This is a genomic window from Ruegeria haliotis (assembly GCF_013377785.1).
GTDB lineage: Bacteria > Pseudomonadota > Alphaproteobacteria > Rhodobacterales > Rhodobacteraceae > Ruegeria > Ruegeria haliotis.
On the sequence record NZ_JABXWT010000016.1, the window covers coordinates 1 to 56,641 of the forward strand.

At 55.9% G+C, this 56,641-nt stretch carries 58 protein-coding genes, 1 tRNA gene and 3 pseudogenes (1 of these 62 cut by a window edge); 29 read left to right on the forward strand and 33 right to left on the reverse strand.

The window, feature by feature from the left end; genetic code table 11:
- Positions 1–155 precede the first annotated feature (155 nt).
- Positions 156–797, reverse strand: a complete 642-nt coding sequence (locus HW561_RS19150) for a GDSL-type esterase/lipase family protein (protein WP_176866986.1) — start codon at positions 795–797, stop codon at positions 156–158.
- A gap of 335 nt (positions 798–1,132) precedes the next feature.
- Here HW561_RS19150 and HW561_RS24320 point away from each other — a divergent pair.
- Both HW561_RS24320 and HW561_RS19160 read left to right on the forward strand, forming a co-directional pair.
- Positions 1,133–1,543: pseudogene (locus HW561_RS24320) on the forward strand (carbonic anhydrase family protein); the annotation flags it as partial.
- A 313-nt stretch (positions 1,544–1,856) separates the two neighbouring features.
- On the forward strand, positions 1,857–2,819 hold the full coding sequence (locus HW561_RS19160; RefSeq protein WP_176866987.1) for an IS1595 family transposase: 963 nt from the start codon (positions 1,857–1,859) through the stop codon (positions 2,817–2,819).
- Here HW561_RS19160 and HW561_RS23715 read toward each other — a convergent pair.
- The 3 genes from HW561_RS23715 to HW561_RS19170 form a co-directional block, all read right to left on the reverse strand.
- Positions 2,776–3,075: a hypothetical protein gene (locus HW561_RS23715; RefSeq protein ID WP_211198699.1), complete on the reverse strand. Its 300-nt coding sequence runs from the start codon at positions 3,073–3,075 to the stop codon at positions 2,776–2,778. The genes HW561_RS19160 and HW561_RS23715 overlap by 44 nt on opposite strands.
- A 15-nt stretch (positions 3,076–3,090) precedes the next feature.
- Positions 3,091–3,243, reverse strand: a complete 153-nt coding sequence (locus HW561_RS23720) for a hypothetical protein (protein WP_211198700.1) — start codon at positions 3,241–3,243, stop codon at positions 3,091–3,093.
- Between the two features lie 213 nt (positions 3,244–3,456).
- Positions 3,457–4,491, reverse strand: a complete 1,035-nt coding sequence (locus tag HW561_RS19170) for a LacI family DNA-binding transcriptional regulator (RefSeq protein WP_176866988.1) — start codon at positions 4,489–4,491, stop codon at positions 3,457–3,459.
- A 168-nt stretch (positions 4,492–4,659) separates the two neighbouring features.
- On the opposite strand from HW561_RS19170, the gene HW561_RS19175 reads away from it, so the two are divergent.
- The 7 genes from HW561_RS19175 to HW561_RS19205 all read left to right on the forward strand — a co-directional run bounded on the left by HW561_RS19175 (position 4,660) and on the right by HW561_RS19205 (position 11,036).
- On the forward strand, positions 4,660–5,655 hold the full coding sequence (locus tag HW561_RS19175) for a TRAP transporter substrate-binding protein (protein ID WP_176866989.1): 996 nt from the start codon (positions 4,660–4,662) through the stop codon (positions 5,653–5,655).
- Between the two features lie 59 nt (positions 5,656–5,714).
- Positions 5,715–6,218 (forward strand): TRAP transporter small permease, encoded by a 504-nt coding sequence (locus tag HW561_RS19180; RefSeq protein WP_176866990.1) that lies wholly within the window; start codon positions 5,715–5,717, stop codon positions 6,216–6,218.
- A gap of 2 nt (positions 6,219–6,220) precedes the next feature.
- Positions 6,221–7,495, forward strand: a complete 1,275-nt coding sequence (locus HW561_RS19185) for a TRAP transporter large permease (protein WP_176866991.1) — start codon at positions 6,221–6,223, stop codon at positions 7,493–7,495.
- 138 nt (positions 7,496–7,633) lie between these two features.
- Positions 7,634–8,542: an NAD(P)-dependent oxidoreductase gene (locus HW561_RS19190; protein WP_176866992.1), complete on the forward strand. Its 909-nt coding sequence runs from the start codon at positions 7,634–7,636 to the stop codon at positions 8,540–8,542.
- Positions 8,539–9,402 (forward strand): sugar phosphate isomerase/epimerase family protein, encoded by an 864-nt coding sequence (locus HW561_RS19195; RefSeq protein ID WP_176866993.1) that lies wholly within the window; start codon positions 8,539–8,541, stop codon positions 9,400–9,402. The genes HW561_RS19190 and HW561_RS19195 overlap by 4 nt, the downstream gene beginning before the upstream one ends.
- Positions 9,403–10,138: 736 nt before the next feature.
- Positions 10,139–10,600, forward strand: a complete 462-nt coding sequence (locus HW561_RS19200) for a GFA family protein (RefSeq protein ID WP_176866994.1) — start codon at positions 10,139–10,141, stop codon at positions 10,598–10,600.
- On the forward strand, positions 10,593–11,036 hold the full coding sequence (locus tag HW561_RS19205) for a carboxymuconolactone decarboxylase family protein (protein ID WP_176866995.1): 444 nt from the start codon (positions 10,593–10,595) through the stop codon (positions 11,034–11,036). The genes HW561_RS19200 and HW561_RS19205 overlap by 8 nt, the downstream gene beginning before the upstream one ends.
- A 284-nt stretch (positions 11,037–11,320) precedes the next feature.
- On the opposite strand, the gene HW561_RS19210 is transcribed toward HW561_RS19205, so the two are convergent.
- The 4 genes and pseudogenes from HW561_RS19210 to HW561_RS19225 form a co-directional block, all read right to left on the reverse strand.
- Positions 11,321–12,064, reverse strand: a complete 744-nt coding sequence (locus tag HW561_RS19210) for a hypothetical protein (protein WP_176866996.1) — start codon at positions 12,062–12,064, stop codon at positions 11,321–11,323.
- Positions 12,065–12,270: 206 nt separating this feature from the next.
- Entirely contained in the window at positions 12,271–12,885 is a 615-nt protein-coding gene (locus HW561_RS19215) for a substrate binding domain-containing protein (protein WP_176866997.1), read from the reverse strand.
- 11 nt (positions 12,886–12,896) lie between these two features.
- Positions 12,897–13,580, reverse strand: a complete 684-nt coding sequence (locus tag HW561_RS19220) for an IS6 family transposase (RefSeq protein WP_176866998.1) — start codon at positions 13,578–13,580, stop codon at positions 12,897–12,899.
- A 184-nt stretch (positions 13,581–13,764) separates the two neighbouring features.
- Positions 13,765–14,509: pseudogene (locus tag HW561_RS19225) on the reverse strand (aminotransferase class III-fold pyridoxal phosphate-dependent enzyme).
- Between the two features lie 103 nt (positions 14,510–14,612).
- Here HW561_RS19225 and HW561_RS19230 point away from each other — a divergent pair.
- Positions 14,613–15,533 (forward strand): LysR family transcriptional regulator, encoded by a 921-nt coding sequence (locus tag HW561_RS19230; protein ID WP_176866999.1) that lies wholly within the window; start codon positions 14,613–14,615, stop codon positions 15,531–15,533.
- Here HW561_RS19230 and HW561_RS19235 read toward each other — a convergent pair.
- Genes HW561_RS19235 through HW561_RS19250 form a run of 4 tightly spaced genes read right to left on the reverse strand, consistent with a single transcriptional unit; the run spans position 15,530 to position 20,605 of the window.
- Positions 15,530–17,947, reverse strand: coding sequence for a GcvT family protein (locus HW561_RS19235; RefSeq protein ID WP_176867000.1), 2,418 nt, complete (start codon positions 17,945–17,947; stop codon positions 15,530–15,532). The genes HW561_RS19230 and HW561_RS19235 overlap by 4 nt on opposite strands.
- Positions 17,948–18,652, reverse strand: a complete 705-nt coding sequence (locus tag HW561_RS19240) for a maleate cis-trans isomerase family protein (protein WP_176867001.1) — start codon at positions 18,650–18,652, stop codon at positions 17,948–17,950.
- A complete protein-coding gene (locus HW561_RS19245) occupies positions 18,645–19,088 on the reverse strand; it encodes an SRPBCC family protein (protein WP_176867002.1) in 444 nt (147 codons plus the stop codon). The genes HW561_RS19240 and HW561_RS19245 overlap by 8 nt, the downstream gene beginning before the upstream one ends.
- An 11-nt stretch (positions 19,089–19,099) precedes the next feature.
- On the reverse strand, positions 19,100–20,605 hold the full coding sequence (locus HW561_RS19250; protein WP_176867003.1) for a trimethylamine methyltransferase family protein: 1,506 nt from the start codon (positions 20,603–20,605) through the stop codon (positions 19,100–19,102).
- Between the two features lie 574 nt (positions 20,606–21,179).
- On the opposite strand from HW561_RS19250, the gene HW561_RS19255 reads away from it, so the two are divergent.
- From HW561_RS19255 to HW561_RS19285, 7 genes are all read left to right on the forward strand, one after another.
- On the forward strand, positions 21,180–21,572 hold the full coding sequence (locus HW561_RS19255; protein WP_176867004.1) for a MarR family winged helix-turn-helix transcriptional regulator: 393 nt from the start codon (positions 21,180–21,182) through the stop codon (positions 21,570–21,572).
- Positions 21,562–21,939, forward strand: a complete 378-nt coding sequence (locus tag HW561_RS19260; RefSeq protein WP_176867005.1) for a hypothetical protein — start codon at positions 21,562–21,564, stop codon at positions 21,937–21,939. Before HW561_RS19255 ends, HW561_RS19260 begins: the two co-directional genes overlap by 11 nt.
- 42 nt (positions 21,940–21,981) lie before the next feature.
- Complete coding sequence (locus HW561_RS19265; protein WP_176867006.1) at positions 21,982–22,296, forward strand: monooxygenase; 315 nt, start codon at positions 21,982–21,984, stop codon at positions 22,294–22,296.
- Positions 22,297–22,374: 78 nt separating this feature from the next.
- A complete protein-coding gene (locus HW561_RS19270) occupies positions 22,375–22,839 on the forward strand; it encodes a cupin domain-containing protein (protein ID WP_176867007.1) in 465 nt (154 codons plus the stop codon).
- 1 nt (position 22,840) lies between these two features.
- Positions 22,841–23,227 (forward strand): cupin domain-containing protein, encoded by a 387-nt coding sequence (locus tag HW561_RS19275; protein ID WP_176867008.1) that lies wholly within the window; start codon positions 22,841–22,843, stop codon positions 23,225–23,227.
- A 3-nt stretch (positions 23,228–23,230) separates the two neighbouring features.
- A complete protein-coding gene (locus tag HW561_RS19280; protein ID WP_176867009.1) occupies positions 23,231–24,280 on the forward strand; it encodes an AI-2E family transporter in 1,050 nt (349 codons plus the stop codon).
- A 295-nt stretch (positions 24,281–24,575) separates the two neighbouring features.
- Positions 24,576–25,151: a hypothetical protein gene (locus tag HW561_RS19285; RefSeq protein ID WP_176867010.1), complete on the forward strand. Its 576-nt coding sequence runs from the start codon at positions 24,576–24,578 to the stop codon at positions 25,149–25,151.
- A 751-nt stretch (positions 25,152–25,902) separates the two neighbouring features.
- Here the strand turns inward: HW561_RS19285 and HW561_RS19290 are convergent.
- The 4 genes from HW561_RS19290 to HW561_RS19305 form a co-directional block, all read right to left on the reverse strand.
- Positions 25,903–25,979: transfer RNA gene (locus tag HW561_RS19290), tRNA-Arg, on the reverse strand.
- 65 nt (positions 25,980–26,044) lie between these two features.
- Positions 26,045–27,427 (reverse strand): ATP-binding protein, encoded by a 1,383-nt coding sequence (locus tag HW561_RS19295; RefSeq protein WP_235962992.1) that lies wholly within the window; start codon positions 27,425–27,427, stop codon positions 26,045–26,047.
- Between the two features lie 18 nt (positions 27,428–27,445).
- Positions 27,446–28,864 (reverse strand): dihydrolipoyl dehydrogenase family protein, encoded by a 1,419-nt coding sequence (locus HW561_RS19300; protein ID WP_176867011.1) that lies wholly within the window; start codon positions 28,862–28,864, stop codon positions 27,446–27,448.
- A gap of 3 nt (positions 28,865–28,867) precedes the next feature.
- Positions 28,868–29,599 carry a TVP38/TMEM64 family protein gene (locus HW561_RS19305; RefSeq protein ID WP_176867012.1) on the reverse strand — a complete coding sequence of 244 codons (732 nt, stop codon included), beginning with the start codon at positions 29,597–29,599 and terminating at the stop codon, positions 28,868–28,870.
- A 296-nt stretch (positions 29,600–29,895) separates the two neighbouring features.
- Between HW561_RS19305 and rpmH the strand changes: the two genes are divergently transcribed.
- The 12 genes and pseudogenes from rpmH (at position 29,896) to HW561_RS19365 (ending at position 40,435) form a co-directional block, all read left to right on the forward strand.
- Positions 29,896–30,030 (forward strand): 50S ribosomal protein L34, encoded by a 135-nt coding sequence (gene rpmH / locus HW561_RS19310; protein WP_005632162.1) that lies wholly within the window; start codon positions 29,896–29,898, stop codon positions 30,028–30,030.
- Positions 30,031–30,055: 25 nt separating this feature from the next.
- Positions 30,056–30,482 (forward strand): annotated as a pseudogene (gene rnpA, locus HW561_RS19315) (ribonuclease P protein component).
- Positions 30,479–30,712: a membrane protein insertion efficiency factor YidD gene (gene yidD, locus HW561_RS19320; RefSeq protein WP_176867013.1), complete on the forward strand. Its 234-nt coding sequence runs from the start codon at positions 30,479–30,481 to the stop codon at positions 30,710–30,712. The pseudogene rnpA and the gene yidD overlap by 4 nt, the downstream one beginning before the upstream one ends.
- A gap of 82 nt (positions 30,713–30,794) precedes the next feature.
- Positions 30,795–32,414, forward strand: a complete 1,620-nt coding sequence (locus tag HW561_RS19325) for an acyl-CoA dehydrogenase family protein (RefSeq protein WP_176867014.1) — start codon at positions 30,795–30,797, stop codon at positions 32,412–32,414.
- 45 nt (positions 32,415–32,459) lie between these two features.
- A complete protein-coding gene (ttcA, locus tag HW561_RS19330; protein ID WP_176867015.1) occupies positions 32,460–33,353 on the forward strand; it encodes a tRNA 2-thiocytidine(32) synthetase TtcA in 894 nt (297 codons plus the stop codon).
- 64 nt (positions 33,354–33,417) lie between these two features.
- Positions 33,418–34,959 carry a GGDEF domain-containing phosphodiesterase gene (locus tag HW561_RS19335; RefSeq protein WP_176867016.1) on the forward strand — a complete coding sequence of 514 codons (1,542 nt, stop codon included), beginning with the start codon at positions 33,418–33,420 and terminating at the stop codon, positions 34,957–34,959.
- A 126-nt stretch (positions 34,960–35,085) separates the two neighbouring features.
- The gene (yidC, locus tag HW561_RS19340; protein WP_176867017.1) at positions 35,086–36,915 is read left to right on the forward strand and encodes a membrane protein insertase YidC; all 1,830 of its coding nucleotides are present in this window, start codon (positions 35,086–35,088) and stop codon (positions 36,913–36,915) included.
- Positions 36,912–37,649 carry an MOSC domain-containing protein gene (locus HW561_RS19345; protein WP_176867018.1) on the forward strand — a complete coding sequence of 246 codons (738 nt, stop codon included), beginning with the start codon at positions 36,912–36,914 and terminating at the stop codon, positions 37,647–37,649. Before yidC ends, HW561_RS19345 begins: the two co-directional genes overlap by 4 nt.
- Complete coding sequence (yihA, locus tag HW561_RS19350) at positions 37,646–38,299, forward strand: ribosome biogenesis GTP-binding protein YihA/YsxC (protein WP_176867019.1); 654 nt, start codon at positions 37,646–37,648, stop codon at positions 38,297–38,299. Before HW561_RS19345 ends, yihA begins: the two co-directional genes overlap by 4 nt.
- Before the next feature lie 60 nt (positions 38,300–38,359).
- Positions 38,360–39,223, forward strand: coding sequence for an acetylglutamate kinase (gene argB, locus HW561_RS19355; RefSeq protein ID WP_176867020.1), 864 nt, complete (start codon positions 38,360–38,362; stop codon positions 39,221–39,223).
- A gap of 22 nt (positions 39,224–39,245) precedes the next feature.
- Positions 39,246–39,941, forward strand: coding sequence for a ferredoxin (locus tag HW561_RS19360; protein WP_211198701.1), 696 nt, complete (start codon positions 39,246–39,248; stop codon positions 39,939–39,941).
- On the forward strand, positions 39,938–40,435 hold the full coding sequence (locus tag HW561_RS19365) for a SixA phosphatase family protein (protein WP_176867021.1): 498 nt from the start codon (positions 39,938–39,940) through the stop codon (positions 40,433–40,435). The genes HW561_RS19360 and HW561_RS19365 overlap by 4 nt, the downstream gene beginning before the upstream one ends.
- A gap of 45 nt (positions 40,436–40,480) precedes the next feature.
- Here HW561_RS19365 and HW561_RS19370 read toward each other — a convergent pair whose 3' ends face one another.
- From HW561_RS19370 to HW561_RS19450, 17 genes are all read right to left on the reverse strand, one after another.
- On the reverse strand, positions 40,481–41,272 hold the full coding sequence (locus HW561_RS19370; protein ID WP_328803308.1) for an amino acid ABC transporter ATP-binding protein: 792 nt from the start codon (positions 41,270–41,272) through the stop codon (positions 40,481–40,483).
- A 12-nt stretch (positions 41,273–41,284) separates the two neighbouring features.
- Complete coding sequence (locus HW561_RS19375; RefSeq protein WP_176867022.1) at positions 41,285–42,589, reverse strand: amino acid ABC transporter permease; 1,305 nt, start codon at positions 42,587–42,589, stop codon at positions 41,285–41,287.
- 1 nt (position 42,590) lies between these two features.
- Entirely contained in the window at positions 42,591–43,859 is a 1,269-nt protein-coding gene (locus tag HW561_RS19380) for an amino acid ABC transporter permease (protein ID WP_176867023.1), read from the reverse strand.
- Between the two features lie 127 nt (positions 43,860–43,986).
- Positions 43,987–45,003 (reverse strand): amino acid ABC transporter substrate-binding protein, encoded by a 1,017-nt coding sequence (locus HW561_RS19385; protein WP_176867024.1) that lies wholly within the window; start codon positions 45,001–45,003, stop codon positions 43,987–43,989.
- 209 nt (positions 45,004–45,212) lie between these two features.
- Positions 45,213–45,920, reverse strand: coding sequence for an ATP12 family chaperone protein (locus HW561_RS19390; protein WP_176867025.1), 708 nt, complete (start codon positions 45,918–45,920; stop codon positions 45,213–45,215).
- 4 nt (positions 45,921–45,924) lie between these two features.
- Positions 45,925–46,596, reverse strand: a complete 672-nt coding sequence (locus HW561_RS19395; protein WP_176867026.1) for an HAD-IA family hydrolase — start codon at positions 46,594–46,596, stop codon at positions 45,925–45,927.
- Positions 46,593–47,636: an RluA family pseudouridine synthase gene (locus HW561_RS19400; RefSeq protein ID WP_176867027.1), complete on the reverse strand. Its 1,044-nt coding sequence runs from the start codon at positions 47,634–47,636 to the stop codon at positions 46,593–46,595. The genes HW561_RS19395 and HW561_RS19400 overlap by 4 nt, the downstream gene beginning before the upstream one ends.
- Before the next feature lie 236 nt (positions 47,637–47,872).
- Positions 47,873–49,183, reverse strand: coding sequence for a replication-associated recombination protein A (locus tag HW561_RS19405; protein ID WP_176867028.1), 1,311 nt, complete (start codon positions 49,181–49,183; stop codon positions 47,873–47,875).
- Between the two features lie 3 nt (positions 49,184–49,186).
- Positions 49,187–50,572, reverse strand: coding sequence for a trypsin-like peptidase domain-containing protein (locus tag HW561_RS19410; protein ID WP_176867029.1), 1,386 nt, complete (start codon positions 50,570–50,572; stop codon positions 49,187–49,189).
- A gap of 279 nt (positions 50,573–50,851) precedes the next feature.
- Positions 50,852–51,277, reverse strand: coding sequence for a 50S ribosomal protein L17 (rplQ, locus tag HW561_RS19415; protein WP_176867030.1), 426 nt, complete (start codon positions 51,275–51,277; stop codon positions 50,852–50,854).
- Positions 51,278–51,394: 117 nt separating this feature from the next.
- Positions 51,395–52,411: a DNA-directed RNA polymerase subunit alpha gene (locus tag HW561_RS19420; protein ID WP_120633992.1), complete on the reverse strand. Its 1,017-nt coding sequence runs from the start codon at positions 52,409–52,411 to the stop codon at positions 51,395–51,397.
- A gap of 116 nt (positions 52,412–52,527) precedes the next feature.
- Positions 52,528–52,917 carry a 30S ribosomal protein S11 gene (gene rpsK / locus HW561_RS19425; RefSeq protein ID WP_037311698.1) on the reverse strand — a complete coding sequence of 130 codons (390 nt, stop codon included), beginning with the start codon at positions 52,915–52,917 and terminating at the stop codon, positions 52,528–52,530.
- 14 nt (positions 52,918–52,931) lie between these two features.
- A complete protein-coding gene (gene rpsM, locus HW561_RS19430; RefSeq protein ID WP_176867031.1) occupies positions 52,932–53,300 on the reverse strand; it encodes a 30S ribosomal protein S13 in 369 nt (122 codons plus the stop codon).
- 201 nt (positions 53,301–53,501) lie between these two features.
- Positions 53,502–54,146 carry an adenylate kinase gene (locus HW561_RS19435; RefSeq protein ID WP_176867032.1) on the reverse strand — a complete coding sequence of 215 codons (645 nt, stop codon included), beginning with the start codon at positions 54,144–54,146 and terminating at the stop codon, positions 53,502–53,504.
- On the reverse strand, positions 54,143–55,507 hold the full coding sequence (gene secY, locus HW561_RS19440) for a preprotein translocase subunit SecY (protein WP_176867033.1): 1,365 nt from the start codon (positions 55,505–55,507) through the stop codon (positions 54,143–54,145). The genes HW561_RS19435 and secY overlap by 4 nt, the downstream gene beginning before the upstream one ends.
- 109 nt (positions 55,508–55,616) lie before the next feature.
- Positions 55,617–56,090, reverse strand: coding sequence for a 50S ribosomal protein L15 (gene rplO, locus HW561_RS19445; protein ID WP_176867034.1), 474 nt, complete (start codon positions 56,088–56,090; stop codon positions 55,617–55,619).
- A gap of 146 nt (positions 56,091–56,236) precedes the next feature.
- Positions 56,237–56,641 carry the 3' end of a hypothetical protein gene (locus HW561_RS19450; RefSeq protein WP_328803309.1) on the reverse strand. 453 nt of this gene lie beyond the right edge of the window, so 405 of the gene's 858 nt are visible here — the last part of the coding sequence; its start codon lies off the right edge, out of view; the stop codon is at positions 56,237–56,239.

Sequence of the window (56,641 nt, forward strand, 5' to 3'; positions counted from 1 at the left end):
TCACGGCCAGCCCCCGCCATGTTCGAGTGCGCGCTACCAGAAATACAATCGACCTGACAGGTAAGAACGAAGTTTGCCACAGATCCGCGCCATCTCTATGTGGCGGAAGTTTTTGGCGCGACTAGAATTGTCTCACCGATCGTTGGCGCTCAAGATCAGTCAGAAAACCAGTCGGACCAATGCTCCCAGCGGTCCACAATGTCCGCCATGATGGCGTATCCTGATCCGTCGCAATGCATACGATCTCCACGCGTCAGGCTGTCCATATAGCGGTCATTGGCGAGCAACGGTGTCTGAATGTCAAGATAAGGTACATTCAGTTGTTCAGCCAACTCCAGGTAGCGCCGATTCAGTGCGACCGCGGATTCCTGGCTGAAGACAATCTCCATATCGGTACTTGGCCGCATGGGCGAGCAAGCAACGTTTGCCGGAGGAACACCAACCCAGAGAGTCGGATACAGACCAGAAACCTCTCGAACGATGGCCTCTGCGTTGGCGATCGATACGTCTTCCTCAACGCGCCGTCCAGATCCCGTCAACTCCGCGACATCGTTAATCCCGAACTGTAATACCACCCGATTGTCGGCGCCTTCAGGAAACCGTGCCGTCGCCTCCCGCTTCCAGCGGTCCCGGATCTCATCGGTGGTCGCCCCACGAATGCCGAGATCATAGAATGTAAGTCGAAAGCTGCGATCGAAACGCGCTTGGCAAAGCCGCCCGATCCAACCCAGACAGTTTTCGTCACCGGAGCCGTTAACATAGCTGTCGCCGATGAAGCAGATGCGTAAGTCTCGCAAGGATTGTGCCTCAGGTTTTTGTTTGCAATTGCAGATGGCAGTTCTGTGCCAGACTGCCCAGCCCGAAAGCGTTTTTCAAGGGCCAAGCGCTGGCGCGACCTATATTCGAGGCTTGGTCAACAGACTCTACCTGCAACTGAGTTAAAACCAACACCTGAGTCTGTGACCGACCTCACGATAGGTGCCGAGTTGCCCCTGAGCCGCCAGCGTTGGTTCCGCGCTGGCAGACCTTCGCACCTGCGATCATGAATAGCGGGCATTTTCTTGAAGTCAGCACGCAAGGAAAAGCTGGTAGTGCAGCCGTTGGAAATCGAATATACTGATTTGTCCAATTCCATTTCCACCACGGTTCTGAGCACCGTATCAATGGGAAGCAGACGGAAGCGGAAATTCATTTTGTTCACCAAACTGACGAAGGCGATTTGCTCGTTATTGCGGTGCTGGTGGAGACTGGCGCGGCGAACGCTGAACTGGTCGGTTTGCTAAACTACACCCCCGCCAAGGGGCAATTCGTAAAGCCCGAGATTATGATCTCCTCGGACAGCCTGTTACTCGACAACCTTGTTGGTTACAGATACAAGGGTTCTCTGACCACGCCGGGATGTCTTGAAATAATCACATGGCACATCGTAAGAGACACGGTTGCGTTCTCATCTGAACAAATTCCGCAACTTCGCTCAATTTCCCCTACTAACGTGCGTCCGGTTCAGGAGATAGGACGTAGATATATACTGGCGACCGACTAGGTGCTCAACTTATGAAGTTGCCATTTGCTCTGACGCAATGAATGAATGCACCGTCCGCGCATTGGATATAAAAAGATCTGAGGATCGTGCATACGCAGCGAAGGTCGCCTATGACGGGCCGCGCCGCGGCGTTGGAGCACCCCGTCCAAGGTCGGCTCTGGGCCGTTTGCCGATTCTAGGATGCGGGCGTCATCCAAGGTATCAAACAACTCCGCATTCAGCAGCTCGGTCTTAGGTAGCAAATGCATCAAACGATTGACTGAAGGCGTGAAAGAGAACGATATAGGAACATTCATCGTATTTGGCGGTTCCCATGGCGCAGCATTTTCTACTGTCGGCCGCCGCGCGGACCCTGTCTCTCAAAAAGATATTCTCTGAAGGAGAAGAAGCGGCATACCGTCGGTTCTGCCGACTGCGTTGGCCGGAGAACGATGGTGAACCGATCTGCCCTGCATGCGGGTGCATTGATGTTTACGACCTGACGACCAGGCGTCGATTCAAGTGCGCGGCCTGCTATCGGCAATTCAGCGTGACGTCGGGCACAATCTTCGCCTCTCGAAAGCTCGCCTTTGTCGATCTCCTGGGCGCGATCTGTCTGTTCGTGAACGCGGCGAAGGGAGTGTTTGCGGTTCAGATGTCACGTGATCTGGATGTGCAGCACAAGACAGCATTCGTGCTCATGCACAAGCTCAGGGAAGCAATGTGGGCGGAGACCCGGGACGTCCGTCTGGACGGCGAGGTCGAGATTGATGGCGCCGCGTTCGGTGGCCATGTCCGGCCCGCCAACCTGCGGGAAGAGCGTGTTGACAGGCGGCGCCGCGCCAACCGGAGTGGGAAGCGTCGGGTGGTTGTCGTACTCCGCCAGCGAGGCGGTCGAACAGTGACGAGAACCTTTCTTCGGGAGGCGCAAGGCGTCGAGTTCGCAAGGGAAAGGATCGCTCCAGAAACCGTCGTCTCGGCCGATGAAGTTGCGCATTGGGATCCTCTGGAAACAGATTTCGACATGCAAAGGATCAATCATTCAAAGGGTTACGGCGTCGGAGGAGCCCATACCAATCTTGCCGAGAGCTTCTTCTCACGGCTCAGACGGATGATTGGCGGACAGCACCTGAAAGTCGAAGGAAGGTATCTCGATGCATACGCGGCCCATGCAGCCTGGCTCGAGGATCATCGGGAGGAGAGCAATGGCCGCCTGGCGGATTGCTTGATCGGCGGCGCGCTCGCGTCCCCGGTCAGCCGGTCGTGGAAAGGGTATTGGCAACGGCGCGCAGCGTGACGGCGTCGCCGGCACCCCAGACACACATGCCTTTCTTCTTCTCGATCATCCTGACGAGCTTTCCTCGCTTGGCATGTCGCTGCGCCTGGACGACCTTGAAGACCACCGAGTTCCTAAGCGCAGTATCTGAGATGTCCAGGTTGCACTCCGCCATTACGCGCTCGGCAAGTTCTCTCGTGGTCAGCTCAGCATCGATCCCGAGATGGCGGATGCAGATACCCGCGATCTCGCCCTTCTTGAAGAACCCATGGCTCACAATGTACCGGGCACGCTACCGCTCAGGTGCGGCGAACAGTTCAATCGTCGCGTTCACATGCGCCAGATCGTGCTTCGCATGTGCGATCTGCGCCTCGTATGCTTTAATCTGGCCCAGTATCTCGGCCCGCTTCTCTGTCAGCGTGTGAACAATCAATGGTTTCGACATGCCGCCATTCCACACGAAATCTCGCCAGCCATCCAGATGGCAATTTGGTGCATTTGCTACCTAAGACCGCATCCGTCGACTTCAACACCTTGTCATAAGTGGCAAGAGGCAAACTGTGCATGGCAGCCAGAGCTCTGGGGTAGTAGTCACTGAGAAACTTTAGTGCCGCACCGGGTACTGCTCGGATGAAGCCTGCTCTTGCATCGCAATGTTCTAACCGAAAGTTGTACCAAGAATGTTCTCTCGGGTGATAATTTCTGTTGGAAGAATAGGAATTATTGGTTTTTGGTGTTCCAGTTCCGCGATCATCACCTGGACAGCCAATTCGGCGGCCCGACGCATGTTCTGATGCAGCACATAGTGCAGACTGCCATCAAGCAGATATGCTTGCGTCTTCGCTGTCAGATTGTGGCCGATCAATTTGACCTCGCCAGCGACGCCATTAGCTTGCAGGGCCCTAACGATCCCTTCATTGCCACCGCCGACACTGTAGATTCCCAACAAGTCGGGATGCTCTTCGATGAAGATACAGGTGGCGTTGTAGTTTCCCTCGATGTCATCTTGACCCGAAATCGTATCGGCCAATTGCAGGTGTGGAAACTCTTTGCGGACCACCGCGCGAAAGCCCATTTCGCGATTTTCGTGGCTTCTGTAATATTGACCACCCGAGATGATTGCGACCAATCCGGCGGACTGACACAGGCGACCCATAAGCAATCCAGCGGTACGTCCAGCGGCGCGCGAGTCTGTTCCGACAAATCCAATGACGGCCGAATTCGCGAGGCTGGAAATCAGGGACAGGCACGGAATTCCGCGGATCTTCAAGTGGTCGACCGCATCGCGCACGCGTTGATCTTCCAGTGCCTGGAAGGCGACGGCATCTATACCTTGTCCTTCACAAGCGCGTAGTTTGCGTGCCAACGCACCCGGCTCCATTTTGGTGGTAAAGACGCATTCAATCGTTGCGTTCCCCCTGGCGCCGAATTCCTGAAAACACTGGGCAAGATATTCGGTGGAAGGGCCGGCTTCACCTGGTAAAAATATTTTCAACCGCCAGGGTCTGTTTCGGTCGACCACGGGTGTGCCGGTTTCGATCGCGGCTTTCGCCTGAATGACGCGCTGCCGCGTTGAATCGCGCACATTACCGCGACCATTCAGGACGCGGTCGACAGTAGCTGTCCCAACCCCGGCAAGGCGTGCGATATCTGCGACTCGTGCATGTTTTGGGATCAGTGGTTCTGAATCCACGGCCTACCTCCACATCATTTGACATCACCAATAGTAATATTTTTCAATTTTGTACATCATTTTGCATCATGATTGAATTGATGCCCGATATTCCTTGCAATGGGCGGCACCGATCGTGAGTTTCTCGCTTATGCTGGGTCTACGCACCCAAAAAACTGGGAGGACGTCATGAAACGGACAACAAAATTTCTGGCCACTGTGGTCAGCTCAATCATCGCAGCAACCGGCGCGTCGGCGGCTGATTTTACATTCAAATATGGGAACGAACAGCCCGAAGCTTCGATCCGGTCTCAGTCGATGGTATTCTTTGAGAAAGAACTTGAAGACCGCTCGGGCGGTCGCATTGAAGTTGAGACATTCTTTGGTGGCGCGTTGGGCAATGAACGCGAAATGATGGATCAGGTCACTTCGGGGCTTTTGCAAGGCACGCGTGGCGGATTCTTTGCTGATGCCAGCGGGGCATTCAATCTGTATCAGCTGCCTTTTCTGGTTGCGAGCTGGGATGAAATGCAGTGCTTGGTTGGTAGCGATTTCACCAAAGAAATCGGAGCACGCGCCGCGGCCAATGGCTATCACGTGCCGGCCACCGGCATCAGCCAAGGATTTCGCGCCTATACAAACAATGTGAAACCCATCACCAAAGTCGAAGATCTTGCCGGATTGAAGATCCGCGAACCGCAGTCCGATTTGATGATCGCAACCGGTACCGCGCTTGGATCTGTTCCAGTTGCAATGCCATTTTCTGAAACCTATCAGGCTTTCCAGCAGGGTGTGATTGATGGCCAGCATAACCCGCCGCAAAACATCTGGGACTTCAAGGTACACGAAGTTCAAAAATATCTGTCCCTTACAAACCATATGACAGGTCCCGATCCGCTTATCGTGAACAAGGCATGGTACGACGCTCTTCCCGCCGATCTGCAGGCTATCTTTGACGAGGTTTCGGTGGAAGCGCTCGCAATGTCCGACAACCTGTACCGCGACGCCGAAACCAATGTGATTGAAGACATGAAGGAATTTGTGGAAATCAATACATTGGAACCCGCTGCCCTGACTGGTTTCCAGACCGCCGTTGAACCGGTCTACGCACAGATGATCGATGCAGGTCATTTCTCCCAAGATGACATTGATGCAGCCCGCGCTGCGGCTCAGTCCTGCAATTGATCAGATTGGGTTCGGGCCAGAGTTGCTGGCCCGAACCCTGCAAGCAGAAGGGTAACGCTGTGGATCGTCTTATTGCCATCAATCGGGTGCTGACTGCTCTGCTGGAGAGCATCATGGTGGTTCTATTCGCCGTTTTCCTGATCATAGTATGTGCCAAAGTTCTGATGCGACCCTTCGATGCCGCGATCTACGGGGTTGACGAACTGGTCAAGATGTCTTTCCTGACCACCAGCGCCCTTGGTGGTGCGGTGGCTATTTCCCGTCGTGAACATATTGCCATCACCGTCTTCATAGATCAGATGCCGCATACTATCAAAGTCAGCCTGTACATTTTGGGCTTGGCGCTTGTCGGTGCGATGAATGGGTTGTTGGTCTATCTGTCCTTTGACTGGATTGCTGGACCGGGCAAGAACATTTGGCAGCCATTTGGCATGCCGCAATCCTACGTCTTTGTCATTGTCCCGCTCGCCTGCTCACTTGCCGTGTTGTTTTGCGCCATCAAAATCGCTCTGACGTTGTCCGGCGACGAGAATACCGACATACTTTGGATGCCCGAGGACTGACTATGTTTATTCTCCTTGGATCCCTTCTGCTTCTTTTGGTCATCGGCGTGCCCGTCGCTTACGCGTTGGGTCTTGCATCAGTCGCCTACTTCATGATCGAAGCACCTGCTGCGATGGGTTTTGTCGTGCAGCGGTTCTTTTCCGGCATTAACAATTACCCGCTGGTGTCGTTGCCGTTTTTCATTCTAATGGGGCTGGTGATGAATTCCGGCGGCATCACCCGCCGGCTGCTCGATCTGTCGATGTTCTTCGTGGGCCGGTTCCGTGGTGGTCTGGGCCATGTGAATGTAGTGGCTTCGATGATCTTCGGCGGCATCTCGGGCTCGTCCGCATCGGACACGGCGTCGATCGGCGCGGTCCTGATCCCAGAGATGGAAAAGCGCGGCTATCCGAAAGAAGTGGCCGCAGGCATCACTGTCGCTTCGTCAACGATGGGTATGATCATTCCGCCATCGGTGCCGATGATCATCTACGCTATCGCAGCTGAGGAATCGATTGGGCAGCTGTTTCTGGGAGGCATCATTCCCGGCATCATGGTCGGGCTAATGCAGATGATTGTGGTTTGGTACATGGCCCGCCGCAACGGCTACCCCACCGAAAACATCCCCTTCACACTGCGGGCCGCGTGGCTTGAAGCCAAGCGATCTGCGCCTGTGGTGATCATGCCTATCATGATTGTCGGATCCGTGGTTTTCGGCTTTGTGACGCCAACAGAAACGGCCGGGGCAGCTGTGGTTTACGGCCTGATCATCGGGCTTTTTCTAGTTGGTTTAGTGGTGGTCAAGGAACTGCCCGGCGCCATGCGGCAAGCCATCATCATGTCTGCCAAGATTATGATGATAATCGCCTTCAGCCAGGTGTTCATCACAGTGCTGGCACTTGAGCGGGTCCCCAATCAACTGGCTGATTTTGTTTCAGGGTTTGGCTTAGGTCCGACGGGCTTTATTCTGCTGATGGCGTTGTTGATTCTGATTTCAGGTACCTTCATCGACGTAAGCCCCGCGATCCTGTTGATGACGCCCGTGCTGTTGCCGGTTGCTCAGGAGCTTGGCATTTCGGGGGTGCATTTCGGGGTGGTGATGATCTCGGGGCTTGCTGTCGGAGCCTGTACGCCGCCAGTCGGCAATTGCCTAAATGTTTGCGCCGCAATTTCGCGCCTCAGCATCGGAAAAATCTTTCTCGGGGCGGCCCCGTTTCTGTGCGCAAACGTCGTTGTGCTGATCCTGATCTGCGTTTTCCCGCAGTTGGTGTTGTGGATACCCGGCTTGGTTTTCTAGCCGGGAACGGAATGGGCAGGAGGTGTCTTTTGGACCCGCCCGACGCGAACGCGTTGAAACCTCTCTTTCAATAGCGCCCGGCAACCGGGTGTTAAACGTCAACGGCCCGGCAAGTGCCGGATAGACAAGGAAGTTGAAATGTTACGAGCTGGTGTCATCGGCTTAGGGGATATGGGTAGCGGGCTAGCCAAGAACCTAATCAAAAATGGGTTTGCAACGACCGGCCTGGATCTGAGTGAAGATCGAATGAGCGCGTTTGCCGCGATGGGTGGCATATTAGCGCCCAGCGTGGCCGAAGTCGGTGCGAATGCTGATGCGGTTTATGTTATGGTGATGAACGGCGCGCAGGCCAAGGCCGTTATTCTGGGGGATAACGGCCTGATCAGCCACATGACCAAGGGTGGCGCGGTGGTTCTAACTGCTACGATCAAACCTAGTGAAGCGCGTGAGATCGCGACAGCGATGGAAGGATCCGGAGTTCACTTGATAGACAGCCCAGTTTCGGGCGGTTTTCCCGGTGCACAGAGTGGTGCGTTGACCATGATGGCCGCGGGTGAACCCTCGGTTCTGGATACCTACAAACCTGTGATGGAGGCGGTGTCCAAAACCATCCACCGGGTTGGTGCCCAGGCCGGTGACGGACAGGTCGTCAAATCCTGCCTGCAAACGCTGATCGGCTCAATCTTTGGCGCGACTTTTGAGGCCGCCGCTCTTGCCGCAAAGGCCGGAGTCTCTGGGCAGGTTCTGTTCGATGTCTTCTCAACATCAGGGGCGGGTTGCGGCGTTTCCAATACCGCGCTTGAAAATATCATTGATCGTAAATTTGAAGGCACCGGATCCGGTATCGGCACTATGCACAAAGATCTGACAATCTCGCTGGACATGGCTGAGGAAATCGGCGTGCCGTTGTTTATGGCTTCGACCGCCATGCAGATATTCCATCAGGGAAAGACCAAATACCCCGAAGGCGACAATTGGGTTTGCACGCGGGTCATGGAAGAAATCGTTGGCGCAGAATTGCACCGCCAAAAAAGGAAAGACACATGAAATTAGGCGTCATCTGCGACGGCATCAGCCGAGATCTCTCTTATTCTGTCGATGTTATGGACGAATTCGGCCTCGAATATGCGGAACTGCAATTTGTTGGTGATACTGAAGTGGGCGACCACTCGGCGCAGGAAATCAAGGAAATCGACACGCTCTTGCGCGCTCGTGGTAAACCCGTGTCCTGCCTGTCTCGTCATATTTTTGCTGGCACGACCGGAGCAAACAAGCCGGGAGACGAGCTTCATACCAAACACATGGATGCGCTGAAACGCGTTATCGATATGGCGCATGTGGTCGGGTCACCCTTAGTTCGGATTATGAGCCCCAAGAAAGAACAAATCCTGTGGGGCCTGAACGGGGCCGAAAAGTGGAACGTGGCACATGGTGCCTGGGATGCGATGTTACCGCTGATCGCGCCTGCAGTCGAGGTGATCAAAGACGCCGGCCTTACGCTGGTAGTTGAAACCGGCAACGGCACCATGGTCAACTCGAACTACACTGGTCGCAAGCTGATCGACGATCTGGATGCCAAAGGCGCGCTAAAGGTGTTGTGGGATCCGGCCAACAACTGCTGGTGCCACGAACAGGCTTTCCCCGATGGCTATGAAGAGGTGAAAGACGGCTACCTTGGCCATATCCACATAAAGGACGTACAGGTCGACACCCCACGTGCCACGCTGGAAGTGCGGCGCATGGGCGAGGGTCAATTGGCTGACCAGTTCCAACCCATGGCCAATGCGTTGCGGGCCGATGGCTATGACGGTGTCATCAGCTTTGAAAGCGTCTACCACCCTGGCAACGGCAATTTCGAAGAAGGTTTCCGTCTCTGCATTGAACGTTTTCAAGAAAACTTCGGGTAAATTTTCTCCCTTTTGCCCGAAAGGGTCGCCCGGCTTGATTTCAACGATCCGGGTGGCCCATTTTGCATTTTTTGCACGACGCAAAAACGTCGACACATGCATCCAGAGTATACCGGATATCTCAATTCGTAAGAGGCACACAGCAGCCGCCATCTATATATACCTCTCGCAATAGAGGTGGGCAGTAATGATCCCATGAGCGAGACAAGATAATGACCCAATTCAAAACTGAGACTCCTTCGGCCGTGCAAATAAACATTGTTCTGCGCGAGGCACAAAAGCATCGCAATGAGGCCCTTCGGCGGTTTACAGCAAGTGTTTTTTATAAATTTAGGCTGTATTTGCACCGCACAGTACGCGCCTGATACAGTTGGCTCTTTGAGATATAAGATATTGAACTGGCAGCGGTTTTAACATCCTGCATAAATCAAGTGCTCCTACAGTGAATTAGCTGATTGCGACCCACTATTGGCGCTGGAGATATGCGGGGGCCATTCAGGGACGAGGCGGCGAAGATGGAGATCATGAGATAGGTCACGGCCGTTGATACGAACGGCGGCTCTGTCTGAGCTGTGTGGTCATCTTGTTCTTCAAAGAGCTGCGCGATTAATGAACGACTGCTTCGGGGAGGTTGCGTCGCATCTGAGGTTCGGTGAGAGCCCACTTTGACAGACGCTGCGATCTGCATAAATGTCGGCTCTGGACGCACGGACAGTTTTGATGTGATCCTACACATATGAAAAACGAAGCGAATTTGATAACCGGCGGGTGCCAGTGTGGTGCCGTGCGATACAGAGTTGCGTCTCTCGGACGATCGTCCGTTTGCCATTGCCGCATGTGTCAGCGCGCTTTCGGCGCATTTTACGCACCGCTTGTCATAGCAAACCGCTTGGAGTGGACGTCCGGCACGCGTCGCCTGTTTGCAAGCTCGAACGTCAGTCAGCGTGGTTTCTGCGGCGACTGCGGGACACCGCTGAGCCTAGAAAACTTCGATGATGATTTGCTTGAGATTGCAACTGGCACGCTCGATAATCCCGAAATTGCCCCACCAACGCTTCAAATCAACTATCGCTATCGATGTAGTTTTGCTGATGGCATTGGCAAACTGCCCGAACCGGAAACTAATATGGTTGCCGATAACGATGCGTGGAATGCAAAGGTTGTTTCGCTCCAAAGCCAAGGAGAAGACGATGATTGAGCGCATCGACTATGTTGCTATCAACGGCCCAGCCATTGCGAGCATGGCAAAGTCAAAAAACAGCATGCCGTCTATCGACAGGAAGCTCAGGGCAATTATCGAGCTTCGAATATCGCAAGTGAATGGCTGCGCATATTGCGTTGACCTTCATACTATTGAGGCGCGGCAGGCCGGTGAAACCTTGCAGCGGCTAGACTGTCTAACGGTTTGGAAGGAAGTGCCGTTTTTTAACAAGGCAGAAAAGGCGGCATTCGCATGGGCAGAAGCTGTTACAACGGTTGCTGCGAACGGTGCTCCAGAACCTCTCTACACTGCCCTGTTTGATCATTTCTCGGAAGAACAGATTGTCGATTTGACTTTAATTATCGCCCAGATGAACGCTTGGAACCGACTGGCCATTAGCTTTGGTCACCTTCCTGATGTGAGAGCTGAATAGCTCCGATGTTCAGTCAAAGCCGACTTTCGTGAAAGAAACGTGAATGGCAAGTTTGTCCCACAGAGTAAGAGTTCACCGGTCGCTCAATAACGCACGCGCAGCGAATGTCTCCTATGGCGGGCCGCGCCACAGCACTGAAGAAGGTGAGTGAAGGTCCGGAATGGGCCGGCAGAATTCCAGGTTCCGAGCCGAGCAGGAAGGTTTCCACACAGCCTCGGCTCATTGCCGTCCTTCTCTGCGGATCTCATCGATTGGTGAAGAGCCCGAAATAACCATGACTAACACTACAACTGGACGTGGATGTGGTCATCATGACGTGCGGCACGGCAGCCTTGAAATCTGATCTTTGGGCTCTTTGCCTCATACCTTACTTTCAGGTGTGGCTCGATAAAGACTTTGCCGACCCGATCATCCGCGCCAAGCCATTCTAACGCTGATTTCATCCGTGATGCTTCTGGACGATAGTCAGGCCAAAAACCCTGCAACCAAGCCATGTCCCATCGCAATGTAGATGTACTTTCAGCGCAGTCGGTTGGCCCTTGTTCGAATGCAAAATATCCAACCGGCGACTTAGCTACTCCGGGCATGTATCCATCAGTTCCCTCATAATAAAAGGCAAGATCGACCTTGCGTCCATCGTCATGCGAAAGATGCGGAAGCAATGGAAATCCGGTAAAATAAGGAAAGTTGGCATCCAAAACGCGAGTTTCGGTGTCGGGGTAGTCGCTCTCCATTGTGGCGGCAAAATCGGTTAGAACACCGTAAAGCTCAGGAACAACATATTGCCTGTTTAGAGCGCAGTACATTTTCGACTGCATTTTCAACACTTCCCCTGAAATGCATGGAATTGGTTCGCGTCCTAGCATTGGCGCCACCCAGAGTGCCGTGACAGACAAGGCCGTGTAAGTGGCTGCAAATACGAGTGCTCTACGTTTGAAGAACAACGCGATCAACCAAGCTATGCCTCCGACCTGCGAAATGATAGTCAGCAAAATGAAGACAAAGGCATGAAAGGAAATTTTGATCATGATCGCAATTTGCGGTAGAAATTCGGGATTGAACAGACGCTAAGCGAAGGTCATTCTGTCCCGCTAGACCGACCTTGATGCCGTCTGAACCGACTTGATGACCTACTGAAACCGTCAGATGACCGGTTCGAGCCCAGAAGTGTTTGATGCCGCATTGAGGCCAAACGACTGTTTAGCGCCTTTCCAACGTTGTGAGCTATGCTTGTTCAGGCTTCCGAGAACGGTTCCAATTGGCGCAGAAAATCCGAAAACAAGGTCACTCGATAGGCGAGATGTTTCCGTGACGGATAAAGTGCGAAGAATTCCAGGTCTGGAAACTCGACTACGCCATCCAGGCGTATAAGTTGATTGGCACACGCATGGTCTCTCACAAACAGATCCGAAATCGCAGCTATGCCAGCTCCCTCCGCAACAGCTTGGACAAGGCTGAGAGTGTTCGGAATTATCAATGACCAAGGCTTGCGAAATCTCACGATCTTTCCGCTTTCAATTATGGTCCAATAGTCTCCATATCGAGTTGTCCCGACATGAACACAATCGTGGTGTTCCAAATCCGCAAGTTCGACGGGTTGGCCCTTTTGCTTCAGATATTCGTTGGAGGCGTATAAACAAAGCTTCGCATGACCAATTTTTCGCGCGATCATTGCCGAATCTTGCAGATCATATGTCAGACGGAACGCCAGATCGATCCGTTCTTCAATCAAATCGACGGGTTGGTTGGTGAGGTGCAATTCAAAGTGAACATCCGGGTAAGAGCATCGAAACTCGTTTATCGCCCGGTTCTGTCGCAAACTTTCTAGACGGCAGAGCATCAGTGGCATTGGTGAGCCGGTTATCCCGCTAGTTGGGAGAACTGCTGAAACGGGCGGAGTCCGGGCGTGAATTGGCCTTTGCGGATCATGTTACCCAATTCTATGCCTGCCAGGACAGATGCGGCTGAAGCGAAGGATTTGAAGCCGAGCATGGGCCTGGTCCGTCGTTTGATGAATCGATGGTCTTGTTCAATGATGTTATTGAGGTACTTCCGCCTAACCACCTCAATCGGTATTGGGCAATCAAGGCCTTTCAGCATCTTGTTTATGGCCTTGATGCCGGCCGTGGTAGCGCCGCTTTTGTCGATGACGATCTTGCGTGGCAATCCGTTTACCTCGAGAGCGCGAGCGAAAAACTTCGTCGCCGCTGCCTTGTTCCGGCGCTTGGGCAGCATGAAGTCAAGGGTTTTGCCGTTTTTGTCGATGGCTCTATAGAGGTAAACCCATTCACCTTTAACTTTTACATACGTTTCATCCATGCGCCATGAACGGTTTGTGGGGCGTTTCCGATACCGTGCGGCATCAGCCACGAGACCGGCATATCGACTGACCCAACGGTTCAGCGTTGCATGATCAAGATCTACGCCACGTTCCGCCATGATTTCTTCCAGATCCCGGTCTGAAACACCGTAACGCAGGTAGAAGAAAACCGCGTGCAAGATCACGTCTTTCGGAAAATGCGTGCCCTTAAATGAGATCGTCACGGCCAGCCCCCGCCATGTTCGAGTGCGCGCTACCAGAAATACAATCGACCTGACAGGTAAGGACGAAGTTTGCGACAGATCCGATAGCTCATTACCAGCGGGCTAGGCCGCCAGCTCTGCAAATTGTCTAAACGGGCAGACTCCTCCAATCACTTTGCCCAATTTGCAAAGATCGGGTGTGACATCATAGAGTTCCCGCCCCGCCCAATGCCAACCTGAATCCTGTAGCAACCTCATTAAAGATCAAGACAACCCCATGACGGGTCGTTTCCTCGCGCAGTGCTTCAACAAAGCCTGGGACAGGCGGGATTAGTCGCTGCAGGGGCTCAACAATAACGCCTGCCAATTGGTCGACATGTTCTGCAATGGTTTGCCGGGCAAAGGTGATGCCATTGAAGGGTGCCACGATTACCCCATCGCGTGTGCTCTGCGGGATGCCTGCTGAATCTGGCACGGGCATCGGAAAGTTGGCGAGACTCTGGGGAGCCATACTCATCAATGCCTCGCCAGACATGCCGTGATATCCACCCTCAAACTTCAGAATCAGATCGCGACCCGTATGCGCACGCCAGACGTAAGGCGTACATGTCAGCCTCTGATCCGATTGAAATATAGCGCAATTGATCTTCGCAAGGCACCACATCACAGATAACCTCGGCCAGTTCGATGCCCACGGCGTTTGACGTGAAAAATGTCGCGCCGTCAGCAAGTTGGGCCTGCACAGCCTCCATGCCTTCTGGATGGTTGTGCCCAACCAACATCGGACCTGATCCGATCAGGAAATCGGTATACTCATTTCCGTCCTCATCCCAAACACGTGATCCACGTCCCTTTCTGAGAATAACTTTTGGATCATAGTTCCCATACCCACCGGCGGGCAGCACCTTTTGTGCCCTTTCGCGCCATTCTTGCTGACTTGACTGTGTCATAAGGTTCGCCTGCAGTGCGTCTTTGGTCAAAGTTCCGGCTTGACCTTAGATGAAAGAAAAGAAGAAAATAAGGTGATTTGGTGAATTTCTCTCAGGTTAAATGATGTCAGAAGGTCCCTTTCTTGATTTACGTCACCTCAAGATGATCCGTGCGATTGCGGAACACGGACGCGTCAGCGATGCAGCGGAAGCCTTAGGGGTCACACCGTCCGCACTTTCGCATCGTATCAAAGAGGCCGAACGGCGGCTTGATCTGGTGCTGTTTACGCGCATACACAAGCGATTGCGCATGACGCCGGCGGCAGAATATCTGGCCGATGTGGCGGATCGGGTTTTGTCCGAAATGGACCGTGCGGAACGCGATGTGCGGCGGATGGACCGCGGTGTTGAACACGTCGTGCGCATCGCTGTTGAAGCTTACAGTTCGTATCACTGGCTGCCCGGGTTTATCAAGTATCTGCAAACCCACCTGCCCGGTGTCGAACTTCAGGTTATGGCAAGTGTCACCCGCGAACCGGTTCGCGCACTGACCAACCGACACGCCGACATAGTGGTGACATCAGGCGGCGCAACCCCGATCGGAACGCATCGGATTCCACTGTTCCGGGATGAGTTGTTGTTCATCTTTCCGCCCCATCATCATCTTGCAGGAAAGGCCTATGTTGAGGGGCACGACATCGAAGGTGAGGACTTTATCACCTACACGCTAACGCCAGAACCTGACCGCGAGTTTGCTCGCCTCTTTCGCCCGTCAGGCAGGTACCCGCGCTGGACGGCGATGGTGGAGATGCCCGAAGCCATCGTCGAGCTGGTCGCTGCTGGTCAGGGCAGCAGTGTCCTGGCAGGCTGGGCTGTGCGCCCAGCAATCAATGCGGGGCGCATCATTGGGGCGCGAGTCGGCAAAGACGGCATAGAGGTGCCCTGGGGCGCACTAATGCGCTCAGAAGACAAGGACACAGGACCCATTCTGGACGTGGCCGAAGCCCTTGCCCAATGGTCATCGATCAATGGTGATTTTGGCTAGGATCGCAATCTGTCGTGGCCCGGATCGTAGACATGATGCGAGTGGCGCGTGGCAGCGCGCATCTCTGCGAACGCCTGAACGAAACAGGTGCCGCCCATCTCCAGCGTGCCGTTTTCCACGTACCCAAGCGCCAGAAGCTTCCCCGTTCGATACCCCATCGAGATGGAAGTGAGATACCCAATGACCCGATCCTCTAGGATGATGGGGTCCGAGGGCAGCGGCTCTGGTCCCGGATCGTCGATTTCCAACCCTATGAAGGCCCAATCGGCCTGTTGCTTTGCTTGTTGCACGACAGCAGTGTGACCCGCGAAGTCAACTTTGGCCATATTGGCGAACCTGGATAAACCTGCATCAAACAGCGTGTATTCGGTTCCAATATCCGCACCCCAGCCATGATACCCCTTTTCGATCCGCATCGCATTTAGCGAATAGGAGCCAAAATTGCAGATGCCGTGCGCGATACCTGCCTGCCAAATTGCATGATAGAGAGATGTCAAATTGGCTGAGGCGACATGAAGCTCCCAGCCCAACTCGCCGACATAACTCACACGCATCGCCGTGACCGGAACGCCCGCAATTTCGATCTCGGTGACGCTCATCCATCGCGCGCCGCTCGCACTCAGGTCAGCCGACGTCAGCGACTGCAACAGATCGCGCGAATTTGGTCCCATCACCAACAATGCGCCGTCCTGAGAATAGCCCTTGGTCAATGTGGCATCGGCCTCACCAAGCGCGGCTGATAGCCAGTCAAAGTCGCGGTCAACAGCCATCGTTGGGCCGCACAACAGAAATTTGTCCTCAGCCAGTCGGGCAATTGTTGCTTCGGACCAGATATGGCCCAGCGGGGTCAACATATAAGACAGGCGCACGCAACCTACAGGGGGCAGCGTGCCGCAGACCACTCTGTCCAGCACCTTGGCTGCTTCTGGCCCTTCCAGGGTAAACTTGGTGAATCCGCCGTGGTCCATCACGCCGACATGGTCGCGCACGGTCTCACATTCGACCCGTACCGCATCCTGCCAGGGCTCATGCCCAAAACTCAGAGCGTGGACATCGCTTGCCTGATCGTGATTGAACCAAAAGGCGCGCTCCCAGCCGCCGATCTGGCCAAAGACAGCGCCCTGCTGGGCCAGAAGTTCATAAAGTGGGGTTTGGTTGACGGGGCGACCGGAATCCATAATCCGGTGCGGATAAGGGATCGCGTACTGCAAATCATAGTGCTCTGACGCGCGCGCAGAAGCGTAGTCTTGTGTAGCCCAAGAACCAAACCGGCGCGGATCCCAAGCAGACAGATCCCATTCGGTCTCGCCTGCCGTCAGCCATTCGGCCATGGCTTTGCCAATCGCGGCGGATTGGGTGATACCGATCTGCACACCTGTTGCGTGATAAAAATTGCGCACACCCGCCGCTGGGCCAATCAAGGGCAACGCATCAGGTGCATAAGGGATCGGGCCATTGACGAACCGTTGGGCCCCCGCTTTGGCAAGCAGCGGCACATGAGATGCCGCCGCCTCGAACACGGCTATCATCCCGTCGATGTCATCGGCAAAAAGCTGGTGGTCAAAGTCTTGCGGTACGCCGTTTTGCCAGACCGGGCGGCCTTCGTGCGCGTAAGAGCCGAGCAGCAAGGCATTGCGTTCGCGACGCAGATAGAAGCGGATGTCAGGGTCCCGGATGAGGGGGAAGACGGCAGTGTCTTCTTCTAATGCAGCCAGCGGGCTGGTCACCATGTATTGGTGTTCCAGCGTGACCACAGGCACCTGCATCCCCGCCATCGCCGCAATCCTTGCACCGTTTGAGCCCGCAGCATTGATGACTGTGCCCGCAACAAGTGTGCCAGTTGGAGTCTCAACCTCCCATTCGCCAGATGGACGCTGACGCAGCCCCGTAACGGGCGTAAACCGTCTCACCTCCGCCCCCATGGCGCGGGCATGTTTCGCCAAAGCCTGAGTCAACTGGCTTGGGTCAATGTCGCCCTCGTACGGGTCAAGAATGCCGCCAAGGACAGTGTCGTCTGCTTTCCAATAGGGATGCATCTGTTCAATCTCGGTAGGATCGAGCATCGCCAGGTCAAAGCCTGCTGACCGCGACACACCGCAAAGATGCTGAAAAAGCTGCATGCGTTCCTGCGTATGCGCAGGCCAGATTGCCGACGTGTGGCGATAGGTGATTGGCGCGTCAGGGTTTTTGGCGAGCTCCTTGTATAGTTGCCACGCATAGTTTCCCGCGCGCATGCCAAGCCAAGAATTGGCGTAGGTTGGGATATTACCAGCGGCATGCCAGGTTGACCCGGCAGTCAGTTCGTTCTTTTCCAGCAGAACGGTATCGGTAATACCCGCCTTGGCCAGATGATAGAGGATGGCTGCACCAACCGCGCCTCCACCAATGACGACAACCTGCGCATGGTTCCGCATTCAATGCGCCTCCAGCAGTCTTCCGTATCCATGGATCGGATCAGTGATCCCGACCGTGCGCAGCGTCTGCCAGTAGACAGCTGCATTGCAGGCCACGATCGGTTTGCGATGTTCTGCTTCAAGTTCTGCGATCATGGCCACCACCGGCAATGCGGTCCCGACTTGCAAGATGACGTCACACTCGGAAGCGGCGACCACAGCGAAGACCGCGCGAATATCGTCCAATGGGGTTTCGCAGATTGCGGGCAGTGACGGTGCCTCAGTGCCCTTGATGGCAACCACCTCGAAACCGGCACTCTCGGTGTTTGCTTTCACAACGGCATCCACTTCGGCGTTAAACGGTGTGACAATGCCAAGACGCTTTGCCCCCAGCGCGCGCAAGCCCTCGTAATTCGCCTGAGAGGCTCCAAGCACCGGAACCCCAACCTGTCGTGAAACATCTGCGCAGCGCTTCGCCAGCTTGTCCGGCCCGCCGCGGCCTGCATCTGTGGTCAACCCAACCGCAATTGCCAAAGGCGCGCAGTCCATCAATTTAGCCGTTTCATCCGGCAAATCGTCTGACACTGCATCGCCGCCCAATCGGAAACGCTGCATCTGATTGGTCACACCTGCCGGGCGCAGCAGCTCCAATTCAGGCTGTACCACTGTGTTCATTGCAGGCGTCATGACGCCAATCACCGCGCGGGGGGCGAGGGTATCAGCCATTTTGTGCCTCCTTAAGAAAGTCGTTCAATCCAATCATGCCGCCAATGTAGATCGCATCCCCTACGATCCTTTCCATCTCATCCGCGACGTCGGGGGCGCAGTCGAAATGGCTTTCCCAAACGCCCAATGTCTGACCCGTGTGCGTGATGGGGAAGAAGCGATGGGTTGAGATATAGGTGCTCACCGGTAGCGGACTTTCGATGATATCGTAGGTATAAAAGTACTTGGCGTCAGAATGGGCCAGCAGGGTTTCGCGAAAGACCGTACCGTCTGGGATGTCGAGTCTTCGGATAGTGCCGGTGGCCGTGGCGGCCCCGTTCTCCAGCGTGGCAGCCGCCACTGCGGGGTTCCAATCCACCACACCGTCAAAGGCACGCACAGCGGTCCAGACCTGGTCGATTTCAGCATCTATGATCATACTTCGAAAAACGTGCACGGCGGCTCCTGTCATGGCTTCAGGCGAATAGGAAATTTTGCGCGGATACGTGCCTCTGCATCAGCGCTTAGGTGTGTGGGCGGTGGGGCGGCAAGGATTTCCGGTACGCGGCTGCGGGCTTGCTCCCAGATCGAGAGGCTGCCCGCATCAACCCAATCACTGACACTCTGGCGATCAGCAAGAGCGGGGTAGTGATAGTCAGACTTCATGCGGTTCAGCGTTTCGCTTTCACCCAAATAATGCCCATCATGGGTGACCACCCGTTCGACAGCTTCCAGATCAAGCGTGGCCTTACTCACTTCGATGCCTCTGATGGATCGCAGGATGGCACCACACATGTCGTCATCAATCACCATCGCCTCGGGGCTGGCCACCATGATGGACCCGAGCATCCCAACAGAGAGGTTGATCATATCCGCCCCAGCATGTCCGGCCAGTGCGACAGTGTAGCCTTTTTCATAACCCGCCTGCGCATCGACAAGTTTGGAATCCGTCATTCCCGCCGAGACGGTTGAAGGTAGACCGACATGTGACAGGAGCTGGGCTGCGGCGGCATTTGCAATCGCAGCCTCTCCGCTGCCACCACTCATCGCACCTGTACGCAGATCAGAAATGAACGGCATCAGGGCGTAAATGCAGGGCGCACTTCTTTGAATGTTTTCAACCACCACCATCCCTGCGAGGCATTCGGCTAACCCCTGCGCTAACGCCCCTGCCAAAGTGACCGGACTGGTCGCACCTGCTTGTCCTGCCGAGCATATCTGTGGGACCATGCCTGCCCGCACAGCTTTCTCTAGCATCACTATGCCCTCAGCCGCATAGGTTAGAGGCGGGACCACATGGACAATGACAGCCATGCAGAACGGTCTGTCACGGAAGGCGCCCTGATAACCAAGTGCGATGTCAAACATTTCAACAATCGGATCGATATGGTCTGGGTCGCAAAAGCTGATGCCAATTGGCTTTGTGGTCGCCTTAAGGCAAGCAAACGCAGTGTTGACGTCGAGCTCTAGGGGATCACTAATATCGCGGGCCACGACAGGGCGCACTCCATAGTGGATATTCGACGACGCATCCAACACACGCATCAGGTCGTATAAGTCGCTGAGCTGACTGTCCTGATAGTCCCCGGTCGCGGCATTGAGCACCTGAACAGCCGCTCCGCCGGTGCCGATGTGAACACGGCGGCCTCCGATCTGCAAATCCCTGTCAGGTGTGAAACCCGGCAATGTGACATGGCGAGGCGCCCGTTCCAACGCGTTTCGGATCATGTTTTTCGAGAAACACAACCGCCCATCTGCGCGGTGCCACGCCCCTGATTCCAATGCACGCTGAGTTGCCACCTTTGGCAGCCCCACCATGCCCACTGTTGAGAGGATATCAAAAGCATGGGCTACAATGGTTGACAATTCGGGCGAGGACAGCGGGCGCAAATCACCACCAACGTGGAATACAGGTGACGCATCTAGATGAATGCCGTCTGCCGCCTCACGTTGCTTTCGTATCCGTCTGACCATCTGTGCACCTCAACGAGAATATTAGAGCGCAGATAGCTTGTGTTGAAAATTCAATAAAACGGCAGATATGATGAGGAGAATTCACCAATAACTATACTGGATGATAGCCGCATCACATGCCCTGCCCGGGCGAAAAGTTGGACGGATAGGATCACATGTTTCCTATTCTCGAAAGAAAGCACCGCTTTAATCGCCAAGCGTACTTGTCCCATAGTTAGCTAAGGCAGACATTGGCTGGTAATTCCCAAATGTCGGCTTCTGTTGCGCGACTTGATCCTTAGCCGCCAGATCTTTGCTGCGATAAACCTGAACGGCCGGTTTACCAGCCGCACCGCGGAACCGAAAACTGAGCAGGCACAGAACTTTTCCTGCTGCGAGCGCGCGCAGCGAATGAATCCAAGGTGCAGGTTGGGCTCAAAAGTTCCAAATGCTGCGCAGTGCACGAATGTCTACACTCTAAGACACTCTTGAAATTGTCTCTAGTTAGAGATATATCTATCGTATGACACGTGAGAATCAAGACAGACAGAACCAGGCCCTCGTGCTTGCACTGCTTCGTAGTCAGCAATTGTTTATGCGTGCGATGGGACCGGTGTTTCGTGAAGGTGGGCTGACGGCACCGCAATGGGATGCATTGGAAACGCTGAGCCACAAGGGTGCGCTGTCGATCAATGATCTGATGCACTTCACCCTTTCTACATCAGGAAGCCTGGATGTTGTGGTCCGCAACCTGATCGACGCAGGATGGGTCGAGAAATCAGTTGATGAGAAAGACAAGCGAGCGCGCGTTGTTCGCCTGACCCTCGCCGGGCGCGAAAAGGTTGCTGAATTCCTACCGATCCACAACCGCGCTCTGGACCAGATTTTCCAGAGCATCAGCGCTCAGGACAAACGCTCGACAATCTCAACACTCAACCAGCTCCGCAAGAAACTGCCGCAACCAAGAAAGGCAAAACATGACCAATAAGACCTTCCTGACAGCCCATGGTGTGATCTACATGTTCTTTGCACTGGCACTGTTCTTTGCTCCGGCAATCCTGTGGCCCAATTACGGCCTGCAGCTAAACGATCAGTACGCGGTGTTTCTGTCGCAGCACAATTCGATCTTCCTTGGCGGGATCGGGATCATCAGTTTTTTGTTCCGCAATGCGGACGACGGAAGCGAGACAGTACGTACCATCCTGAAAGGCCTGATCTGGACCAACGTGCTTGGCGTAGTCATCACGCTTTATGCCTGTATTACCGGGATTTTCACCGGCTTTGGCTGGTCTGATCCTATCTTCTTTGCCCTGCTAGCCGTGCTGAGCTTTCTGCAACTGAGAAAAAACACCTGAATTCATGTGCATTAACTAACTTCAATCAAAGGAAACCTAACCATGAGTACAATGAAAATCTGGGACCTGCATTTGCATTATGACGGCCCTGTCACCGAAGAGTTTTTGGCTGGAACAAAACAACTGGCTGAAAGCATCGCAGAAGAGCCCGGCATCATCTGGAAGATCTGGACTGTCGAGGAGGGAACGACCCACTACGGCTCGACGTATCTGTTCCGCAACCGCGAATACCTTGAGACTTACAAGGCCATGCACGTGAAGCGGCTTGAGGCGATCGGGATCACCGTCACGTCCAACCACATCTTCGATATCATGGAAGACGTCAGCGCCATTAACAACGCGCCTTTGCAGGGCTGACCACAAATTGAGAACCGGTGCCAGCGGGGTCATACCCCTGCTGGTGACCACATTCCGGCCTGAACAGGACACGACCCAATGAACGCACCGATCATTCGCAGAAATCGAGAAACGCCTTGGACGCCACTGGCCCCCGGGATCGAGATGCAGATCTTCCATGCCGATGAAAAATCCGGCGTTTGGACGGTCAAGATTCACATGCATGCAGGAAGCACGCTTCCGCCCCACAAGCATGTTGGCGCGTCCGAATTCTACATCATTGAGGGACAGGGCACCCACAAGGAAGCGGGTGACTTTGAACCCGGAACCTATGCTTACGAACCAATAGACGCGGTTCACAGCCCGGTGCATGCTGAAGACGATATCGTGCTCTACATGACCAGCTATGGCCCGGGCGTTTTTACAAAGCCATCCGGAGACACGCTTTATGTCAGCGACGCAAAATACATGAAGTCCCAAATGGAAATGAGCCCGCTCCGCTGGGCGATCAAACGTTTCTTCTTCATCACCGTCTGGAGCATTTTCAAAGGAAAGAAGGCCTAAGATGACCGTTGCAACAAATTTCATGGTGCCAACCGAAAACCGACCCTATAGATCGATCAAGGAACTTCCGGGCGTTGGCCTCAAGCCGATGAACATAAAGGAGGACACCCCGATCTGGTCAGCAGTGATGCGGATTGAGGCGGGGGCGTGCCTGCCAGTGCGAGAGCACAAAGACCTGTGCGAAGTCTTTGTTGTGCGCGGCCATGGCAAGTTCGCTGATGGTAGTGTGTTTCAGCGGGGCGACTATGTTCGCGAAGAAAACGGCACCTTCGACAAGATCACAGCGAACAGTGAACTTGTGGTGTTCTTCACGCATCACGGCACCTGCCAGTTTCTGGATGACGAGCAAAACCCCTTGCTCGAGATGAGTCACATGACACGAGTTTAATTCATGCAATCCAACACTCTCGTCAAACTCACTTGCGCGGCGCTCCTGGCAGTCCTGTTAGGCTCCGTTTTTGTCGTCGCAAAGGGCATCATTGTACCAATCTTCTTTGCTGCAATAATGGCCTATGTGATTGCGCACACGGCAAACAGGCTCTCCAAAGTCCCAGGATTGCGATGGTGTCCGGTCTGGTCTCTGCGCCTCATGACCCTGGTGATCTTTGCCATCATTCTTGTCGTCTTTTTCGGGGTGATCGTGTCGACAGGACAAGAGTTGTTGGCACGGTTGCCCGATTATCAGGCGAATGTCGAAACCCTCGTTCAGGAGACATTCTCCTTGCTGGGCCGTAGTGGCCCTGTTGATTGGGGCCAAATTTACGAAGCAACTTTCGGGCAGTTAGATGTCAGGGCTGCGGTTCTATCGCTCTTGTCGTCTCTTACATCAGCCGGTGGTACACTCTTCCTGATCTTGATCTACGCTTTCTTTCTTCTCAGTGAACGAGGGCGGTTTGTCGGGAAGATATACGCTGCGGCCACAACTGAAGCGCAGGCCCAGAAAATTCTCGCGGTAGTAGCGGAAATCAACAACCAAATTGCAAACTACCTGGGCACCAAAACGAGCATCAACCTGATCCTCGGCGTCATGTCGTATGTGATCCTTCTGGTGCTTGGGGTCGATTTTGCGCTTTTCTGGGCCATTCTGATCGCGTTGTTGAACTACATTCCTTACGTCGGCTCAATGCTCGGCGTCGCCCTACCGGTTGCCCTTAGCATCGCACAATTCGGTTCATTGCAAACCACCGCACTCGTTTTGGCGTCGTTACTGGCCGCACAGCTTTGGGTCGGCAACTACCTTGAACCGCGTCTGATCGGCAAACAACTCAACATGTCCCCGCTGATCATTCTACTCAGTCTGTCCGTGTTCAGCGCTCTTTGGGGTCTTGCCGGTGCAATCCTCGCTGTGCCGCTGACATCAATCATTGCGATTACGCTTGGTGCATTTGATGAGACTCGCTTCGTCGCGGTGCTGCTGGCGGAAACTGTGGAAGATAGTTAGCATCGAAAGTTGCTCGGTCGACAATACTCCTATTCAATGCAGACATTGGCGCAGCCGCAGCGAAAGTCCGGATCGTCCCGCTCAGCCGACCTTGATGCAGACTGAACCGACCCTATGACCTACTGAAACCGTCAGATGACCAGTCTGAGCCCAGTTTGCCGACGCGACTCGGCGATTGAATGTCTGGTTTAGGCGCTTTCTCGGTGCTTGCATCTAGATGAAAAATCAGAACTGTGTATCTAACTTCAATCGAACTAGGTTCTGTATCCGTTAAAGATATTTCTTGGAGCGAGTAATGGCGATCATAAGGATTGAACTATTTGTCTGCAGCATTGCTTTGGTTTTTGTGTTCGCAACAGAAGCGTTGTCAGACAACCTGCCAAAGCCTGTTTCCTGTGAGAAGGGGCATGTCCATCCGGATGATCGGTCTGGTCAAGTTTCATATTCACTGGCGCAAATTGATCAGTTCCATCTAGTTAGAAAGAGATGCGAGGTTCAAAATCTGTGTAGTTTTGAATTGTATTACACGCCTACCCGTGGCGAACTGCAAGCTGTAGCAAGCAATGTGCTAATTCGTGACGTTTGCGCCGATATCGTCGAAACTGTTGAAGAAATATCCGCTTCGGACGGTATCAATATCCCGTTTTCTGGTCCCTCTAGTTGGGCTAAAGCGTTGGTTGTTTCATACGAGATCACTGCGGAAACCGACACAATTGGCATGATAAGAACAGTCATTATTAACAAACAAATACTATTTGATGACTTTGGAAATTTGCCAGTGGAAAGCGCGTCCGGCCCTGGTTGGAACGGCCATACGATACTGACCAGTGCAAGCCATATTTGGTTCAGTGATAAGGTCGAAGTGAGATAAACTTGAAGTCTTGGCCCTTACTGAGACAACCTTGGCTCAACTGCGAATTGATCTCATAGCCAACCCTGATCAACATTAAGATTGACGATCAGCAGTCATTGGTGAAGGCAGAGCGTATGGTCACTTTGTCCGCATAGCTACTGTCCAAGGCTCCAAAACAATGCATCTTAGATTAAAAGTCCGCTTCCTGTGCATTGCCGCCGTCGCTGAGGCCTAGTGCCGCAACCGCAGCGAATGGCGGCTAGGTGGCCACTATTACTTTTTGAAGTTTGACAGAAGGGTTCAATCGCAATAGCGGCAAGCCCTCTTTCCCATCACCTTCCTTTGGTGGGCCAGCGGATTTGGACAAGCCAAACGCCACTGGCCGTCAGGGTGAGGGCGCGGCCCTCCCCCTCGGGCAACCCTTTTAGACAGGGCCGTGTCCTCGGCTTTGCCTGCGGGCCGCACCACCCCTGTCGAATAGCGTTGCCTCGCCCCCTCCCGCGTTCGCCACGTGGCAGATTAGCAGGAACAGGCAGCTTCGCTGTCTGACCTACAAATCAGCTCTGATTTTCCGAAAGGGAAGTCAGAACAAACCAAACTGCCTGCGGGAGCAAAAAAATTGGGGCGGCGCGTTAGTTGATGACGCAAAGGTCAAATTCAAATGATGTTCAACGTTGGGGGCGCCTTCTGATGTCGAACGTTCACTGCATTTCTGGTCCAACTGTGACGGTTGGGTCAGGTTCGTGTGACGTTCAACAAATTGAATTAGTGGCGGACCGAGGAGGATTCGAACCCCCGACCCCTTGATTCGTAGTCAAGTACTCTATCCAGCTGAGCTATCGGTCCGCGTTGGTGAGGCGGTGTTTAGACCCGGTGCGAGGGACGCGCAAGTCGATTCTTCAAAAATTTTCTCAAAAAGTCACGTCCCCACGTGGAAGCCTTATTTCAAAGGTCGTTCCCTCGGGTCCGGTCTCTTTCAAAACCAGGTCACCACCGTGGCCCCGCACCAATTCCTGGGAAATCGCGAGCCCCAGACCCGATCCACCCTTACGTACACCACCTTGGAACGGCGTAAACAGATTCTCGCGCGCCTTGGGTGGTAGGCCGGGGCCAGTATCGCGGATTTCGAGACACCAATTGTTTTCATATTCGCAACCGGCGATGGTAATCTGGCCCGGCTTGCCAGAGGCAACCAAGGCCTGTCTTGCGTTGCGCACAAGGTTCATGATGACCCGGAACAGCTGCTCGGGATCGGCGCGGGCCACCAGATCGTCCGGCACTTCGTTCACGATTTCAACGCACGCATCTGCGACCGCAAGCTGTTCGCTGGCCGCAACGTCTGCTACCACGTCTTGCAAGCGCACCATGGTTAACGTCGGTGCTGGTTCTTCGGCACGGCCAAAGGCCAGTGTACTTTCGCAAAGCGAGACAGCCCGCGTAATCGAATTGACCAGTTTTGGCGCCATCCGCCGTACAAGCGGATCGTCACTGGCATCGATCCGATCCGTAAACAGCTGAGCGGATGTCAGAATGTTGCGCAGATCGTGGCTGACCTTGGCCACCGCCCCGCCCAACTGAGCCAACCGCTCGCGTTGTTTGAGTGCTTGGGTCAGATCCGTTTGCAACATCTTCAGAGCCTCTTCAGCCTCACGCAGTTCGGTCACCTTGGAATTTGGCGAGATGATGCCACGCGCATCTTCCGGCGCACTGGCATAGCGCTGCATATACCCGACAACACTCTTGATAGGGCGTACCAGAACCACACGCACTGCCAGAAACAAGAAGAAAGCAGTGATGATGGAAATCACAAAAGACAGACCCAGAATGCGCAATCCATAGTCCGTCATCGCCATGCGTAATGGTGCACTGTCGATCGTGACCTCAATCAGCAGCCCTGCCCCTTTGACCGGTTCGCCCATCACGCGGATGACTTCGTTTTCGACGGTAAAAAACCGGATCATTGCGTCGCGGATCAAAACCCACGGACTGGCATCCCGAAGGTCATAGGTCTTAGCAATTTGCCCGGGGATTGGTGAAGACAGCATTAATTGGCGAACCTCGTCCCGGCGCAGAACGACGTTGTAGACGCCGGCGTTTGCCAGCAACTCGGCCTCGAGATCCTCGGCCAGCATATCATCGGCCAGCAACGCCAGAGACGCGATCTGGGCGCGCTCAAGCCGATTTAACAGGAAATCTTCGCGGAACCGCGCTATGGACGGGACAAAGATCAAAATCTCGGCCAACATCACGAAGACCGTCGTCAAAATCAGGAAACGGCCCGACAGCGAGTTCAAATTGCGCTCCTTTCCCGGTCAGGGGATCCAGCGTTGGACGAACCTGACCACTCGTTTAACCGTCTGATTCTCAAACAGCCTTGGCGAGAAATAGGCCCCCGCCACGCGTTTGTTAAGCTCTCCGATCGTCGGATAGGGCGATACCATCGCGGCGATCTGACCCATCTTTAGGTTATTGGCCAATGCCAGTGACCACAAGTTGATCAGTTCACCGGCCTGATGCCCCACGATTGTGGCCCCCACAGGTCGACCTTTTACGACCATGACCTTTATGAACCCTTTTGTTTTTCTTTCGGATATGGCGCGGTCATTGTGATGATAGTCGAACCGGACGATTTCGACCTTGTCTCCGTGCTGTTCGCGCGCTTGCTCTTCGGTCACACCAACCTGCGCCAATTCGGGATCCGTATAAGTCGCCCATGGGATATGCGCGGTCTTAGCTTTCGACGGCAGACCAAACAGCGCAGACCGGATGATGATGCCTGCGTGGTATCCAGCCACATGAGTGAACTGCATCCCGCCCGCAACATCACCGATCGCATAGACCCTACGATTCGTCGTGCGCAACGACTCGTCTGTCTTGATGCCCGTTCTGATGCGGTCAATTCCTGCGGCTTCAAGATTCAGGCGCTCGATATTGGCCTTGCGTCCTGCCGCCAGCAGCAGATGAGACCCGGCATGGATATCGCCGTTCTCGGTGACGACTTCGATGACGTCATCTTTTCGTCGTATCTGGGCAACCATCGCCTGCTCATGAATGGCCACGCCCTCGGCGCGCAAACTTTCCAGCACCACGGCTGCCGCTCCCGGGTCGTCCTTGCCCAGCGCCTGCATTCCTTCGATCACGGTCACTTTGCTGCCCAGTCGCACGTGGGCTTGCGCCATTTCCACGCCAATAGGCCCGCCACCAATGATCAGCAGATGAGCTGGCTTGTCGCGCAGATCAAAAATGGTCTCGTTGGTGTAGAACGGAACCTTGTTCAACCCCGGAATCGGCGGCACCAGCGGAGAAGACCCGGTGGCAATGACGACCCGCCGGGCGGTAATCACATGATCGCCTGCCTGTACCTGCGTCGGTGACAGAAAGGTCCCGTACTCGCGGATCACCTTCACTCCGAACCCTTCGAACCGGTCCTGGCTGTCCATCGGTTCGATTTGCGCGATGACGTTTTGGACATGATCTTTGGCGGCGGCATAGCTCACCTGTGGCGCCACATCCGCAACTCCAAAGACAGCCGAATGCGCCTGATTAAAAGCCGCCTTTCCGCTGGCGATCAGAGCCTTTGACGGTACGCAGCCGAAATTCAGGCAATCGCCACCCATTTTATGGCCTTCCAGCAGAATCACATCCGCGCCCATCTGGCTCGCCCCGGCGGCAACAGACAAGCCGCCCGACCCGGCCCCGATCACCAGGATATCCGTTTTCAGTTCCTTCATGAATCAGGCGTCCTTTTTGCCGCGCAGGGCTTTGATCACGATTGGCAAGGCCGCCAGCACACACAGGCCGATGATCGGCCCGATCACGAACGGCTCCGATAGCAACGAGACATCCGGGGTCTCGCCACGATCAAACACGCCACCCAGCCCAACACCGATCCAGGTGTAGACAATGCCGCCGGGAATGATGCCCAGCGCAGTTGTGAGCAAAAAGTTCCGAAATTTTACACCCACCAAAGCGGGCACAAGGTTGGCGACAAAGAACGGCACGACAGGTACGAGGCGCAGCAGGAACAGCACTGAAATCTCGTTTTCACGCAGGCTGTCTTTGAGCTTTTTGATCGTTCCTTCGGATGATTCCAGCCGCGCGGTCAGCGACTTTCCCAAACCCCAGCGCGCTGCCAGAAAGATGGCCGACGCACCGATTGTGGCCGCGAATACGTTGAACACTGTCCCGGCAAACAGACCAAACAGGAATCCGCCGGTCATCGACGCAACAGCGGCACCCGGCAGCGAAAACGCGACGATAACGATGTAAATTGCCACAAAAGCAGCGACCATTGCCCAATAATTCGCATCCCGCCATGCCAACAAGGCCTCGCGATTGTCCCGCAAGGTCTCAAACGTCAGGTAGTCGCCAAGGGTAAAGAAACCGATCACTGCGACGGCAAGAATCACAAGCAATGGAATATGGCGCGCAAATCCGCTGCGCGGCACTTGGGTCGTTTCGCTCATCTGGCTGTCCGGCTTTGTCTGTTTCATTCTGCTCATAACATGCGCCGCCTGCGGCCCAAGCAACAGAGGGTTCACGGGGCCTTGATCTTTGTGGCAGGGAATGTGAGGGATTTCCGTGTCAAATCCCAGTTTTGAAACCTTTCGACCGTCCGGGTTACAGAATTGTTGCAAAAGCCGCGAAAACCCGGACCTTGGGGTTTGACTTACCCCCCGCTTGGCAGTAGAGGACGGGCTTCGAACACCACGGGCAGGCGAATCCGCGCTGCACCCGACCGATATAGAATGGAGACGGAGCGATGAAACGCACCTATCAGCCTTCGAACCTGGTTCGCAAACGCCGCCACGGTTTCCGCGCGCGCATGGCCACCAAGGCCGGCCGCAAGATCCTGAACTCGCGCCGCGCCCGCGGTCGCAAATCGCTGAGCGCGTAAACCGCTCACCGAACAGGTTATGAACATGACGCCGCCGGAGGCCCCTCGTGGATGGTAAGAACCAGCCCGGGGATATGCCCCCGGCGGCGTCCGTTTGCGCGCCTGAAACTCTGATCATTCTCAAGAACCGATCCGATTTCCTGAAAGCCGCCCGCGCGCGCAGACAGGGTACATCTTCAATGATGGTACAAGCCCGCAAGCGCGCAGCTGACGAAGCAGACGGGATTCGCGTTGGCTTCACGTGTTCCAAAAAGGTCGGCAATGCCGTGGCCCGTAACCGCGCCAAACGCCGGTTGCGCGAGGCCGCGCGCGCTGTTTTGCCCACCCAAGGACGCGACGGCTGGGATTACGTGTTAATCGGGCGCGCAGACGTTACCGCGAGCCGCCCCTTCGATGCGCTTTTGGATGATCTGCGGTATGCGCTGCGCAAACTGAACAGCTCGGGAAAATGACTTTTCTTTCCCACGTCGTCGCCCTGCCCGTACGGGCGTACCGGTTGATCTTCAGCCCTTGGGTCGGCTTCAATTGCCGCTATCAGCCTACATGCTCAGCCTATGCGCTGGAAGCCTTAGAAAAACACGGTGCGATCAAGGGCGCATGGCTTGCAGCGCGCCGGATCGGTCGGTGTCATCCTTGGGGCGGTGATGGATATGACCCTGTCCCGGAGCACAAAGAAGACTGACCGCCTGTCCACTGACCCGCCGTCAGACTTGACCCGGCGGGATCTCCTCTGAACACTTGGACCAACAGTGTCCGAGGTTCCCATGACATCCGAAGCGCGCCATTCCCTTCCGACCCATGAGGTTCAAAACCAGCCACCTTTGCGTGGAGAGTGCGATCTCTGGGCGTCAGATCCAGTGTTGCGCAACGCGGTCAGGACTGCCGAAGGGCGCACCGAGCCTTTGGCCGCGTACGGAGAAATACTCGGGCGCATGGAAACGCGTGAGATCGGGCGCGCGGCGAACCGCCATCCGCCCGAAATCAGGCTGTTTGATCAAGGCGGCAGGCGCCTGGACGAAGCCTGCTTTCATCCCGCCTATCACCAGATGATGCAGATCAGCCAAACCGCCGGGTACGCTGCGCTGGCCTGGGACGGGCAACCGGGCGGACATGCGACCCACGCGGGGATGGTCTATCTGGCCAGCCAGGTCGAACCGGGACACTGCTGCCCGCTGACGATGACTTATGCGGCGATACCCGCACTTGCAGCAAACAATGAAATTGCCTCGGTCTGGCGCCCAAAACTCATGGCACACGCCTATGATCCAGCGACCAAGCCAATCGCTGACAAACATAGCGCGACGCTGGGCATGGCCATGACCGAAAAACAGGGCGGGTCCGATGTCCGTGCCAATACAACTATGGCCACACGCGACGGCGATCACTGGCGCCTGCGCGGGCACAAGTGGTTTTGTTCAGCCCCGATGTCAGACGGGTTCCTGACGCTGGCGCAGGCGCCCGGCGGGTTGACCTGTTTTCTTCTGCCCCGGTGGCTCGAGGGGGAACGCAACGCGATCCACCTGATGCGGCTTAAGGACAAGCTGGGCAACAGATCCAACGCCTCGGCTGAAGTCGAATTCCACGACGCGCTGGCCTATCAATTAGGGGATGAGGGCGCTGGCGTGCAGACCATCATTGAAATGGTGCACCACACGCGGCTCGATACAGCCATGGCGCCTGCGGGCCTCATGCGCGCCGCCCTGAGTGAAGCACATCATTGGGTCAGCCACCGCAGCGCCTTTCAGCGGCGCCTGATCGACCAACCGCTTATGCGTGCGGTTTTGTCAGATCTCGTACTGGATTGGGAAGGCGCAACGACGCTCGGCATGCGTGTAGCGCGGGCCTTTGACAGTGAGGCACCTAAAGAACGCGCCTTTGCCCGGATCGGCGTCGCATTGGCCAAGTTTCTGGCCAACAAACGCTGTCCCGTCGTTGTGGTTGAGGCAATGGAGGTGCTGGGCGGCATGGGATACGTTGAAGACACCCCGCTGCCCCTGCTCTACCGCGAAGCGCCCCTGAACGGTATTTGGGAAGGGTCAGGCAACGTGATCTGTCTGGATATTGTGCGCAGCCTTGCACGCGATCCGTTGGCCGCTGAGGTTCTGCAGGCCGAGTTCGACGCTGCCCTTGGCGTGGACCGGACCTATGACGCTGCCCTGCGGGATCACCGCGCGCGATGGCCAGCCTCACCGCCCGAAGGGGAAGCGCGTTGGTTTGCAGAACGAACGGCAATGCTGCTGACGGCTTCGTTACTGATACGCCATACACCCGGCGAGGTCGCCGACGGCTACGTGGCCACGCGCATTCAGGGTGACAGCGGACGAATTCCGGGATCAGTCTCAGGGCTAGACACGGATACTCTGCTCGGCCGTTTGTCGGGCTAGTCGCTGCACTTGCCCGGTTGCGCCAACTGCTGTAGGGGCTCGCCCATGTTTGATAATACAGACGATATCCATCCGCTGTTTGCCGGCGCGCCCTCGACCACCGAGTTCAAGAAGCTGCGCAAACGCATCGTGCGCCAAACCCGTGAAGCTATCGACCATTACGGAATGGTCGACTCGGCCGCCCATGACAAGGATGGCAAACCGCCCCGTTGGCTGGTCTGCCTGTCGGGTGGCAAGGACAGCTACACTCTGCTGGCTGTTCTTTACGAGTTGAGGTGGCGTGGCTTACTGCCTGTGGATCTGCTGGCTTGTAACTTGGACCAGGGACAGCCCGGATTCCCCGCCACAGTCCTGCCCGAGTTTCTGGAGCGGATGGGCGTGCCGCATAGGATCGAATATCAGGACACATATTCCATCGTCATGGACAAGGTGCCACAGGGTCGGACCTTTTGCGCGCTGTGCTCGCGCCTGCGCCGCGGCAATCTGTATCGGATCGCGCGCGAAGAGGGGTGCTCTGCCGTCGTTCTGGGACATCACAGGGACGACATCCTCGAGACGTTCTTCATGAACCTCTTCCATGGCGGGCGACTGGCAACTATGCCTCCCAAACTGGTGAACGAAGAAGGTGACCTGTTTGTCTATCGCCCACTGGCCCATGTAGCCGAAGTCGATTGCGAAAAATTCGCCAATTCGATGCGGTATCCCATTATTCCCTGCGACCTGTGCGGCAGTCAGGACGGATTGCAACGCCAACAGGTCAAACAGATTCTCGACCAGTGGGAAAAGAACGCGCCGGGGCGGCGTCAGGTTATGTTTCGTGCGTTGACCAACGCGCGACCCTCGCATCTATTGGATCCAAAACTGTTTGATTTTGCTAATCTTTCGCTGAAACCCGAAGAAAAAGACGAAAATTCGGACGAAATTCCTCGGTTGCGTTAACGACTGACTCAGATTGGTTTCCTACGGTTGGCACCGTGCGATCTATGCCCAAGGCTAAAAACCGATGCGGAACCTTCTTTCCTTTGACCGTTTGATCCGTTCACTTGCTGTGGCGCTGAACGCCCCGTCTGCGTTGGCCTTTATCCCAGCGCTCAGCCTCGGCGCATTCTGGGTCGGGGGTGAACGGGCGCTGATTGCGACTGCTCTGGGTTTCCCACTGGTGCTGGCAGGTGTCGGCGTGTTGAGGGACAGACCTGCAAGTGATGGGCGTCGGCAACGCCTATCAGGTGGCCTTCTGGCGAATGATCAGTTCGACATGGAACTTGGCGCGATTTTCGATGCCACCAATCGCAGTGGCGAGGACTCGGCTTGCATGGCAGTGGCACTGGACGACTATAACGACCTGCTGGATCTCCACGGGCAAGCGGCGGCAAACCACGTCGCCGAACAGTTCTGCGCCCGCGTTCTGTCCATGATCCGCGGCACCGATATCGCCACACGGATCGGCGGGAACAAAATGCTGATCGGCCTGCGTCCTGCGCGACAGTTGGATCTGGAGGCATGCATCCAGATGTCCGGGCGGGTTCAGTCGCTTGTCGAACACCCTATTATCTTGAACGGAACGGGCGTGTACATGTCCTGTTCCGTCGGGTTTTGCCTGCACAAAAACGTGTCTGATGACACCGCTGCGGGTTGGAGCGACGCCGCCACTGGCGCGCTGGTTGAGGCACAGCGAAATGGCCCCTCTACGATTCGGGCCTATTCAACGGAATCCCGCCGCAGGTCACGTATTCGGACCAACCTGCGCAAAGATTTTGAGGCCGCGCTGGACAGTGGCGAAATACGACCCTGGTTTCAGCCTCAGATATCAACGGATACAGGGCGCGTAACGGGTTTTGAGGCGCTTGCGCGGTGGGAGCACCCGCAGAAGGGTGTGCTTGGTCCGCACCTGTTTCTGCCCTTTGCGGAACAGGCCGAGTTGATGGAACGTCTTGGTCAGACAATGCGACACCATTCGTTTACTGCGATGCGCGACTGGGACCGCGCCGGGGTGGTTGTGCCCCGGATCGGCGTGAACTTTTCTTCGGACGAATTGCGCGACCCCGGTCTGATTGATCGGCTGAAATGGGAGCTGGATCAGTTTGACGTGACCCCGGACCGTTTGGCAGTCGAAGTTCTGGAAACTGTGTTTTCCAGACGGCCTGATGATGTCATAACACGCAACGTCACCGGGCTGGCCGCGCTGGGATGCTGTATCGATCTTGATGATTTCGGAACCGGTCACGCGTCAATCGCATCGATCAAACGCTTCAATGTCTCGCGGATTAAGATCGACCGATCCTTTGTTGCCAAGGCGGATCAGGACCCCAGCCAGCAGCAATTGGCCAGCGCCATTCTCACTATGGCAGAGCAGTTGAAAGTTGAGACGCTGGCCGAAGGGGTGGAGACACCCGGAGAGCATGCGCTGATGGCTCAGTTGGGGTGTGATCACGTTCAGGGGTTCGGCATCGGCAAGCCAATGCCCTTTGAAAAAACTCTGGATTGGATTGCGGCTTACCGAAACAAGATCAACAGGGTCCCGAAAATTGGACGGCAGACTGGCTGAAAGTCTAAGATTTACACGGATCAAAGCCCTTTCTTGGCGAAATAGCGGGCGATTCCGCTTGACCTTTGTGCCTGCACTCTGTTGAACCCTGCGGGTGTCTTTCCCTGCTCAAGGTGGCTGTCCCAGATGGACGATCAGAACAAGAATCTCATCCTCGCAACCGCGCTCAGCTTTCTCGTGATCCTTGTGTGGTTCGTGCTGTTCCCTCCGCCGGAACAAGCCCCGGTATCCGAGCAGACCGAGATCAGCACAACAGAAAGCGGTGAAGTTCAGACGCCCAACGCATCCGGAACGGGCACAGTTGGTGAGGCAACCGCCGCAGCCGAGGAAACTTTGCCCGAGGCACAGGCCCCTCGCGTTCAAATCGACACGCCACGCCTGAAAGGCAGCCTATCCTTGTCCGGCGGTCGTATCGATGAGCTGTTCCTGAAAGACTACAAAACCTCGATCAAAGAAGGCGCGCCTATCGTTGAATTGCTGTCCCCAGTAGGATCAGAGTCGGCTTACTATGCCCTTTATGGCTGGGCCCCCGGCGCAGGCGTGACTGGCACTGACGTGCCCGGCCCCAACACATTGTGGACGCTTGAACAGGGCGAGACGCTGAGTGTGGACACCCCGGTTACACTGGCATGGGACAATGACAATGGTCTGACATTCCGCCGTACCATCTCGGTGGACGAAAACTTCATGTTCTCGGTAACGCAATCGGTTGAAAACGCGACCCAGTCCGAGGTCGGCATGGCCCCATATGGCATCCTTGCACGCCATGGCATCGGCGAAGACGGGGACCTGCCGGACCTGAAGAACTTCTTCATCCTGCATGAGGGTGTGATCGGTATGGCCGACGGCACTCTGGCCGAAGTGGACTATGGCGACGTGCGCGATTTCGACATTGACCCAACCGAGCGAGCACAGGCCGAAGTCTATCAGGTCAAGGAAGACGGCTGGATCGGATTTACTGACCATTACTGGATGACCACACTGATCCCGGAACCGGGATCGGCGTTCAAAGCAGCCGCAAAATATGATGCGCGCCGTAAAATCTACCAGACTGAAACCGTACTGCCGACACTGACGGTTGCGCCCGGAGACACTGCCGAGGTCACTACTCGCCTGTTTGCCGGTGCCAAGGAATGGGAGACCATTCGTGAGTACCAGTCTGAAGGTGTGCAGAAATTCATCGACAGCATCGACTGGGGCTGGTTCTTTTTTCTGACCAAGCCGATTTTCTGGTTGCTGCACAATATCAACGCACTGATCGGTAACATGGGTTGGTCCATCATCGGCCTGACTCTGATTATCAAGGCAATCCTGTTCCCATTGGCCTACAAATCCTACGTCTCGATGGCCAAGATGAAGGAACTGCAGCCGCAGATGGAAGCCCTGAAAGAGGCCGCCGGCGATGATCGTCAGAAGGTGCAGCAAGGCATGATGGAGCTGTATAAGAAGGAAAAGGTGAACCCCGCAGCGGGTTGTTTGCCAATCCTGATGCAGATCCCGATCTTCTTCTCGCTGTACAAGGTGATCTTTGTCACCATCGAATTGCGGCAGGCGCCTTGGTTTGGTCCGTTCCAGGATCTCAGCGCACCTGACCCGACCTCGATCATGAACTTCTTTGGCTGGATGCCTTGGGCCGGACCCGAGCCGGGTACATTGATGGCAACCGTTCTGATTGGCATCTTGCCTCTGCTTTTGGGCATCTCGATGTGGTTGCAGCAAAAGCTGAACCCGGCACCAACTGACGCCACGCAGGCAATGATCTTTGCCTGGATGCCGTGGGTGTTCATGTTCATGCTGGGAAGTTTTGCCAGCGGTCTGGTGGTCTACTGGATTGCGAACAACACCATCACGTTCACGCAGCAGTACCTGATCATGCGCAGTCAGGGCTACAAGCCCGACGTGTTCGGCAACATCAAATCCGGTTTCAAGCGAGCATCCAAAACGGGCGACAAATGAGTGGAATAGTCACCAACCTCTGGCGACACCCGATTAAAAGCCATGGTCGGGAAGCCCTTGAAGTCGTCACAGTACTCCCCGGGCATACTATGCCCGGGGATCGCGTTTGGGCCGTTGCGCACGAAGCATCCAAGGCCGATGGCACAGAATGGGTACCGTGCTCGAACTTCAGTAGGGTCGCGAAAGCGCCGCAGCTGATGGCAGTGTCGGCTCGCCTTGGGACAGACGGTGTAACGCTCAGCCATCCACAGCGGCCCGAGATCAGCTTTGATCCGGACACGCAGCAAGACGTCTTTTTGGACTGGGTCAAGCCATTGATGCCCTCAGACCGCGCGGCCTCGGCACGCATCATTCGCGTCCCGGGTCGAGGTATGACCGACAGCGATTACCCGTCGATCAGCCTGTGTAACATGGCATCACACCAAGCGGTTGAACAGAAACTGAATCAGGACCTGTCGATTCACCGCTGGCGCGGCAATGTCTGGTTCGATGGCTTTCCAGAATGGGCAGAATTCGACTGGCTGGGTCGCGACGTTCAGATTGGCGACACAGTACTGCACATCCGCGAGCGTATCACACGCTGTCGGGCCACGACGGCAAACCCCGAAACGGGTGAGCGTGATGCCGACACGCTGGGCGCGCTGGGTACCTGGGACCATCAGGATTTCGGCGTGTACGCCGAAGTGATCCGCGGCGGCACATTCAAAATTGGCGACAAGGTACATGTGGTATGAATACACTCCCATTTCCCCCAGCCGCAGAGCCAGACGCTTTTGCACTGGAGGCTGGCCGCAAACTGTTCGCCGGGCAATCCGAGTTTGTCAAAGGTGTTGTTGCAATGAACGGCCTGCCGGCCCCCGATCGGATGGAGGTCTGTTTTGCCGGGCGTTCGAACGTGGGCAAGTCCAGCCTGATCAACGCACTGACCGGCACCAAGGGCTTGGCGCGCGCCTCGAACACCCCCGGGCGCACGCAAGAGATCAACTATTTCACGCAAGGCCCTGACCTGTATCTGGTCGATCTGCCGGGTTATGGCTATGCCAATGCGCCCGTAAAGGTGGTTGAGACATGGCAAAAACTGCTGAAGAAGTATCTGAGCGGCCGTCAAACCCTACGACGCGCCTTCGTCCTGGTCGATTCGCGCCACGGGGTGAAACCGGTCGATGACGAGATCATGAAGCTGCTGGACACCAGCGCCGTGACATTTCAATGCGTGATGACCAAGATGGACAAGGTGAAGGAAAAAGATCGGGCGAAAGTGCTGGATCAGGTGCGCGCCGCGCTATCCAAACACCCTGCCGCATATCCTGAAATCGTGCTGACCTCGTCCGAAAAAGGCGACGGTATTTCAACCCTGCGCTCGATCATTACGCATTTGGAATAGCCAAACCCTTGGCAGCACAGGACAAAGGTCCTAACACGGAACGCCAGAGGGATCTAAGGCATGAAGGCACAAGATATGAACCGGGATTGGATCGCAACCGCCGCCACTCTGAACAGCGCGTTGCCGTATCTACAACGCTATGATGGCGCCGTTGTCGTCATCAAGCTGGGTGGGCATGCCATGGGCAGTGACGAAGCGATGGAAAGCTTTGCACGCGACGTGGTTCTGATGCGCCAGGTTGGCGTGAACCCTGTGGTTGTTCATGGCGGTGGGCCGATGATCAACGCGATGCTGGACAAGCTGGATATTCAATCCGAATTTGTGAACGGCAAGCGCGTAACCGACAAGGCAACGGTCGAAGTGGTCGAAATGGTGCTGTCCGGCCTCGTCAACAAACGCATTGTGCAGGCGATCAACGCACAAGGCGGGATGGCTGTCGGGTTGTCCGGCAAAGATGCGCATCTGATGGTTTGCGAGCAGACCGATTCCTCGTTGGGCTTTGTCGGCAGCCCATCCGAGATGAACCCAAAAATCCTGAACGATCTGTTCTCGCATGACGTGATCCCCGTGATCGCTCCGCTGGGCGCAGGCGCAAATGGTGAAACCTTTAACGTCAATGGCGATACCGCCGCCGGTGCAATCGCCTCGGCGTTGAAAGCGGATCGACTGCTGCTGCTGACGGACGTCTCTGGCGTAAAAAATGCCGCCGGTGATGTTGTGACCGAATTGAAGGCAGGCCAGATCCGCGAGATGACCAGCGAAGGTACAATCGCGGGCGGAATGATTCCAAAGACGGAAACCGCTCTGGACGCTTTGCACAGCGGTGTGCGGGCTGTTGTCATTCTGGACGGGCGCGCACCAAATGCGGTACTTCTGGAATTGTTCACCGAACATGGCGCCGGGTCTCTGATCCGGCCAGACTGACCAAGCAAACAGCGGAGGCGGCATGACAGTACAACCTGAACCTGCCTCTGAAGCTACGGAACCTGTGCTTTTTGCCCGAGTCGAGAAGGCCACGCAAGAGGCAGGCTTGATCATCATGGGGGCGCTGCATCCCCGCCTCTCTCAGGCCAAACAACTTGAGAATGGCACCTTGGTCTTGCTGGGCACCGCCGGTGCATTCTGGCCCGCCCTAAAAGCCTCTCCCGAGTGGTTGGACCATCAGCGGGACCCAATCGACAGATGGTCTTCGCGGGTTATCGGGCAAATGGCCCAGGATTTTGGGGCGCAGGCATACTTTCCTTTTGGCGGTCCCCCTTACACGCCGTTCATAGATTGGGCGCTGAAGTCTGGACGCACCTTCAGCAGCCCCATTGGCGCCTTGGTTCATGATGCGGTAGGAATGCTAACTTCGTTCAGGGGTGCGCTGCACTTTGTAGACGAATTCGACATACCTCAGGCGGCAGAGCAATCTCCCTGTGTCACCTGCCCTGCCCCGTGTACATTGGCTTGCCCGGTTGGAGCGTTGAATGCAGACAGTTTTTACGACGTGGATGCCTGCCACAGCCACCTGAACTCGGTCGCAGGACAAAGTTGCATGACGGGTGGGTGCGCGGCACGATTGGCCTGCCCACTCAGCGAGGGCGCAGGGCGGCTTGCCGAACAATCGGCACATCATATGAAAGCGTTTCACCCGTCATGACCCGCACTCTGATCCTGACCCGTCACGCGAAATCCAGTTGGGATGACCCGCTTCTGAACGATCATGATCGACCACTGAGCAAACGTGGACGCAAATCAGCCCCGGCAGTCGGCGCGTGGCTAAAGAAAAACAATTGGCTGCCTGATGAGGTCATCAGTTCCACATCCGCCCGGACTCGCGAGACATGGCAAAGAATGGGGTTACAGGCTACAATAGTTGGCTTCACGCGCGATCTGTATCTGGCTGGGGCTCACGAGGTGCTGACCGCTCTGTCCGGCGCATCTGGGCAAACTGTAATGATGTTGGGGCATAATCCCGGGATCGCAGGATTTGCTACGCAGATCGTTCGGCAGCGTCCGGACCATGAGAGGTTCCCTGACTACCCCACCGGCGCAACTACGATTATCCGGTTCGAAATCGACAATTGGGCGGACATAGTCTGGCACAGCGGCGACGTTCTGGGCTTTGCCATTCCACGCGAGCTGCTGGAATAGAAAAGGCGGGAAAACCCCGCCTTCTCTTGTGATTCAGGATTTGGATCAGTGTCCCAGAATCTGGCTGAGGAACAACTTGGTCCGTTCGCTTTGCGGGTTGTTGAAGAACTCTTCCGGTTCGTTCTGCTCCACGATCTGACCGGCATCCATAAAGATCACCCGGTTCGCCACCTGACGGGCAAAACCCATCTCGTGGGTCACGCAGAGCATGGTCATGCCCTCTTCGGCCAGCTCGATCATGGTATCGAGCACCTCTTTGATCATCTCAGGGTCCAATGCCGATGTAGGTTCGTCGAACAACATGATCCGCGGGCGCATACACAGCGAGCGGGCAATCGCCACACGCTGCTGCTGACCACCAGACAACTGACCCGGATATTTCAGCGCCTGCTCGGGGATTTTCACCTTCTCAAGGAAGTGCATCGCCGTTTCTTCAGCCTCTTTCCGGGGCGTTTTACGGACCCAGATCGGTGCCAGCGTGCAGTTTTCCAGAATGGTCAGGTGCGGGAACAGGTTGAAGTGCTGAAACACCATCCCAACCTCGGACCGGATCTTGTCGATGTTCTTGAGGTCATTCGACAACTCGGTTCCATCCACCATGATCGTGCCCTGCTGGTGTTCTTCCAGCGCGTTCAGGCAACGGATCAGGGTAGATTTGCCCGAGCCCGATGGGCCCGCGATCACGATCCGCTCGCCTTGATTGACGGTCAGATTGATGTCGCGCAGCACGTGGAAAGCGCCGTACCACTTGTTCATTCCGTTGATTTCGATGGCGACTTCGTCGCTCACCTGCATCTTGGAGCGGTCGATTTCGCGTTCAATAGCAAGTTCAGACATATGTTGAACTCCTTAATGATGGCCAGTCTGAAGCTTGCGCTCCAGATACATGGAATAACGGGACATGGAAAAGCAGACGACGAAGAACAGCGCGCCAATGAAGGCGAACAGTTCCCAGTAGATGCCATTCCACGCGGTATCGGCGCGGATCGCGTTGGCTAGGCCAAGCACGTCGAACAGCCCGATGATCGACACCAGAACCGTATCCTTGAAGATCCCGATGAATGTGCTCACGATGCCCGGAATTGAGATTTTCAGGGCTTGCGGCATGATGATCAATCGCTGGGCCTGCCAGTAGTTCAGCCCCAGACTGTCGGCACCTTCGTACTGACCCCGTGGCAGGGCAGCCAGGCCACCGCGGATCACTTCGGCCATATAGGCGGCCGAGAACAGGGTCATCATGATCATCACCCGCAGGATGATGTCAAAGTTGGTACCGGGTGGCAGGAACAGGTTCAGCAGCAGCGACGCCACAAACAATAGGGTGATCAGCGGCACGCCACGGATGAACTCGATAAAGCCCACGCACATGTATTTGACGATCAGCAAGTCGGACTGGCGGCCCAGCGCCAAAACGATGCCGATTGGCAGGGATACACCGATGGCCACAACGCCCAGCAGGATCGCCAGCATGAAGCCACCGAACTGACGGCTTTGCACCGCTTCGATTCCAATCGGCAGGATCGAGTCCATGACGCCTACGAAGTAGCTCGACAGTATCAGCCACCAGATCACCGCGGCCACTGCGGCACCTATCATCCCGATCAATTCGCTCAGTTGCTTGTTGAGAAGGTTGTAGACAAACCAGCCAAGGACAAACCCGATCGCTGCCGACATCGGCCCCCAAATGGTACCACCCCACATCAGGAACGGCATCAGGAACGGGTAGATCCCCGTGATGATCAGCATCTTGGTCGGCACACGATCCGAATACAGAACCGGCGCCAGCGCAACCAGCAACAGAACAAGCGACAGAATCGGGCGCCAGTACAAATGGCTTGGATAGAAGCCGAACAGCAGCTGCAGCCAGCGGTCGTTGATGACGGCCCAGCAAGCATGACCATGGGTAGAACCCCAGGTGGCCATCATGATCTCACGACACTCTGTCAGTGAATTGGCGTTCCAAACGGATTGGAACGTCCACGGCAGCACACCCGACAGAACATAGTAAACCGCATAAAGCGAGATCACGGTCAGGATCGAGTTGAACCAGCCTGAGAACAGATTGTGCCGAACCCAGCCGATCAATCCGACTTCGGAAGCTGGCGGAGCTTGTTCCGGCAACATCTCTGTGCGGACAAATGAAACATCACTCATATTACCGCTCCACCAGTTTGACACGATTGTTGTACCAGTTCATCACACCCGAGATACTGAGACTGATGCTTAGGTAGACCAGCATCAGCAGAAGAACGCATTCCAGTTCGCGACCGGTCTGGTTCATGGTGATGCCACCCAAAGTCCCGGTGATGTCCATGTATCCCACGGCAATCGCCAGCGACGAGTTCTTGGTCAGGTTCAGATAATTCGAGATCATCGGCGGAATAATCACCCGCAGCGCCTGCGGCAAGATGACCAGCCGCATGGTACGACCCGGACGCAAACCCAATGCCGACGCGGCCTCGGTCTGACCCTTGGAGATCGCCATAATACCGGCTCGCACAATTTCAGCGATGAAAGCGGCAGTATACAAGGACAAGGCAAGCCAAAGCGCAATCAACGAGTTGCGCATATGAGTACCACCCTTGAAGTTGAACCCTGTCAGTTCCGGGTACCCCAAGTGACAGCCCAAAGCAGTCAAAAGGATTACCATCGGGGCAAACAGAATACCCAACTGAATGTACCAGATGGTCGGACGATCACCGGTCGACTCTTGTTTGGCAGCCGCGAATGCCGAAACCTTACGCATGGCAAAGATGCTACCCGCCAGTACGATCAGAACGGCGACCAGATCCAACGATATATCGAAACGCAGGCTTGAGGTGCCAAACAGATGGATGTCACCCAGGCTGCGCGAGAACAGAAAATCAGGAACATAGACGCCCCGGTTTGTAATCGCGACAGAATCGAACAACTTCATCGTCGCTTCGGGCTCGTCGCCCCGGAAGGCTCTCGGCGCTGGCAGGCTTTCGATCAGAATGGCCATGGCCAGAACGATCCAGAGCAACACCGGAACGTTACGGAACATCTCGACGTAAACTGTCATGACCCGCGCAACCAACCAGTTTTTGGACAGGCGCAGAACACCGACAAGAACGCCGATGATCGTGGCTGTGATACAGCCCAGAACTGCCACAACCAGCGTGTTCAGCAGGCCGATAAAGGCGGCGCGCAGATGGCTATCGCGCGAGTTGTATTCTAGCAGGCGCTGGTTGATGTCGTAGCTTGCCGCTTCGCCGAAAAAGCCAAACTCGACCGGCTTGCCCAGCGCCTCAAGGTTCTGAATTGTATTCGAAATGATCCAGGCTGCCAGAAGCATGAAACCGATCAGTGCGATGACTTGAATGGTCGCAGATCGGTACCGCGTATCGTAAAGGAGCATGGACAGCCGGAAGTGCTCCTTCGGCGGGTCAGTAAGAGTCGTCATGACCTATGTATATCCCCGTGACATCCCGTATTTCAGGCAGAGTTGATCTCGGCTCAATCTATACGGGCGTGTTTCTTATTGATCGAAAAAGGGCGCAGGTTGCCCTGCGCCCTTTTCCATTTATGTCTTAGCGGAACGGCGGCGAGTACAGCAGACCACCATCGGTCCACTGGGCGTTCAGGCCGCGTGCCAGACCAATCGGGGTTTCTTCACCGATGTTTTTGGCAAACACTTCGCCATAGTTACCACCCGCTTTGATCGCGTTTGCTGCCCAGTTGGCGTCCAGACCCAGCATTTCGCCCAGCGTACCTTCGGTACCCAGCAGACGGTTCACTTCCGGGTTGTCTGTACCAGCGCTCAGCTCGTCGATATTGGCCGACGTTACGCCCAGCTCTTCAGCCGAAACCAGTGCGTTCAAAGTCCAGCGGACAACATCGCCCCACTCGTGATCGCCGTGACGGACCAGCGGGCCCAGCGGCTCTTTCGAGATGATTTCGGGCAGCAGGACGTGCTCATCGGGATTTTCGAACGTGGCGCGGGTTGCGGCCAGGCCCGATGCGTCGGTGGTGTAAACGTCACAGGCACCTGCAAGGTACTGCTGTTGCGCTTCGGCGTTGGTTTCGATCGGAACCGGCTCGTAGCTGATATTGTTGGCACGGAAGAAATCGGCCAAGTTCAGCTCGGTGGTGGTGCCGGTCTGGATGCAGACGGTTGCGCCGTCCAGTTCCTTGGCCGAGCTGACGCCCAGTGCCTTGGGAACCATGAAACCCTGACCGTCATAGTAGTTGACGCCGATGAATTCGAACTTCAGGTCAACGTCGCGGCTGAAGGTCCAGGTGGTGTTACGGGCCAGCATGTCGATTTCGCCTGAGGCCAGAGCGGTGAAGCGGGTTTTGCCAGTGGTCGGCACGAACTCGACCGCGCTCGCGTCGCCCAGTACGGCTGCGGCAACGGCACGGCACAGTGAAACGTCAAAGCCTTGCCATTCCCCATTTGCGTCGGGCGCTGCAAAGCCGACCAGACCGGTGGTCACACCGCAGTTCAGCGTACCGCGCGCCTTGACGTCGTCCACAGTTCCCGCCACAGCTGCACTAGCGGCCAGACCGGCAACTGTTGCCGCGCCCAAGATTACGGATTTTTTCATTTTTACCTCTTCCTGATTTTCCGTCCCTCTCCAGAGACGGTTCTATCCGGCACCTTTGGCACCAGAAAGGTTACCCCAAAGGTGTCTCCCCTTTAGTGGGCATGAGTTTGGTCGCATTCATAAACAAACGTCAAGGGTAGGATCAGCGAAAACGATGGGTCAACCCCATAGGTTTTTGCACATATTCGCTATTTTCAGGCCACGAAGGATCAAACAGATAGATCAAAGAAGCTCTTTGCGTGCAAAAACGCCGTTTTCTTAATTTCGGCGGCCTCATGGGCTTCGTCGTCATGACCCCACTGTTCGGTCTGCCAGATTTCATCCAGTCTCGAAATGCGCCATATCTCGTCTGGTTTGCGCCAATTCATGGCAGCCGCAAACCCGAGAATCAAAGACCCGGACAGGCTGACCAAGTCGTGGAAAGCCGCCAGCTGGAACGCATCCAACGCGTGTACGCGTCGGCTCAACTCGGCCAAGGCCGCATCCGGTTGCGGCTGATGCAACACACCAGCGACCGGCACAAGCCGCGCCGACAGAGCAGTCGCAGCCCAATCCAATACGGGATCCCATTCGGCTGATTGGCGATCCTGCAGTTCTTTCGGGTGTGTAGCCCGGTAACACAGCAGATCTGAATCTCCGTAACCGGCCAGCATGTCGGCTACTTCGCGATGTTGAACCCGCACTTTGTCGATTGCCGCATTGGCCGAACGGGTAAAGGGCATGGAGACTGGATCGACCTGCTTTTTCTGTGCGTGCCATTCCGCGGCAACCGCTTCGGCCATGGCGCGGGTCGGTACAATCAGTGCAGCCTTGGCTGGGGTTTTCACACGGCGACCATCCAGTTCGACCGTGCAGCCTGCATCGGTTTCGACCACGGCGCATTCAGTCCAAAAGCGTTTCGGTTTCCAGTCGCTCATGTCTTTAGTTCCAGATATTGGCCAGTGCGGCAGGCAACTGGTCAAACGTTTCAATCACACATGCGGCCGAAGTCAGAACGGAACGGTCGTGGTACCCCCAGGACACACCTATCCCGGCAACCCCGGCAGCCGCAGCCATGTCCATGTCATAACTCGTGTCGCCTATCATCACCGCATGTGTCTCGTGCACCCCGGTTTCCGTCAGCGCGGTCTGAACCATGGACGGATGCGGTTTCGACGGATGATGATCCGCGACCTGACGGGTCACAAAATATCGCTCTAGCCCATGCGCCTCGATCAACGCATCCAGACCACGCTGCGACTTCCCTGTGGCCACGCCCAAAAGAACTTCGGGAACCCCATGCAAGGCTTCGATGGCCTCCAACGCGCCGGGATAGAGCGGAGAACTGGCCGCGCCATTTTCAAGATGATGGGCATTGTAGGCTTGTTTGTATCCCTCCACCAGATCGGCCTGAACCGAACCAGATTGATCCGGTGCTAGCCGTGCAAGCGCAATCGGCAGAGACAGTCCCACGATTGACAGGATCGCCTCGCGCCCCGGTACCGGCAGCAAAGCCGCCTGAAAACTGGCGGTCATCGCCTGGATAATACTGCCCTGGCTGTCGACCAGCGTCCCATCGACATCGAACAGAACCAACCGCAGGGGTGCGGTCATTGCAGTGCCTCGAACGGATCATCCGTTGCCAGATCTTCAGTCCAGCCGAAGGTGTCCCAGCTGTGTTTCATATGCTCTGGCAACGGTGCAATCACGGTGATCGGCTTGCGGGTTATCGGATGCTGAAAGGACAGGCGCCGCGCGTGCAGGTGCAGTTTCTTGCTGATGATCCCACCCAGTTGTGCGCCCCATCCATCGCCCAGATTCTCCTGACCCGAGCCGCCGTACTTTCCGTCGCCGATGATCGGATGCCCGATGGCAGCCATGTGCGCGCGCAATTGATGCGTGCGCCCGGTGATTGGTTCCATCGCGACCCATGCTGCCCGACCGGCCACACGATATAGCGTAGCATAGAGCGTGTGAGCACGTTTGGCCCCCGGTGTGCTGCCCATGTCAGCCAAATGCACAGGGAGCATCTTTTCCCCCTCGCCCTGTTTGCCATGCCCCGACGCCTTGACCAGACCCGTTTTGATTTCACCCAGATAAGGCGTGGGCACACCCGCGACCAACGCCCAATAGATCTTGCGCGTGTCATGGTGACGGAAAGCAGCCGTCAATCCCTTGGCCGCTTCACGTGTGCGGGCCATCAGCAGAACGCCGGATGTATCCTTGTCCAGACGATGCACCAGCCGCGGATTCTCATCATAGCCGAACCGCAAAGCTTCGGACAGGCTGTCCACATGGCGCGTTTGACCGCTACCGCCCTGCACCGGCAGACCATGGGGTTTGTCGAGCGCCAGAATATGATCGTCACGGTAGATCACACAGGACTGGATCATCTTGGCGTCGGCGTCCGAAACCCGCGGCTTTACCTCAGCAGGTCTGCTATCCGCATGCGGCAGAGGCGGTACGCGGACCATCTGACCAACCTCGAGCCGTGTCGAAGCTTTGGCCCGGCTGCCATCAACGCGCAACTCGCCCTTACGGCACATCTTTTCAATGCGACCCTGGCTGACATGTGGGAACAGACGACGCAACCAGCGATCCACACGCTGGTCGCCGTCACCCTCTGCGACCGGAATCATCTGCACGCCACTCATGCCATTACCCCTTGCACCGTGCGACTGTCCCGCCCGAATTGCACCTTTGCCAGTATCCTAGAAAACTATCGTGTCTGTCGCGCGCACAGCGCCAAGAGTCAAGGTGTGCGACATCTCCGGTGTCCTCAAATGAAACCCATGAGGTTTCTTGAGCTGTTCTCTCTGCCCCGGGGGAAATCGCTGGTGCCTCGCCTGTCGTCGGTTACACGGCGACACAGGTATCTGACCTTGCGCACCTAGCCGTTTCGCTGTGTGCGCAGCTTGGCGAAGTAGTCCAGGCGCTTTTTCAACTCACGCTCAAACCCCCGTTCGACAGGCTGATACAAAACCGGCCGCTGCATGGTCTCCGGAAAATAGTTCTGTCCGGAAAATCCGTCTTCGGCATCATGGTCATAGGCATAGCCTGAACCATAACCCTGATCCTTCATCAACGACGTTGGCGCATTCAGGATATGTTTCGGGGGCGGTTCGCTGCCTGACTGCTTAGCCAGCTTCATCGCCGCTTTGTAGCCCACATAAGCCCCGTTGGACTTCGGCGCCAACGCCAGATAGACAAGCGCCTGCGCCAAAGCCAGTTCACCCTCGGGCGAGCCCAACCGTTCATAGGTCTCCCACGATTGCAGGCAAATTGCTTGCGCCTGTGGGTCGGCCAGCCCAATATCCTCAACCGCCATGCGCGTAATTCGACGCGCCAGAAACCGAGGATCCTCGCCGCCCGTCAGCATCCGTGCAAACCAATAGAGCGCTGCATCCGGGTCCGAGCCACGGACAGATTTGTGCAGCGCCGAAATCAGGTTGTAATGCTCATCACCGGATTTGTCATACTTTGCCGCGCGGCGCATCAACCGCGTAGACAACGCATCAGTGTCAAGAGGCACGTCAACTTTCCACGCCGCAACCTGCTCGATCAGGTTCAGCAGCGCACGCCCATCCCCGTCGGCCATTTCATGCAGGGCATCACGTGCAGTCGGCGCCAATGGCAAGGCGCGGCCAATCTCTTTCTCTGCGCGCTGGGTTAACCTTTCCAGATCACTCAGGCTCAATCGTTCAAGCACCAATACCTGCGACCGGCTGAGAACCGCGGCATTCAGTTCAAACGAAGGGTTTTCAGTCGTCGCGCCCACAAGAAGGATGGTGCCGTCTTCCATATGCGGCAGGAACCCATCCTGCTGGGCCTTGTTGAAACGATGGATCTCGTCCACGAACAGCAAGGTGCCCTGCCCGTTCTGACGACGGATCTTTGCGGCCTCGAACACCTTCTTCAGGTCAGGCACGCCAGTAAAAATAGCGCTGATCTGAACAAATTTCAGATCGGTTTCTTGTGCAAGCAGACGAGCAATCGTCGTTTTGCCAACACCCGGCGGCCCCCAGAAAATCAGGCTGGACAGGCTGCCCGACGCCAGCATGACGCCCAGCGGAGCATCCGGACCCAGAACCTGTTCCTGCCCGATAACTTCAGCCAAGGTTTGCGGTCGCAACCTGTCGGCCAGCGGGCGGTGCGGGGCCATTGCAGGCTCGGATGCGCCGGTATCGAACAGATCACTCACGGGTTACAGCCGGAACCGTAGAGACAGGGATTGCCCGCCGCGCAACACATCCATCTGCACCCGGCCTCCCGGATCGATCAGGGCGTTTTTCACATCACTGGGGTTCTGCACCTCTGTGCCATTAATATTGCGCAAAACATCCCCCACCCGCAAACCTGCACGTCCTCCGTAAGGCCCGGGATCAACCACGACAACGCCGGTTTGCGACAGCAACAGCCCCAGACGGGTGATCACGGCCGGATTGATCCGCGATATGGTCAGACCCGGGACAACGGTGCTTTCGTCCAGAGTGGTTTCCTCTGCCAGCGGGGTTTCAGGGGCTTTGATCAAGGCGACCTCGACCTCTGCGCTCTCTTCACCTCTGAGCCGCGTCAAGACTGAAGTGCCACCAACTCCGGCGACGGACATGCGGAACTTCATTTCTGCGGGCGAGTTGACTTCGTCCCCGTCCACATGTGTCACGACATCGCCAACCTCGAGGCCAGCCTCAGCCAGCGGGCTCAGATCGTGCAGGTCGGAAATCACTACGCCGAGTGGGATAACCAACCCAAGAGACTCGGCTATGTCGGCACTCATGTGTTGACCAGCCATTCCTGCCCAGGGGCTGACAAAGTGATCGTTTCCTGACTTTGCCTGTCGCAGGAATTCGGCGACCAGATTGGCCGGTATCGCAAACCCGATCCCGTTCGATCCTCCCGAGCGGGTCAGGATCGAGGTGTTGATCCCGATCAGATCGCCATTCACGTCGATCAGCGCGCCTCCGGAATTACCGGGGTTGATCGCGGCATCAGTTTGGATGAAGTATCCCCGCGCATTGCCCGTCGCCGTACCTGTCCGCGCAAGACCCGAGATTATGCCCGACGACACCGTCTGCCCCACGCCAAACGGGTTGCCAATAGCCAGTGTCAACTCGCCCACTTCGACATGATCAGAATCTCGCAAGCTCAGGTATGGCAGATCATCAGCGTCCTCCAGCCGGAGTATTGCAATATCGCTTTCCTCACTCCCCAGAATGACCTTGGCGGAAAACTCCCGCCGATCGGTTGTGACAACGCGGATTTCAGTTGCCGTACCAACCACGTGGTAGTTGGACACGACATAGCCATCGCCCGACAGGATCACACCGGACCCCAGTGAGTTTTGAATCCGCGGTTGGGGCTTTCCAAAACTTCCACCAAAGAAATCCTGGAAGAACGGGTCCGAGAAAAACGGATTCACTCGGCCCTGACGGACGATCTTGGCATAGATATTCACAACTGCAGGGGCTGCCTGTTTCACGACAGGCGCAAATCCCAGCGAAATTTCAGACGGCGATTGCGGTACACGGGTTTCACTGGCGCCCTGTGTGGCGACAGAAAACAGCATAACGGTCAGAATTGCGCGTATCATAAGGGCTCCGTTCGGGGTTGGCCAAGGATATGCGAAGCTCAGCCCGGGAATGCAAGAGAGCGCCCGCGCCTCGCGATGACCTCAGCCACCAGAGCATTGATCACAACGGTGATCGCAGATGCAACAGTGAAAGCCTACAAAAAGAGCGCCCCGCACATGGGCGCATAGGCCCAGCACTTTTACGTAACCGACAACGGGCAAAGCTCAGCAGGCTATAAAGACAAAAAAACCTCCGCCCGAGCCCGAGCGGAGGTTTCAAAAAGGCCAGGTGGCCAATTCTTATTCTGCGTCGTCTGCCGCTTCTTCAACAGCAACGCGGGCTTTGTCAGCCGCGCCCTTGGCGTCCAGATCACGATCAACAAATTCGATGATCGCCATCGGGGCCATGTCGCCATACCGGAAGCCGGCTTTCATGATACGGATGTAACCGCCCTGACGCTCCGCGTAGCGGGGGCCCAGAACCTCGAACAGCTTGGCGACGTCTTTGTCTTCTTTCAACTGCGATGCAGCCTGACGACGGGCGTGCAGGTCGCCGCGTTTGCCCAACGTGATCAGTTTTTCAACGATCGGGCGCAGTTCTTTTGCCTTGGGCAGAGTTGTTTTGATCTGCTCATGTTCGATGAGCGAGCCAGCCATGTTCGCAAACAGAGCCTTACGGTGCTCATGAGTACGGTTCAGGCGGCGATAACCACGTGCGTGACGCATTTTCTAGTTCCTTCTTCAGCTTTTGCTTTGTCTGTCCGGCGATGCGGGTCACCGGCTCTCCTTGGGGCGGAATTGCCCATATAGTCCCCGGCAGCCCGGGCATTGGGGAAGACGCGTTTAAAACGCGTCTTCGAATTTCTTTGCCAGATCTTCGATGTTGTCGGGCGGCCAATCCTCGACATCCATGCCGAGGTGCAGACCCATACCGGACAGCACTTCTTTGATCTCGTTCAGCGACTTGCGGCCGAAGTTCGGGGTGCGCAGCATCTCGGCTTCGGTCTTCTGGATCAGATCGCCAATGTAAACGATGTTGTCGTTCTTCAAGCAGTTTGCCGAACGGACCGACAGTTCCAACTCGTCCACTTTCTTCAGCAGTAGCGGGTTGAACTCCAGACCATCGTCTTCGTCCTGGCGGCCAGCCGATTCCGGCTCGTCAAAGTTGACGAAGATCGACAGCTGATCCTGCAGAATGCGCGCAGCGAAAGCCAGTGCATCCTCAGGCGTGATCGAACCATCGGTGTCGATCTTCAGGGTCAGCTTGTCATAGTCCAGAACCTGGCCTTCACGGGTCGGCTGAACGTCATAGGCAACCTTTTTGACCGGCGAATAGATCGCGTCGATCGGGATCAGGCCGATGGGTGCATCTTCGGGCTTGTTCTTCTCAGCCGAGACATACCCTTTGCCGGTGTTGACGGTCAGTTCCATGAACAGATCGGCACCATCATCCAGGTGGCAGATGACGTGATCACGGTTCAGAACCTCGATACCAGCGCTTTCGCTGATGTCGCCTGCGGTGACAACTGCGGGGCCTTTGGCATTGATCGACAGGCGCTTGGGACCTTCGACTTCCATGCGCAGGGCAACCTGCTTGAGGTTCAGGATGATGTCAGTGACGTCTTCACGAACGCCCGCGACAGACGAGAACTCGTGCAGGACGTTGTCGATCTGAACGCTGGTGATTGCCGCGCCTTGCAGCGAGCTCATCAAAACGCGACGCAGGGCGTTGCCCAGAGTCAGACCAAAACCACGCTCCAGCGGTTCTGCGACCAGAGTTGCCTGACGTGCGGGATCGTTGCCCGGCTTACCATCCAGCTGGGTCGGCTTGATCAATTCTGCCCAATTCTTATGGATCATGTAATCCCTCCATTCCTGTCTGCGCCCCATGACCAATCAGGTGCAGACGCCCGAGGTTTCAAAACGGCGAACCGGGGCCGTGCAAAAACACAGCCCCAGCTCAGTAATAATATCGCTTAGACGCGGCGGCGCTTCGGCGGGCGGCAGCCATTGTGAGCAATCGGCGTCACGTCACGGATCGACGTGATGTTGAAGCCCACTGCAGCCAGCGCGCGCAGTGCCGATTCACGACCCGAACCGGGGCCCTGAACTTCGACTTCCAGTGTCTTGACGCCGTGATCCTGCGCTTTCTTGCCTGCGTCTTCCGCAGCCATCTGAGCAGCATACGGAGTAGATTTACGCGACCCTTTGAACCCCATGGTTCCTGCCGACGACCATGCAATGGCGTTGCCCTGCACGTCCGAGATCAGGATCTTGGTGTTGTTGAAAGTCGAATTCACATGGGCGACGCCCGATGCGATATTCTTGCGCTCTTTTTTCTTGGTACGAGTCTTTTCGCGTGCCATCGGTCAGACCCTCCTTATTTCTTCTTGCCAGCAATGGCCTTTGCGGGGCCTTTGCGGGTACGAGCGTTGGTGTGGGTACGCTGACCGCGAACGGGCAGGTTACGGCGATGGCGCAGACCGCGATAGCAGCCCAGATCCATCAGGCGCTTGACGTTCATCTGAACTTCGCGACGCAGGTCACCTTCAACGGTGAAGTTTGCGTCGATATGTTCGCGGATGGCCAGAACTTCGGAATCCGACAGTTCATTGACGCGACGGGTCGCGTCGATGCCCACGGCTTCGCAGATCGCCTGCGCCGAGGTGTTGCCGATACCGGTGATATATGTGAGGGCGATTGGAACCCGCTTTGCAGTCGGGATGTTTACGCCGGCAATACGTGCCACGTGTCACTTTCCTTTTCGTTGCGGTTCCGTAGCTCCGGAACCTTTTTTCACAACACTTGATCTTGGCAGTGACGCCAGAGGATCCAGCATTTGTACGAGGTGGTCGGGGCAAACAGAACGAATCCCGTCTGCGATCTTGATTCCCCAAAGGGATGGGGGTCGATATGGGCTTTTGGCTACGCCGTCAAGCCCATTTCATATTTAGCCCAGAACCGCCTCGATCGATGCTGTTACTTCGCTGATGTCTGCCAGCCCGTTAACCGGGCGCAGATCGCCTTTGGCATAGTAATACCCAATCAGCGGCGAGGTCTTTTTGTAGTATTCCATCAAGCGCGTGCGCAGGCTGTCTTCGTTATCGTCGGCGCGTCGAGTGAACTCTTTCTGCTCACCACAATTGGTGCAGCGGCCATCGGCTGGGATCGGCTTGGTCTTGTCATTGTAGACCTCACCACAGCCCGAACAGGTCGAGCGTGCGGTGATCCGATCCACCAGCGCGTCATCGTCCACACGCATTTCGATCACCGTGTGCAGTGACTGGCCCAGTTTAGCCAGCAGGGCTGCTAGCGCATCGGCCTGTGCCAGTGTGCGGGGAAAGCCGTCAAAGATAAAACCAGCGCCCGTTTCGGTGGTCAGTTTCTCTTCAATCAGGCCAATCACGATCTCATCAGTAACCAGTTTGCCCGCATCCATGATGGCGGCAACCTTCTTGCCCATGTCTGTGCCCGAAGTCTTGGCTTCGCGCAGCATGTCTCCGGTGCTCAGTTGCACCATGCCGCGGGTTTCAACCAGGTAACGCGCTTGCGTGCCTTTGCCTGCCCCCGGGGGGCCAAGAAGAATGATATTCATCTACGAGAAGGTCCCTTTCTGGTACGTTTCTTCCCCTTACCACGCAACTGGGACTTTTCGATAAGGCCTTCGTATTGATGCGCCAGCAGATGGCTCTGAACTTGCTGGATCGTGTCCATGGTCACTGAGACGATAATCAGAACCGAGGTGCCACCGAAATAGAACGGAATGGCGAACTGACCGCGCAGAATTTCCGGCAGCAGACATACAGCGGCCAGATAGGCCGACCCCAGAACCAGCACGCGGTTAACCACGTATTCCAGATATTCGGCTGTTTTCTTGCCTGGACGAATACCCGGCACAAAACCATTCTGCTTTTTCAGGTTGTCCGCCACATCGTCCGGTTTGAACGAAACATTGAACGTGTAGAAATAGGCAAAGAACACGATCATCGACGCGAAGAACAGCAGGTAAAGCGGCTGACCGGGACCGAAGTTGGCCAGCAACCATGACATGATCGGACCATTGGCGGCCCCCGACGAGAAGGTCGAGATGGTCACCGGAAGCAACAGCAGCGAGCTTGCAAAGATCGCCGGGATCACACCTGCCGGGTTAACCTTGACGGGCAGATGGCTGGAACCGCCTTCGTAGATTTTCATGCCAGCCTGACGACGCGGGTACTGAATATGGATCTTGCGCAGAGCACGCTCCATGAACACCACGAAGGTGATGACCGCGATGACCATAACAATCACGCCAACAATCACGGCCGGGCTGATTGCGCCTGAACGGCCCGAAGCAAAGAACTGCGCCAGAGCAGCTGGAACTTCGGCAATGATACCAACGAAGATGATCAAAGAGATACCGTTGCCGATGCCGCGCGCGGTGATCTGTTCACCCAGCCACATCAAAAACATGGTACCGCCGACCAGAGTGATCATGGTCGACATGCGGAAATAGAGACCGGGATCGGTCGCCAGATCGCCAGATTCCAGCGAAACAGCCAGACCATAGGCCTGAACTGTGGCCAGCGCCACGGTGCCGAAACGGGTATACTGGTTGATCTTCTTGCGCCCCTGCTCGCCCTCTTTCTTGAGCTGTTCGAGCGCGGGAACCATCGAGGTCAGCAGCTGAATGATGATCGAGGCCGAGATATAGGGCATGATACCAAGGGCAAAGATGCCCATCCGCCCCAGCGCCCCGCCGGTGAACATCGAAACCATGCCGCCGATGCCCTGCCCCGCCTGCTCCATGAAGTCGCGCAAGGCTGCACCGTCGATCCCCGGCACCGGAATAAAAGTGCCCAGACGATAGACGATCAGCAAACCTAGCGTGAACAGGATGCGGTTGCGCAGATCGGTGGCCTTGCCAAGGGCAGCCCAGCTTGTGTTGGCTGCCATTTGTTCTGCTGCTGATACCATAAATCGGTCTCTCTTATGAAAACGCCGCCCTGAACCGTTTTCCGGCTCGGACGGCGTCTTGGAAAACTCTGAGGTCTATGTAAGCGGGTCTTGGCCCGCTCACAAGCGCTTACTCTGCCGCAGCAGCTTTTGTGACCGTCAGTGAACCGCCCGCTTTTTCAACTGCCTCAACAGCAGCTTTCGAAGCTCCGGTCACTTCCAGATTCACCTTCGCGCTGATTTCGCCCTTGGCCAGAACGCGGATGCCGTCCAGCTTGCGGCGCACCAGACCGGATGCGATCAGCGCATCTTCGGTGATCGCAGCCTTGGCGTCCAGTTTGCCGGCATCAACGAACTTCTGGATCAGGCCCAGATTGATAACAGCAAATGCCTTGCGGTTCGGCTTGTTGAACCCACGCTTGGGCAGGCGCTGGTACAACGGCATCTGGCCACCTTCGTAGCCGTTGATAGCCACACCCGAACGGGATTTCTGCCCTTTGATACCACGGCCACCCATTTTACCTTTGCCGGAACCGGGGCCGCGGCCAACGCGGGTCCGTTTCGGTGTGGCGCCTGGATTGTCGCGCAATTCATTCAGTTTCATTTCGCTTCTCCTTAGCCGGATATGACCCCCGAAGCGTGATGGGTCAAACGCGGCATTTCTTGGTTTTGATTCTTACGGGCAAAAAGCCACCGCAGGCGTATAGGCCCGTTGCATTCATTTGACAAGCCCACAGACTATGGCCGAGGTCAGTCCCCGGCTTCTTTGGCGTCGTCTGTCTCTGACGCCTCAAGCGAAAGAGGCGCTGCATGCGGGTCGATACCATGTTTCGATACAAGTCGACCGATCAAGCTGTCCGGATCGGGGATACCGTTAAACCGATTCCCTATGAAGGCCCGCATCCGACGTCCATAAAAATGGATCGAAACCGTATCATCTTTGATATACGGCTGAACATTCGCGTTGGGCCGTGCCATGGCCCGACGGCGCGTGTAGCTGATTGGGTAGAAAATATGCTCGGGCAGAGCGTACTTGATTTCACCTGTCTGGTGCAGAGCCCAAGCGAAAGCCTGAGGCCCCCAAACACCCCAGATCGTCTCTGGCACGTTCTGCCGGTTTCCCGCCTCTTGCGCCTCCAACAGAAGTGCTTTGTG

What these genes read in the sequence shown, in the direction of transcription:
- ttcA (WP_176867015.1), top strand. Translation starts at nt 32,460, where the DNA reads ATGTTTGATAATACAGACGATATCCATCCGCTGTTTGCCGGCGCGCCC.
- HW561_RS19365 (WP_176867021.1), top strand. Translation starts at nt 39,938, where the DNA reads ATGACCCGCACTCTGATCCTGACCCGTCACGCGAAATCCAGTTGGGAT.
- HW561_RS19260 (WP_176867005.1), top strand. Translation starts at nt 21,562, where the DNA reads ATGACCAATAAGACCTTCCTGACAGCCCATGGTGTGATCTACATGTTC.
- HW561_RS19190 (WP_176866992.1), top strand. Translation starts at nt 7,634, where the DNA reads ATGTTACGAGCTGGTGTCATCGGCTTAGGGGATATGGGTAGCGGGCTA.
- yidD (WP_176867013.1), top strand. Translation starts at nt 30,479, where the DNA reads ATGACTTTTCTTTCCCACGTCGTCGCCCTGCCCGTACGGGCGTACCGG.
- HW561_RS19240 (WP_176867001.1), bottom strand. Translation starts at nt 18,652, where the DNA reads ATGGCTGATACCCTCGCCCCCCGCGCGGTGATTGGCGTCATGACGCCT.
- HW561_RS23720 (WP_211198700.1), bottom strand. Translation starts at nt 3,243, where the DNA reads ATGTCGAAACCATTGATTGTTCACACGCTGACAGAGAAGCGGGCCGAG.
- HW561_RS19410 (WP_176867029.1), bottom strand. Translation starts at nt 50,572, where the DNA reads ATGATACGCGCAATTCTGACCGTTATGCTGTTTTCTGTCGCCACACAG.
- HW561_RS19435 (WP_176867032.1), bottom strand. Translation starts at nt 54,146, where the DNA reads ATGAATATCATTCTTCTTGGCCCCCCGGGGGCAGGCAAAGGCACGCAA.
- HW561_RS19210 (WP_176866996.1), bottom strand. Translation starts at nt 12,064, where the DNA reads ATGATCAAAATTTCCTTTCATGCCTTTGTCTTCATTTTGCTGACTATC.
- HW561_RS19235 (WP_176867000.1), bottom strand. Translation starts at nt 17,947, where the DNA reads ATGCGGAACCATGCGCAGGTTGTCGTCATTGGTGGAGGCGCGGTTGGT.
- HW561_RS19185 (WP_176866991.1), top strand. Translation starts at nt 6,221, where the DNA reads ATGTTTATTCTCCTTGGATCCCTTCTGCTTCTTTTGGTCATCGGCGTG.
- rplQ (WP_176867030.1), bottom strand. Translation starts at nt 51,277, where the DNA reads ATGCGTCACGCACGTGGTTATCGCCGCCTGAACCGTACTCATGAGCAC.
- HW561_RS19325 (WP_176867014.1), top strand. Translation starts at nt 30,795, where the DNA reads ATGACATCCGAAGCGCGCCATTCCCTTCCGACCCATGAGGTTCAAAAC.
- HW561_RS19400 (WP_176867027.1), bottom strand. Translation starts at nt 47,636, where the DNA reads ATGAGTGGCGTGCAGATGATTCCGGTCGCAGAGGGTGACGGCGACCAG.
- HW561_RS19205 (WP_176866995.1), top strand. Translation starts at nt 10,593, where the DNA reads ATGATTGAGCGCATCGACTATGTTGCTATCAACGGCCCAGCCATTGCG.
- HW561_RS19265 (WP_176867006.1), top strand. Translation starts at nt 21,982, where the DNA reads ATGAGTACAATGAAAATCTGGGACCTGCATTTGCATTATGACGGCCCT.
- rplO (WP_176867034.1), bottom strand. Translation starts at nt 56,090, where the DNA reads ATGAAACTGAATGAATTGCGCGACAATCCAGGCGCCACACCGAAACGG.
- HW561_RS19195 (WP_176866993.1), top strand. Translation starts at nt 8,539, where the DNA reads ATGAAATTAGGCGTCATCTGCGACGGCATCAGCCGAGATCTCTCTTAT.
- yihA (WP_176867019.1), top strand. Translation starts at nt 37,646, where the DNA reads ATGAATACACTCCCATTTCCCCCAGCCGCAGAGCCAGACGCTTTTGCA.
- HW561_RS19390 (WP_176867025.1), bottom strand. Translation starts at nt 45,920, where the DNA reads ATGAGCGACTGGAAACCGAAACGCTTTTGGACTGAATGCGCCGTGGTC.
- HW561_RS19375 (WP_176867022.1), bottom strand. Translation starts at nt 42,589, where the DNA reads ATGAGTGATGTTTCATTTGTCCGCACAGAGATGTTGCCGGAACAAGCT.
- secY (WP_176867033.1), bottom strand. Translation starts at nt 55,507, where the DNA reads ATGGTATCAGCAGCAGAACAAATGGCAGCCAACACAAGCTGGGCTGCC.
- HW561_RS19345 (WP_176867018.1), top strand. Translation starts at nt 36,912, where the DNA reads ATGAGTGGAATAGTCACCAACCTCTGGCGACACCCGATTAAAAGCCAT.
- HW561_RS19360 (WP_211198701.1), top strand. Translation starts at nt 39,246, where the DNA reads ATGACAGTACAACCTGAACCTGCCTCTGAAGCTACGGAACCTGTGCTT.
- rpmH (WP_005632162.1), top strand. Translation starts at nt 29,896, where the DNA reads ATGAAACGCACCTATCAGCCTTCGAACCTGGTTCGCAAACGCCGCCAC.
- argB (WP_176867020.1), top strand. Translation starts at nt 38,360, where the DNA reads ATGAAGGCACAAGATATGAACCGGGATTGGATCGCAACCGCCGCCACT.
- rpsK (WP_037311698.1), bottom strand. Translation starts at nt 52,917, where the DNA reads ATGGCACGCGAAAAGACTCGTACCAAGAAAAAAGAGCGCAAGAATATC.
- HW561_RS19255 (WP_176867004.1), top strand. Translation starts at nt 21,180, where the DNA reads ATGCGTGCGATGGGACCGGTGTTTCGTGAAGGTGGGCTGACGGCACCG.
- HW561_RS19305 (WP_176867012.1), bottom strand. Translation starts at nt 29,599, where the DNA reads ATGAGCGAAACGACCCAAGTGCCGCGCAGCGGATTTGCGCGCCATATT.
- HW561_RS19385 (WP_176867024.1), bottom strand. Translation starts at nt 45,003, where the DNA reads ATGAAAAAATCCGTAATCTTGGGCGCGGCAACAGTTGCCGGTCTGGCC.
- HW561_RS19250 (WP_176867003.1), bottom strand. Translation starts at nt 20,605, where the DNA reads ATGGTCAGACGGATACGAAAGCAACGTGAGGCGGCAGACGGCATTCAT.
- HW561_RS19420 (WP_120633992.1), bottom strand. Translation starts at nt 52,411, where the DNA reads ATGATCCATAAGAATTGGGCAGAATTGATCAAGCCGACCCAGCTGGAT.
- HW561_RS19160 (WP_176866987.1), top strand. Translation starts at nt 1,857, where the DNA reads ATGGCGCAGCATTTTCTACTGTCGGCCGCCGCGCGGACCCTGTCTCTC.
- HW561_RS19380 (WP_176867023.1), bottom strand. Translation starts at nt 43,859, where the DNA reads ATGACGACTCTTACTGACCCGCCGAAGGAGCACTTCCGGCTGTCCATG.
- HW561_RS19300 (WP_176867011.1), bottom strand. Translation starts at nt 28,864, where the DNA reads ATGAAGGAACTGAAAACGGATATCCTGGTGATCGGGGCCGGGTCGGGC.
- yidC (WP_176867017.1), top strand. Translation starts at nt 35,086, where the DNA reads ATGGACGATCAGAACAAGAATCTCATCCTCGCAACCGCGCTCAGCTTT.
- HW561_RS19200 (WP_176866994.1), top strand. Translation starts at nt 10,139, where the DNA reads ATGAAAAACGAAGCGAATTTGATAACCGGCGGGTGCCAGTGTGGTGCC.
- HW561_RS19275 (WP_176867008.1), top strand. Translation starts at nt 22,841, where the DNA reads ATGACCGTTGCAACAAATTTCATGGTGCCAACCGAAAACCGACCCTAT.
- HW561_RS19280 (WP_176867009.1), top strand. Translation starts at nt 23,231, where the DNA reads ATGCAATCCAACACTCTCGTCAAACTCACTTGCGCGGCGCTCCTGGCA.
- HW561_RS19230 (WP_176866999.1), top strand. Translation starts at nt 14,613, where the DNA reads ATGTCAGAAGGTCCCTTTCTTGATTTACGTCACCTCAAGATGATCCGT.
- HW561_RS19395 (WP_176867026.1), bottom strand. Translation starts at nt 46,596, where the DNA reads ATGACCGCACCCCTGCGGTTGGTTCTGTTCGATGTCGATGGGACGCTG.
- HW561_RS19335 (WP_176867016.1), top strand. Translation starts at nt 33,418, where the DNA reads ATGCGGAACCTTCTTTCCTTTGACCGTTTGATCCGTTCACTTGCTGTG.
- HW561_RS19215 (WP_176866997.1), bottom strand. Translation starts at nt 12,885, where the DNA reads ATGCCACTGATGCTCTGCCGTCTAGAAAGTTTGCGACAGAACCGGGCG.
- HW561_RS19175 (WP_176866989.1), top strand. Translation starts at nt 4,660, where the DNA reads ATGAAACGGACAACAAAATTTCTGGCCACTGTGGTCAGCTCAATCATC.
- HW561_RS19370 (WP_328803308.1), bottom strand. Translation starts at nt 41,272, where the DNA reads ATGTCTGAACTTGCTATTGAACGCGAAATCGACCGCTCCAAGATGCAG.
- HW561_RS19270 (WP_176867007.1), top strand. Translation starts at nt 22,375, where the DNA reads ATGAACGCACCGATCATTCGCAGAAATCGAGAAACGCCTTGGACGCCA.
- HW561_RS19285 (WP_176867010.1), top strand. Translation starts at nt 24,576, where the DNA reads ATGGCGATCATAAGGATTGAACTATTTGTCTGCAGCATTGCTTTGGTT.